We start from the raw sequence: 55,292 nt of genomic DNA on the forward strand, positions 1-55,292 counted from the left end.
CCTTCGAGTGCTTTTCCTAACGCGAAGGATGGAACATAGGATTTCCCCTCGTTCATGCGACCGCGCATATATGGATCTACCGAAATGTAGAGATTGCGAACGAGCACTTGTCCATCTTGAAGTGGCTCTAGTTTGGTCTCGGCGATCGCAAAGTTATCTGCGGTAGGAATCCCCTTGGGGCGAGAGACTAGCCGAATCTCGCGGCTCACGATCTCTGTCATAATTTTCTCCTTATTGGGTAGATTTTCAGAACTCAATTGACTTAAGTTGTAGCGGTTGTTTTTATTTACTGAAGGCATGGATGCCAAACATCACTCGCGCCAAATCCTAACGATTGACCGTACTCATATCGGGGTAGCGATCGCCCATGGCAATTCCTAATGGCAGCGATGAAGGCGATTTGCTCTAGTTCTGCTTGAGTCAGCCCCGCAGCAGCAGCCGCAATGTTTTCTTCTAAATAGGTGCGACGTTTAGTGCCGCTTCATTGGCACAATGTCTTCGCCTTGGGCTAATACCCATGCCAGCGCCAACTGTCCGGCTGTGATACCCAATTCGGCTGCCATCTGCTCGATTTGCTCGACTAGCACTGAAACTACTAATCCTTGATTGCCGAGTTTTCGCTGTTTCATGATTTTTTCCTATTAGTCTAAAGTTCTTGACCTGTCGGACGGAGGATGATTTCATTCACATCAACATTACCGGGCTACTCAATCGCAAAGGCGATCGCACGGTCAATGGCATCTGCATCAATGGCAATCGCATAAAGTTCATTCATGCTAGAACGTTTGAGGTATCTCGGTTCTTAGCGACTGCTGACTCCATCAGTTGTGCGTCCGCTCATTTCACTCACGTCGATGCGGTAGATTGCGATCGCTTCTGAACGTCCCTGAGCATCAATCCAGGTTCGATTGATAGCTGGTGACAGCGTGGGATTGCGTTCTTTGATCGAGTGCATTGCCCGATCAATGTCTTCCTGAACTGTGAGGCGGGAGGCTCGACCATTCACAATCACGCTGCGCCAATGAAGCGGCTCGCGTATTTCTTCAACCTGCAAACAAATTTCTGGATTTGCATCAAGATCGTGAGTCTTCATGCCTTCGGTTGTAAACAGGTAAATGTCCGAATCTTCGAGATAATAATTCATTGGCATCACGTAGGGTTTGCCTTCGTGTATGCAGCCTAGATGACCGTATCCTACTTGGTGTAGCAGCTCCTGTATTTCTTGTGAACTCATTTCATCAATATCTAACATTACTATTCTCTTAAAAAATCAGTTGATTGGTATTATTGAACAGAAATAAACCCGGCTTTACATCTGTCGTTAGATGGAGTCGATATGTGAAAGTCAATGATCCGAGTCAATAGCCTGTTGAGAAAACGAGCGCCTCACAAATCTTCTGCCCGCTTAATTGATGCTTTTTTACCAGCTACGCTAGCAACAACCAAACAGACCGTGACTAGGGCGATCTACTCGGTGAGTTTCACCCAGCAAAATTGCCGAAGCCAGAATCGTCAAAAATGGTTGCCACAACTGAATTTGACCTACCTGTGTAACTTCACCCATTGCCCTACCATGATACCAGGCAAAAAATGCGATAAATTGACTAAAAATACTCACATCAGCCCAACCCCACCAGGCGCTCGGTGAAGCTATCAATCCTTGTTTTTAAACAACAAAAATTGTGGGGAAAACCTAGAAATAATCGAGAATCACCAATGCCCAACCAATAACTTGCCACCCACCTAAAACTTTAGCTAATCGCCCACTTTCAGCATAGCCAAAATCAGTAGCAATTATCGAACCCAATAGCGCTAAATCTCCGAGCTGAAGCTGTCGGGCAGCGCTAATAATTCAAAAAAAGACAACCGTTATACTACCGACAATGCTAGCAATCCAAAAAGTGAAGTCACGGCGATCGCCACCACCAACACCTCCATTTGCGAGAAACTAAACCCAGACCAAAACCCCAACACCTCCGCCATGCCCAAAATCCCTGAGTGCGATCGTTGCCTTTTGTACGCCCGCAACCCCCACCTCGTCTGTGCCGTCCATCCCACGGGGCCCAACACCAATACTTGCCCCGACTTTCGAGAAGACCCCAATGCCGCATCAGAGGAACTGTGGGAACCCGAAGGTGCGAGTTATTACAACGGCGAATTGATTCTGCAACCGAGACAACGGTGGACATCAGAGCAACAGTTAGAACTTTTGGACACGCACCCACTGTTTACCGGCCGATGTCCCCGGTGTGAACGCCCGTTCCCCCAGTATGAAACGCCCCCGGTGCATTGGGATTGCCCGGCTTGCGGGTGGATGGACGATTCGGTGTGAGGCGATGGTCGCAGCAGTTCTGTTTTGATAATGGCGATCGTTACGCTTTCTAGAGCATCTGTGCACCTAACTTTCTGGTTAAGATTGAATAAGTTAAATAAACAATTATGGTTTTTCAAGTAAGCGAGCTAGTATTTAGGTAGCTTGATTACTAAATGGGCTTTTTAGTTAAGTTGTTTAGTATAAAAGGGAATGTAGTTTGTATGAACAATCTATACCACAAAGTCGCCGTTGCCTCTGTTTGCACGGCTCTAGGTTGTGTTCTGGGAACAAGCGAAGAAGCTAAAGCAGCTACATTTAGCTTGGCACCTACTATCACTTTTGCAGTCACAGATTATTTACCCCCCGCCTCTGACGGACTGGGAGACGAATTTCATATAGGTGGGGCTGGTCTTGTACTAAGCGGAATATATAGTCCAACGGGAAAAGGTGCTGAGATAGCAACCTTGACCGAAATTAATATCGGCAACTTTTCTTTTGCCCCTAATAGTATTACCAGTGCTATTATTCAAACTCGGCTTAACTTTGGGGTATATGGTTTTGGGATTAACGAGCCTATAAGTAACCCTGGTAATCTTGGTATCTTTGGCTATGTAGGAAACGGAACAGCGGAGGTTTCAGATTTTGAAGCAGGAGTGTTTTTAAGTTCTATAGATATCTCCTCATTATCTGCTGGTGCTATTCTCAACTTCAACGTGACTTCCTTTGTTAATCAACGAGTTAATAACGGTGATGCTTTTGTTGGGTTTGGCATTCGCGCTTTGAACTTTGGTGCCGTTAGCTTAACGGGTACGGGTTCAGGTTCAGGCGGCCCGGTAAAGCTGATAATTGGACCTCCCGATGCCCCCGAGCCTGTGCCTGAACCGACCACAATCTTTGGTTCAGCTATAGCCCTGGGCTTGGGAGGATGGCTGAAACGAAAGAAATCAAATCCCCAGAATAAAACAACGCCACAAGGTTAATCTACGGTTTGATAACCTAATTTAAATTTCAAGTTATCAGTTGCGGGCAACAGCTTGCTCGAAAGCCCACTTGGAAGTGCAGCCGACTAATCCCCCAGCAAACACCACAAACGCACATTGAGGAAATACAGTTAACACCGCTTGCCTCATGCGGCCACCACTGCCACGCACCAAACAGTATGGCAGTGTAAAGACCGAGTTCGGTTATTTTGCCTGTGGTTGCTTCACAGATCGTCCAACCCTGCCTGATTCCCCGACCACAACCGACTATCAATCGAACGAACAGCACCAAATTAAAGAAGATAGCGATGCTGCTGAGGATGTTGCTGTTGATGTTCTGCAAAAAAGTGATGAAATTCATAGAGTTGATTTTTAGAACAACTTCAGGATAGCAAGCTTAACAGGAGTTGTGCGGTCGCTGCTTTTCAAGTTTGCTCACCATCATCAGCCCAGGAGTCACAAACTAAAAAACCCAGGGGTCGCGGGGCTGTGTGCGATCGCCAAGCGAGTTTCTGCTGCTGTGTATTTTGTGTACTCCGGGTGGCGATCGCTCTCCAACTGAGTCAAGCGTGAAATGATGGTGAGGTAGGCACTAAGAAATATGGAATGCAGAGAAATGACTGACCCGCCGCTCGAACAAATCGATTTGCTGGACACCGACTATGCCGACATCCTCGCCAACAGCAGCCATCCCGCGTTTGAAATGCAACTGGTTCGGTTTGGGATTGATGCAGCAAAAGCCCGCACCGCCACCAACTTCATCGCCCTCATGCGCCAAAAACCCGACACTCCCGAACAATGGGCAGCTTTAACCGAGGCTTGGGAAGAGGCTTGCGGCTTCGAGCCCGAACTCGAACACCTGCAACTGCTCGTACAATTGCTGTGGAACCATCAAAGAAACGGTGCAAGCGATAGATAACCCGCAGCGTTTAGTTCAGTTCACCGCAATAAGTTAGCAAAAGCATCACTCGGTAATCCCTCTTTGAGCAGCGAGAATTCCTCGATGTAATTGCCCTCAAATATGCTGAGGTTATCCATCATGCGAGTGCGCGTTGCTAGAACAGATTGCACCCATGTTGTAGAAAGCGGAACTCCAAAATAGCAACCCGGAGTATCCCAAGTTGGGTCGATGGCATATCCGTCGGGTGTAATCAACCAAGCATGGCTAATGGGAAATCCAACATCGGCATGAAGGGCGTATCCTTCGGCGTAGGTGAGGTTGCTGTTGGCAAGTGCTAATTGCTGGCAGTTCCAGTAACCCAACTTCGGTACGCCAGCTTCAACGGTTGGAGGCAACGGTTTCGGTTCCATCGGGAAGCCGCAGCGCAGCACCAATTCTTCGTACCTTTGGTACATCCAGTTAGCTCTCTTCTGCGGTGTTTCGACAGCAGCAACTACGTTTTCTAAATATTCCTTTATCTGCTGTGCTGAGATAGTTTGAGTTCGAGTATTCACCGTTGCAATTCCTGTTATGTTGGGTTTACTTGTTCGAGGTTTCCAAACGGTTCCACAGTGGTAATAGTTCGACATCCTGGGGATTGTACAGGAGTTGTTTGAATAACGGAAACTCTTTGAGGTACATCTTATAGAGCTTGAGATTGCTTTGAAAGCTGGCTTCGGTGTTAGCTATTCTATCAGCCAATTTAACAATCAAAGCTTTTTTGTTGGATTGGATCTTTAGTGCGGTTTTGCGAAAGCGCTCGACTCGGTTTTCCCCCGGCTCACTGGTTACTGCCCACACAATATCCGCCGTTTCTTTCCCGAATTCAGACACCAACATCTCATAAGTTGTTGGCGTATCTTCTAGCGTATCGTGGAGCAATCCTGCTGCTGCAATCGCTTCATCACCTCCATAACCGAATTCACTCAGCACTTGAGATACTTGAGCCAAATGGTACGAATAAGGATGCTCGCCGTATTTCTGATTGCCGTGTTTGGCAATTGCAAATTCTTTAGCGGTGTCTGTAATGTTCATGACATTCAATTAATTCGAGATTAGACAAGAGCGTCTGCCGGGAATCCTTGTTTGAAAATTGAAAACTCTTCGAGATAATTCCCTTGCAAAATGCTCAATTCATCGGTGCGTCCCTTCTGCTTTCGGGAATTCCAAATTGATTTTACCCATGCCGTCTGGAACGCAATTCCCAAATAACAACAGCCGAAAGGTTCCCAAGTCGGGTCAATTGCGTATCCGTCGGTATCTAGCAGCCAAGCGTGTTGCAGCGGTAGAGACACGCCTTCCGCCATTGCGTAGCCTTCGACGTAAGTTAAGTTGCGGTTTTTTAACACTAAGCGCTGGCAGTTAGCATAACAGAAGCTCGGCTGACCTTGTTTGATGTTTTTGGGTAGCGGTTTGGGTTCCATCACCGTTCCGCATTCTAACGCCAATTCCTCAAAACCCCGGTACTTCCAATCAATTCTGCCTGGTACGTTTTTCATCACCGCGGCTAAATTTTGCAAGTATCCTGTGAATTGCTCTAGGTCGGTCGTTTCAGTTGAATTGTTCATCACTTGATTTGTTCGGTTACTTCGGTTACTTCGTTGGACATCGCCATCAGCAGTTGATATTTACCAATCAAGTTATTGATTTTGGACGCATCCACATTAGTATGGGAACCTATTGCATTGCCTTCTTTTATTCTACGTGAAATAATCTGCAATGATCCCTCTAATTGTTCGATTTCTGAGAGCAATGTTGCCTTAATTGTTTCAAAGTCCACAATCTCCTCCTGATTATTCTTCCAACTTCATCAACTTTCCCAGCTTCCGGTTGAGCAAATCGGCATCGCTTTCACCCTCGCATCGCTCCTTCTCCAACCATTCTAAAATCTCTGGTTTGGGGCGAAACGAGAACACGGGGCGCTTGCTGTCGTACTTAGCTTTGGCTTTGCGGATAACTTCGGGATTGTTGGTGTGATATTGCTGCTGCGCTGAGATTTCCACAACTTCGATGGCCGTCCACCTCGCTTGGATTCTTTCACCCTGCCGTCCCACTAAAACATGAGATTCGAGATACTTTCGAGCGCCCCGTTCCGTTTTCCACTTCTTTGCTCCTTCCAAAGTAGCCGAATCAATGGCGTTGTATTCGGGATTTCCCTGCGTTTCGGTGGCATAGCGCACTCGATTATCCTTTTTGAACCTGATGGCGTACAAGCTCAACTTGTGACCTCCTGCAACCGCTGCTGCTGGTAACGCTCCCAAGCTTGCACCGCCAATTGTTCAAAATGAGTGTCAGGATAGTCGAAAGATAAAGCCTCAGAACTATGATTCCGGTAAGCCTCTTCTGCTGCTTTTTCTACTTGGATGCGAGCTATCAGAAACTGGGATTTGTGTAGGAGTGAACCTATTTCCGCTTCTGCGATTACTATGTAACTGTTGGGGTATTGAGCCACGGCTTTGTCAGCACCCCTGCGCGTTTTCCAGCGCCTAGCACTCGACAAAGTATGGGCGTAGTAAAACTGTTCGGGTTGTCTGATGGATTGAGCTACAAACATCTGTGTTCTTCTCTACTATGTGGGAACCAAGCTTTAGATACGGCGTATTTAAACCTTGATTGTGTTGCAACTTAACCGACTAGCGGACTCGATACTCGGTTTCTAGGTACTGGATTATGAGCTTCCATTTGGCTTTACAGAATTCTAAAAACTTGGGAAACTTTTCTTCAGGGATTCTGAAACCTGCTTGCCGTGCAAAATAGTAACAAGAGCCATCAAAAAGAGCTCTTCCTCCTCGCTCTCGGTATACTCGGTACACATCTTGCATTGTTATTCCTGCTACGAGTTCTAATTCATCATCGGTAGGAATGGGCAAGTGTTGGGCATCTTCCCAAGTGACTGGTACTTTCATTGGTTGTTTTGACCTCATTTTGGTTGCAATGATTCTCCTGCAAGGCATCTAAACCTTGACTAAATATCCAAATAAATGAACGTATTTAGTCATGAAATACACTCATGGAATATCACTTTTAAACCAAGTTCACGGCAGATAACCCTTAAACCGAATTCACGATAGATAACCTCCAAGCAATTCTCTGCTAGCCTTTTGTGAGGCTGTCCCCGCTGCGTGAAGGAATCAATATCGATAATATCTACCTTGTCTAAAGTTCGCATGAGAGCGATCGCTTCACGGCTGTACGCTCTGGGATATACCACAAACCGAGAACCCACCTCATCCCAAACGCACTTGACTTTAGTTGCGCCGAGAACATCTTGGAGGTCGCCAACTATCGCAGACGGGCCCGACCAATAGAAGCGACCATCATAATGCTTGACTGGTAACTGAGCTGCTGCCATATCCAAGCAAAATTGGCGGTGTTCCGGTTCCGAGTATCTGTTCGTTATTCCCAGGATTGCGCTTCCTTGCCGTGGCCCAGGGCTATTGCCACCGAGTACGGCATCGTATTGATTGGGTTGATTCATGTTTATTGTTCCTCCTGATTCATTGCTTGCGGTATATCATACTTGGCATTAACTTCTAAGTCCCCGAATTCAATTTCTTGTTCTTCGAGATAATTGTCGATTTCACCCAAGCAGGCTGCCGCCATTTTTAAGTAAATTTTCATTCTCGGATTGCTGCCGTGAATATCTTCAATTTCCCATCCTTCTGTTTTGGCTAGTATAATTGCCAATCTTTCGAGTAATTCGTGATACATTGTTATGACTCCTGATTTGATAGGGTTGGTATCTGACACTTTTCGGACACTTTTAAGTCCTCAAACTCTAGCTTTCTTTGTGAGAGGAAACTATCGATTACACTCAAACACGTTTTGACCGTTCCTAAATACACTTGGATAATGACATCGCCCAAGTATATCTTTTCAATCTTTAGTCCGTTAACCTTAGCTAGATTAACGATCAGTCTGTCGGTCAATTCATCCAACAGCAGAATGTTGGCACTGGGAGAGGAAGATGTTCGCCCGATCGTGTAAACTTCCAGCTCTTTGAACGTGATACCTTCTTCTTTCAGCAACCCATCAATGGTTTCAAGAGAAACTTTTGCCATTGCTGGGTAGACCTGAAACTTGGGATTATTGGTATTGGTGTTTCTAAGGGAGTCTCCCTGTCGTCTGGCTAGCTCTACTGCCAATCTTTCGACTAATTCGTGATACATGATGCTAGGCTCCGGGTTATTGGTTTAGGTGATGAATAGATTGCCGTTGCACAAAGGTTCGTCATGCGTAAAATCATTTTTCGTGTTATGTAGGTAAACGCATCCGACATCCTGCGGGTTAATTTGTTCTCGCCTACCAATTACTTGGTGTTCGACCGCAACTAATGCGCCTTCTCCTTCAAAGTCTACAGAAAACTCAACTTCGGCGTCGGGATGGCACATTGTTAATGCTTCTATGAGTTCTTTAACTGTCATGTTTCCTCCCTTCCGATGCTCGGTAAAGATAATTGGTGAATGCGGATAATCTCAGCTTGCACCCAATCGATTGTTGATTGAGCTTCAAAGGGTAAAGAATTGTTGGAGATAAGTGTGTATTCATACCTCCCATTTTTTATCCCAAATCCTGCATAGTTCCACTCCTCGCTATCCTGGATTACCCATTCTTCTGAATAGCCCTTCGTAACGGGAGAGTCTCGTTTGTTGATTTGTAACCCTTTCAAGGACAAGGATTTCTGTAGTTCAGAAATAATAAACTCCGTTGTCTTCATGCTTTCTCCTTTTTCAACGCCGTTTTGTCTGCCCTCATACCATCTATCACCCAACTCTCGAACTAAACTCCTAATAAGGTGCTTAAGATAGCGATTGCGGATACTTTTCGTTCAATTGTTGGAGCAACTTCGGAGCCCTCCAAGATGCAAGATTGATGAGAGCTTCTAAGCGCTCGTACCAATACTTGCGGAGCGCATCAATTTCGGAATTGGCTAAGTTTTGCTCTTGTTCGGTTAAGTCCATCGTCGCCCCTTCAATGGCTTGCTTGGCTTTTTGAATCTGAGCTATACACAGTGCGTACTCCGATTCAATTTCAGCCTCGAATTCTGCAACCAAAACTTGCTGTGATTGAGTCATGTATTCTTTGCCTTTGAGCATACTCGCCCTCCTGTAAAACCTAATATCTTGCTTCTGAGGAAACTGTCGATTTCAACTTGCGCGGGATGCAGTTATTTTTAAATGCACCTTGATTCTGGGATTGTCTGAACGACTGTCATCTTCCCTCCTTTTTGAACATAGCTCTGTCTGCTGCTACCCCATCTATCACCAAACTCTCAAATGCAGCTTCAATCCAGATAGTTGCTCCCGAACACCGAGCTTGGCTGGCATCCTGAACCAACACGCAGCCGCTGGTGAACTCTACCCGTTTGGCATACACCGACCCCAAGTAAGTGTTGATGCTGATAGCCCGCTCGTCCACCAACACTCCCCTGAGCTTGCTAGCTTTTTTATTGGCGGCAGTGATGTGCCGATTCACGTAAATCTGTGCTTTCATTAACCTTGTATCCGAACTTGCTTTGGGTGCTGGCGATCGCTCTCGACTTTGACCGGACTCGGGCGATCGCCTTTTTGATAACCTGCTAGCTAGTGTAGTTAGTTTACGAACTATTGTCAAGGCGCGTATGTCACATTTCTGGGGAGATGCACCATCAATAGAGGATTATTGGCGGGGCATCATCCTTTTTGGCAAGAACGTCGCTTCGTACAAGTTTGCGCTAGCTCAGTCGCTCTTGGAGTTAGCGCCCGGTGGTAAAAGCATCATCACCTTGGATGAGCTGGCAGAGCCATTTGCGCGGCATACTCTGGAACACCTGCGTTTGTGTGATAGCCAATCTCAACAAACCAATGTTCCCTACCCCTTCTTGGAAGCTTGCCGCCACTACGACCGGGGTGAGATTAGCTACGAGGAGTTGATTTCGATTACGGCAAAGGAAGGGTTCAAGGTAGTGCTCGACAAGTTCCACAACGTCAATCAAGGGGAGACACCGCTGCGTTTCTTTGCTTGCGAACGCCGGGGTGCTAAAGCCATTACCCTGACCGATGAGTTGTTTGGGATGCTCTCGGGAAACCAAGGGCAGAACTTACCCCAAGAGGTTGATGCGCGGTGGCGGTTGGTAGAGACGGCATGGGAGTTGAAAGTATCCCGCCACCTGATTAATGTGGATTACGATGCCGACCTCGAACTGCTGTTCGTTCAGCGACCCATGAGCCGTACCAACATCACTTCATGTCGCAGCGCTTTGAACGGCTACCAAAAGGGCAAGTGTTTCTACTGCTTTGGCGAGATTTCAATTATCAGCAGTGCGGCAGATTTAACGGATGTAGACCATTTTTTTCCGCGCGTTCTCATCAACTACCGCATCGCCCATCCCATTGACGGCATCTGGAATCTCGTGCTAGCTTGCGTTAGCTGCAATCGCGGGGTGGGTGGTAAGTTTGACCAGCTCCCCCAGCTTCGGTTTCTAGAAAGGCTCAACACCAGGAACGAGTTTTTGATTGGCAGCCACCACCCGCTCGCTCAAACACTAATACGGCAAACGGGTGATTCAGCACCCAAGCGCTGCTCTTTTTTGAGAGGCAACTACACTGCAGCAAAAACGGGTAGGCTAATTAATAGTAACTGGCAACCTGCTTTTGAGTATCCCCCAGCTTTTTGATTGATGGTTCAACCGATGGCTGAGAAATTTCAGCGAATCAAGCTTTACTTCAACGTAGAAAAGATTTGTTTGGGCGGTGTAGATGACGATTGGTGGCTCAAAGATTTTGACGGCGATTATTGGGCTTCTGATTACTTTTGGCTACCAATTGGCTATAACCCAATTGGACAACATGGAGATGAACTTTTACAATTTCTTACACCTCGTGCTTAGCTAATCAGATGAAAGACGACCGATGCACCCGCAACGCCTCCTACACCCCTGCGGCAGTTGCTACTTAGTTTTCAAGTTGCCCAAGCTCATCGACTACAAATTCTCCTAATTCAACACACACAAATTGTTTATGAACACTCAAAGCCACTCCATCCTCAAATCGCATCCCATCCCCGGTGATGGCGGTCAAGCCCCAGGTTACATTACTCTCAGAGAATGGCGCAAGGATGAAGAATGGGTAACGCACTTTTTCAACCTGCAAGATCAGGGATTTTATTACGGCCGCTACTTCACCGATTTAGCTGAAGCTGAGGCTAACTTCGAGCTGCGGGTAAAGGAATATCTCGGTTTGTTGGGGAAGCTGCCTAGTTCGCTAGAGTCAGAGGAACCTATCCAAATCCCTGAGTGCATCCTCCAAGGTATTGATGCAGTTCGAGAGGCAAACACGACCAATATGTTCCATGCCAACACGGTGCGCCTTCAAGCCGTAGCTTTGGGATATCTAGAAACTGCTCAATGGATTGAAGCTAACTTGGAAATTTATTGCAGCGGTGTTTTTAGGGGTTTCGCAGCTCTGTAAACTGGAGGGAGTCGGTAGTAACAGGAAAAGCGATCGCCAATTGTGAGAGATGAACTATGGCAAAACCAAAAAGGTATCCCGACAATTGGTCTGACATTGCGCTCTCGGTCAAGGAAAGTGCTCTTTGGCGTTGTGCAAAGTGCCATCAACAATGCCTCCGACCGGGTAAGAAAAGCGGCTTAACCAAATCTGAACGGTGTGCTTTAACTCTAACGGTGCACCATCGCAATCGGATACCGGAGGACAACCGCCCAGAAAACTTAATAGCCCTTTGTACCGCGTGTCACCTTTCGTATCACAATCGCGGTCAGTCCAACGTATCGCCGGGGCAATTGTCGCTGTTTCCCGATGATGGCATTGATTGGGATATCCTGAATTTTCATCAGGAATCGGCACCGGAGAGTTTATCGGCTGTTAAATTGAATAATTTGTAGCTATTGCTTCAAGCAGAAACAGACCGACTTTCTTGTGCAGTCCTTGGTTTTGTTGGGGACAGCCAATCTGAATTAAGCATTTAGGGCACCCGTCCGAACACTCGCAATTTAAGGCTAGAGACATTGCTTTAGCAGCGAATAACGGTAACTGCTTCCCTATTTCTTCAGATGCTCCATTTCCCCCATCTGTGGTATCAAAAAAGGTTAATCTGTCTACATCAGCGGTGAAAAAATTTAAAACCCGAGGTTGTACCAATGGCTAACATGAATTTAACGCAATAGCAGCAGAGCGATCGAGTTCCACGAAGCTTATGTAATGGCTTTTAACGATTGTTTTTACTTTGTGGGAATTGCTTTGCTGTTAAGTGGGATTGCAGTTTTGGGTTTTAAAAAGGTGAAACCTGGTGCTGGTGCTGGAGGGGTTCATTAGATATTTTAGGAGTTAGGCACGGGTGGTCAGCGTTAGGCATCTATACAGGAATCTTTGTCTGAGGCATTCTCAAGATTTTCACTCAGTTCATCACGCAGTAACTGGCTAAACTCTATAAACATATCTAGTTGTTCAATTTTTGAACTTAATTCATGACGTTTGCGTTCGCGAACTTTTTCTTCGAGTTCGCCTTCTTGAGGTTCTCCAAGCAGATCGACAATTAGGGAGATATCGTCATATTTATTATCAGAAATATTTGTGGATTTTTCAATCCAAACAGCAGTTTTTTCTTCTACTGCATTGCAAGCAGCTTGCCTGAGTGCAAAATCGACCAAGACACGTGCAGCAACATCAATTGAGAGTGCCATATTTATCCATATTTGAACCTCATTAGTTTGCTCTTCAGAGGATTCACTTTCTGTTTTATGAAAATGAGAGTTATCAAAGTAGTGCGATCGAGAGTTATCGGGAGCGAGTCTATTCAGAGTATTAAAAATCGGTTCAAAACTCTTAAAAGGATATCTATCATTTGGTAATGATGAGCGGCGCTCCCAAAGTTTAAGAATTGTATTAAAGCAGCGCTGTTCGGCTTCAACTTTTGCATTGTCTGTCGCATTCTCTGCGATCGCAATTTGCTCAGCAATATAATGTGCCATCCACCGTGAAAGTGTATCGACGCCAGGTTCAAGTTCAAGCTCCCGAACAAGAGCCTTACCTAAGCTGATAGCACGTTCCTGTATCTCTGAGCTTACCATCTGCTGAGAGGATATAAATTTTGCTATTTGGGGTTGAATATTCTCCGTCATCATTGCTCCTAGTGTAATATGAAGACCTACAAAAACGACGCTGAATCTGTACTTCAACGATGAGATCGCGATCGAGAGTAGAACAGAGTATCTTGAGGAACTCTAGTGATGCACTCATTCGTATTCCATGTCTACGCGATTCTTCACTATGTTCTCTTTCAGATGAACTCCAAAGTTCACAGACAAGTGATTCTTTAGCTGTACCTGGCATAAACCATTTTCGTCGCTCTAAGTCTACAGAAAGTCTGAGTCGTTCAATGATTGAATTGCCGATTCTATAAGGTGGATAATCAATCTCACCTGCATATGGATCGGTGGCATCAAGCCTATTATCTTGTGAACCTCTCCAAATCCATCCCTGTAATTCAAAGGGGAATTCGTTAAACTCCATCTCGTCTTCTTGATAAGCAGGCAGCTTAAAATCGTAAGGATTGACGCAAGTGCTTAACGCATTCAACAAAGACTCAGAGGTTTCACTCGAAACAAGCGCACTTGTGACATGAAAGCTTTCTTGTGGTTCACCGTTACGGTCACTCCAAGAGCCTCTGACATTTAACCAAGTTTTTCCATTATGCTCGATCAGTAGACCGTCAAGGAAATCATCAGACCTGATTTCTTGTCTCCAATTCTCTGTTATTTTCTCTTGTAACCAAGCACGTCGCTTTAGTGGAGGTGGATCGCGTCGGTCTGCTAACCATAGACGATCGGAACGAGTCAAAGTATGCCGTTGGAACCAATCAGTCCATTGGTCATCGCACCAATTATATTCATCAATGACAGGCATCTCTAACAATAACTTCGCAGCGACACTAAGCATCGCATGGTAAGAAATATAGAAACTATAGTCATCAGTACGAGGGTAACTTCCGTGACTATGCGATGTTTCTCGTTCATAACGGTGAGAATGCCACAGGTTCTTACGTGGATCGTGAATGGACTCATCCTTGATTTCAATATCCCATTCTTTAAGAACAACTTCACGTGCCAGTTCCTCGACTTGATTTTCTGGAATGCCGAACACTCTTCCCAGAGGCTCGAACCAGTAATGCTCCAAGTCCCAACTAAAGTGAAGTTTCAAATTGAGATCGACCTCACCTCTAGTATGCCAAGGGGTTTCTTCAAAGTTTTCTCTATATCCGTCTATTTCTTTGACTGGTATTTGGCTAATGCCTACTTGGCGAAGCTTTTCAGTCACACCACTGTCATAAGTTTCTGGAAAAGCAGCTTCAATAGATAGAGCGATCTCGGCTGCAAATTTCTGGATGAGTATATGGGGTAAACCATCAAGCGCAAGATCTGCAAAGATTGAGTGATATCGTCTTAACTTTTCGGGGCTGTCTATTGCTATCCGCGCTAAAGCTATCAACAAATATAATCTTGCGTGGAGATTATAAAAAGGAAATACATGACTGCCAAAAGCATTGACACAATCTCTCTTCATCCATTCGATTAAGCCGTCAATTTCGCGATCGCAACCCGCTTCTGCAAGCCTTCGGACGCAATGTGCAGCTTGCCATCGCACGGCAGAGCGGGGTGAACCTAGCGCAGCCCAAATAAAACCAGTGAATGCACCTGAAATGTTGTCAGGTGGGAGCAGCCACTTATCCCAATGACCATCAGCATACTCTCGGTCAATCTGTATTTCAAAGCGGGAAAGTGCAAACTCAAGCAGAGCGCCTGCGTCTTGAGGTGAGATAAATGATGATACAATTTCGGAGAAACCAAAAAGCGTGCTTGCATCAACTATATTGCAAGATTCTGATAGTCCTTGAAGAACTCCTTTATAAATTGAAGAAAGTGCGCTATCATCAGGTTTAATTTTTTCAAAAAAATACTGTTTTAGATAATAATTTGTAAATTTATATGCAAAACGCTGAGCAATCAATGAAAGAACATTGTTCCACGATTTTTTGACGCTTATTTTCTGACGATATGTATCTGGAAAATTAGATAAAGCATATTCCATATCATATAAATCAGCCTTTTCAACATTAGGTAATGCTAAAAGCATTTCACTCGCTTGGCTTTCAGGTATTCTCTTAAAGAATTCCTGCCAAAAAACTTCATGAGAACGTGGGTGAGGCAAGGCATTAAAGCGATCTATCGCAGCACTTATTTCCATGCTTTTAGTCAATTTTAGATCGGCAAAAACCTCTTTCCAATCAATACTTATTGATTCTTTTCGCTCGTCAATCTGAGAGATTTGACTAGCTTTCTCTCGATCGCTTCTCTGTGGATGTTCGGCATAAAAATCTAAAACTTGTTGAATGTCTTTATTCTTTAGTGAAAATCTATCGCTAACTCTTTTAAGGTTATGCCAGATGCTCTCGGAAGCCTCATTCAACCTAAGATCTCGGACAGCAGTATCCAAGATGTACTGGCGACGAGTCTTATCAGATTCAGTCTCTATGCAGAGCGCTACAAACTCATCATATCCATCATAGTCCCAGGAAAATGCAGATAGCGACCAACCAACTAATGGTTCAATAATCTTAGAACGCACAGCTTCACGAGCCAAAGCAAGAAGTTGACCCTCGAACCATCCTACATCTCGATCACGCCAACGACTCAGAGTGGCGAAAGCTGACGAAGGGCATAATTTTGCACAAACTTGAATGGCTTCATTGCGACTCCAATGTTTTTCACGAGCTACGGACTCACCTACTAACTCAGCACAACGTATGAAGCTATAGGCGATTTCCGGGGAAGAATGCCCACCTTCGGCAGAACGCTTCGCCATAGCGACAACTGCTTTCCATCTATCAACCAGTTCATCTCCGAACATTGAGACTGCCTCAATCGCACAATCGAAATAAGCTTTTGCGTCCAGAGGACTTACGGGAAGAACAGCACGAGCAAGCGCTATGTAATATTCAGCTTTTGCTTCAGGTCCCTCATCCGATATGGACTTCACGACTTCATAGCAAGATTGCTCGAGCTGGTTTTTAAGTGCCGAAAGGTGTTCCAAACGGTAAGCTGCTCGAACCGCACTTAAATGATCCTTGAGCGAAAGTTTGTATTCGTTATCGAAGAGTTTTACGATCGTGTGCCCTTCTTCAGAGCGATCGCAAGGCTTTTGTAAAGCTAAGCATTCAAAGCGTACACGAGCGATTTTAGACGGTAAGTCGTCATTTTGTCTGTACCTCCGCGATCGCGCTTCCTTTGAACGCCGATCCGCGTCTTGAAAGGCGATCTCAAGATTTTCCCCGCTACCAAGTAGAATGCGAGAGCGAATAAAATACCACGGTAACAGTGCGCCAACAACCTGTTTGAGATCTTCTATATTTTGTCGATACTTTTTTTCATCTTCAAGTAACTTCTGTGGTATTAGGGCATTAAGATCGGGATCGAAATCGCCTGAAATTGCAAGTCTTAAAGCGGTTCCTCGAAGAAAAATATGTCGTTCGCCATCATGATATTCAGAACTAACTAAGCCCGAGGCTCTTTGAGGAAGATAGTGGTTCAAAACCCGCAGAATTTGAGTTTGAGATAGTCCGATCGCCGAGCTTGCTTCTGCAAATGAAACAATAGCTGAGGTAAATCTTTGTTCGTTCCAATACTCAGCAGGTTTAGGGATACGTACTCGCTTGTGAGTTAACAAGCTCAAACACTGTTGCATTGCGTCTCTGGAAGGAAACTTACCCACTGCCATTAGTTCGTCTGCTATGGCTAACATCAAATATTGATTGCGGCAACCAAGCTGTGAAATTTCATCTACTGCCGTGAAGTTTCCTGCGTCAATAAGGCGCTTAATGAACAACCGGGTAATTTGGAACACGACTTCTGGTGGCTGCCAACCCCAAATAAAATCTACTAATTTCCTCGCTCCATAAAGATGAAAATGGGCAACTGCCATTTCCACAATGTCATCCTCTTTGAGCTGCTTTTCACTGTGTATCTTGTCTTCGTTCTTGCTACGCTCCTCGAAATACAATCTCAGCCAATTGCTAGCCGATCTTAAAAAGGCTATGGCTTCCCCTTGAAATTCCTCAATTGAAGATAAAAGTGAAGCAGAATATACATTCGCTGAACCATCCCAATTGCCCCGTAACATCCGCCGAAATGCCAATTCTTGAACTCTCTGTGGAGACTGTAGCGGTGCAATCAGATCGACATTTTGAGTAAGAAGATCGAACTGTCGCTTATCACCTGCAACCTCTTCTCCTGCACGTAAAGCCAGTTTTGCTGCGTCAGCATATCGCTTTTGCTTTAAGGCTGCTTTGAAGGCGAATTGCAAGCGATACACCCGTATATTACGTTCATCAATCGGGTTATCTTCAGGTAGATAATCGTCAGAGAGTGCTAAGCTGATAAGCTCATCATAGTTTTCCGATTGTAGTAACAGAGAAGGTAGCACTTGCGCGACGTAAGAAAACTCTGAAGCCAAAGGTTTAAGGCTCATGATATATGATTCAATCTGCTGATTTGAAGCAGAGAATCTCTCTCGAAACCAAGTTTCTGTTGGCTCATCTCGAAATTGAACTGAGTTTTCCGATATCCAGAGAGGTCGCCCCAAATCAGCGACAAAGCTGACAACTGTTGAAACCTCAACCTCGGCAGCGGTAGCAAGTAAATTAATCGGGATAAATGGAGTTAAATTTGCAAGACCTAGACATATCGCATTAATATGTCTTTGAAAATCAGTAGGCAGCTTGTCTTTAATCGTAGAAATTGCGGATTCAAGCTGTGCTGCAATCTGTTCTTCAACCGTAGCACCTGAAGGCCCAAGACCAGCCAAAACATCTGAAACCGTATTTTGGTGTATACTCAGTGCATTCGCTTGTACTCGCGGATTGCCACCAGTCAAGCGATGAAACTCCAACCCATCGATATCGGTTGCACTTGGAAAATAGTCTCGAAGATGAACCACTGTCTCTGCTTGACTGAAGGGTTTCAATTCAATCTGTCGAACTGTACTTAAAGGCTTGAGCAAGTCGATACGCTCGGTTCTACATAGTGTGACAATCCGACATCCTTCTGGAACTTCCTCACGCAATAGCTGATGAGCAAAACAAGACTCGCTGAACTCTTTCGCCGCCATCTCTGCATTATCAGCCGCATCAATTAAAATAGCTAAAACAGCATCTTTATCGACTTTTTTTATGGCTGTAGCAGCCGTATTTAATCGCGACAAAAAGGCTCTTAGAATTGCATCATCTAAATCAGTAGAGCGCGGTATCAGAATTTCGCATAAACCATGCAATGCAATTTCATTCGCAATTTGAACGAGAGCATCACGATGGCGATGCCTAGACTCACTTCGATTTCGATATTTTCCAGAGCCGAAGCAATCGTAAACAATTCCTAACGAGCCGGTGGGTAAAGACTCTGCTAGTTGACGAGAGAAGACTGATTTACCTACACCGCCACCCGCATGAATAATTACAGGTGTAGAAGCTTCAAGGACACTATTAAGTAAGATTTCATGTTGCTCCCGCTTGATGAAGTTTTTAAATTTCTCAAGCTCCAGTGGCGCAGGAAATAGATCTCTTTCAGACGTAACGCCAAGACGTTTTAGAATCTCTTCACGAATTATCTCACCGTTGTTGTTAGGTAGAGCCTTGTCTTGTACAAGAGCAATCAAACTGTCAATTTGAGCATTGTCAACTGCTCCAGCTAAAAGCGCTGAAATTTCAGTATGTAATTCATGTCGTTGTGCAATATAGTTCCCTTCTCCATCAATTAGATCGATAGAGTTACAAAACTCCTGTAACCTTGCATCTTTTAATTGTGTATATTTTTCAAGAGTTTCCTTAAATTGCGTTCCTGCTTGACTTCCATTCTTGATTGAAGAAATTTCTTCCTTAAATAAATCGGCAACTTTACGATTAGTTATTACCGAGAACCTTACAAGTCCAAATTCATCTGTATTGTCATCTCTGGATAAGAGAGCAGAAAATCGTTTTGCAAATCCCTCAATGGTATCTTTTAACCCACTTAATGTAAAAGGCTCATCCACTCTTTGGGTTGTATGTTTTAGCTGAAAGTACGTAATTTTTTTGTCATAGCCTTGAGCATCTTCGGTATATTCGGCAACATCGATTACATATTCCCCTGCAACTTTATTTTCCTTTGAGCCTTCAATTACTATGCATTTGACGCAAGATTTTGGATGTAACATCCTGAGACAGCGACGTGCTGCCCATCGGTAGTGAAATACATCACCTGCTCTTGAGTATCTGACTAGATCATTTTCCATTAATCAATCGTAGGCAGTCGAGAACAAAACAATAGAAAAATTCATGTATGCCTAACTTATAATTGTATCGCTGTTGCCGTATAATACCTAATATAATATAAAAATACCGCAGATTACGACGGATGTATGTCAAACTCTTCTTACTTTCATCAGAATCTCCTTTTCTAGATCGAGTTCGGCGTACCATCCGGCTCAAACACATGAGTCGTCGCGATGTTTCACCCTAGAGCAAACTCTGTATACTGCCGCACGTAAGGCGCATGATATGCCAGCACAATGTCTTGCTTCGGCACTCCCTTTGCTACTAACCAATCGGCAATTGCGTCTTCGGTTCCATCATAGCGCGTTTTTCCCGATGCTGTGGGAGTCACAATACTTAAATCGCCACCCTGACGCAAGCAATCTAAGGCTTCAATTTGATGCGAATACAGTTCGTGAATTCCCAATCCCCGAAGAGCATTTTGTAAGGGAGAGGGTAAGTCTCTTGGAATGGCGTACAACGAGCCAGATGCGGGAGGGGTAATGTGAACAGCGCTAAGATGTGAAGCTAACTCTTGCGCGATCGCTCTAAATTTGGGTTGAGGAATAGCGGCAATTTCTGCTGCACTTACCTGACAAAAGCTAGCAGATTCTACTTCACCTGCACCCTTTTCTTCAGATTGGGATGAGGATGCTGGTGCGCTAACAGGAGCGATTTCACCCGTTTCGACAGATTGCTGCCAATTTTTGAATTGAACGGGAATCGAGTATCCGGGAAACTTTGCTATGAGTATGTTACCCATCCAAGACATAACCTCGCCTTGTCCGCGCTTGGGCGAAAAGAGCGGCTGTCCTGGGTCTAGCCACTCAGGATGCTTTCGTTCGCTGTTGGGAGTTACAGCGCGGATAAGAGCAGCATAGTCAGGGGGCTCAGGGTTTGTCATAGTTTTGGGGATAACTCCAATTGCTTCATCATAAGCTTCTTCTTCCAGACTGCTGACATTCTCTCAATTTAACGGGGCATCATTGACTTTGGGATTTGCGCTTGCTCTGGGGAATCGGCACGGGGCAATTAATTTGATCCGAATCCGCTGCCATTCGTTTAATAAGCTCAAAAGCGGCCGTGCAATCTCCTAACGCTCGGTGGTTCCCGCTCGGTAAAGGGAAATACTTATAATCTTCGTAATAGTAGCTCCAATATCCCCTCCACTGTGCCGCCCATTCCATCAAGCAGTCGGAGCGCTTTGTCAACTTCAAAATCGGCAAACTATGCAACTGACAGCAGTAATTTAAAATCTTGATATCAAAAGCAGAATTGTAGATTAATACTCGTTTATCTTTCAGGGCTGCATCAATGCGAGGATAGACTTCGGGGAAACTCGGAGCATCGGCTACCATTGCATCGCTAATGCCGTGAAGATCTGTTACTTCTGCGGGTATTGGAATTGTGGGTTTGACGAGCGTATTCAGCAGCGCGTCTCCCAACGGATTAATAACGGCAATTTCCACCATTTCCGCATCATCTAGCCCCGTAGTTTCAGTATCCAGAATCACCCAATCGTTCTGGCTTAATTGTTCTCTTGCCCAAAGAACAGCACTCACTCTATCTCGTTCTATGAAACCTACTTCGCGATACCACTCACGATAATCCCGCTTGATTTTGGCTTTGAGGCGATTAGCTGCTAAAGTTTCCAACTGTTTGGGAGAGGGCTTTCTTTTGGGTCGGAAACATTCGGGATTGTGGATATCGTAGAGAAACACATCGTATTTTCGGGTTGGAATAACACCTGAAGGTTTCAGAGGCGATAAACCAAGTTCACCCAGTTGCTTTTTAGTTTTCATGTGCGGTGGCGGTTCGTTGGATTCGCCCCACCAACTGTACTTTGCAAGCTCCATATTTGCTGCTCCATTGATTCTTTTGTGGCGCAAGCTTTGCCTGTAAGATTAGCTTTTAGAATCAGCTACAATCAATAATATCAGGAAACTAGAAAACCCCCAGTTGCCTGGGAGATGAGCCATCCGCTGCAAAACTAAATGACATCTAATTATGTCATACCATGAGTATTATTGTCTGCGAATTGCCAGCACTAATCCGGCTGCACTAGCACCCACTACGATTGCTGCTAAGTTAGGCTTAACGATGCTTCCAAAAGCACATCCAATGATTAACGCCACAACAATAGCCAGGGGAGCTTGCCTTTGCCTGCCTTCCAATTGGACTATGCGTTCGTCAAGGGACTGAAAGAGTATCGATACTTCTTCTTCATTGTGCCAATTAGTTCTGCTCTGTTTCCTGAGAACTGCTTCTCGGGCAGCACCATACAAAGGTTTGCCATTCTTGCCTGTAATTTTCATCATCAATCCTCCTTTTGTAACTTTTTAGCTGGACTGTATTCAGTTTGTTGTAAAGCTTGAAGTGCCAAATCTGCACCATCTCCACCGCCTTTCCACCTTCTCGGTTTCAAGTGTCCGTAACAGCTAACATCGCTCCAATTAGCCGGGTCTGCATAGGCTGATAAGGCTTGGCGATAGGTTTCGATAAGCTGGTCTTTGCGGTCTGGTTTTTGCCAAGGGAATTTCATAACTACTCCACAATTTTTCCAAATGTTGATTCGAGTAAACCGTACCAATCTTTCGCTTTCTGGAATGCTTTACCTCCCGTACCGCAGCCGAACACATCTCGACTGCTTGCGGTGACTCCTAACTGGAGAATTTTTAAACTTAACCAAAGCGCTTTGTCTGGCTGAGCGGGAATCAGGCCTATCGCTTCACTAATTCGCTCTGCTTCACTGCTTCCCCGCTTGCTTAAAAGCGCCATCACCCTCGCTAACGCCTTCGAGCGCTCTGGTTCGGGAAGTAGGGAAGTAGTGCTGCAATCCTTATCCTGCAACGCTTCACTCGCTTCATTCGCCACTTTGTTCGCTTCACTCTCTGATGAAGCAGCAGTATCGTCCCGTGCAGTAATTTCATCCGCCTGCCAGGATTCTAGGAGCCGCTTCTTGGCTAATTCCCACAGTTCTTGAGTGTCCTCAATTTCCTGGTTTGCAGGCAACTCAGTTGTTTGAATTGTTTCACAATTTACGGAAGTTTCTGTAGTTGATGAGCGCTTAGGAAGTTCTCGTTTCCATTGACTCAAATCGGGTACAACAGCGGGGAATTCTCCTAACTCGCAGCTAATCCACGCAGCCCGATTTCCCAGCGATTCCAAGTAATCCCGCACTTGTTGGTACTTGGCGTATTGCTCGGAATTCTTGGGGAATTTGTTGCGATAACTTTCGCATTCTTCTACAGCGAATTTGCCCAAGAAAATAGAGCAGAAACATTCTAGCAAATCGCTCTCGCCTTGCAATCCCCAGGTCATTATTTGTCTGCCCTGAGCTAGCGCAAATATCCGCATTTTTAGTTCCCGACCCAGGGTAAGATTTTCTCCCTGCAAATCCCTAGCTGAAGGTGAGATTATCTGTTTAGTTTTGCGGTCGATAATGGCTTTAATATTTCGAGTTTGAGCCTTCCACTCATCAAATGCTATACTCCAGCGCGGAAAGTCGATGCCCTTCGCCATCAGTTCGGTACGCCGGATTCTTTCAGCCCGAACGGATAGCATCGAATGCCGAATAGCTTCGTAATCTTCTGGGACTCCGATTACCTCGATAAACTGCCACTGGTGGGGTTTTCTTTTGATGGTGCAAACCCACTTTCTATCTGAGGGAATGACATCCATCAACCAATCAACCAGTGTCGTTTTTCCGCTATTTGTGGCACCTACAGCACGGATGTGAGAAAAGTTGTCGGGAGTCTCCCTAAACTGCTTCCAATCAAAGAACTTCACTCCTAATTTGGGAGTTGCTGGCAGTTCTACGCCCAATAATTGATTGCTGTTTGCTGCGGATGCTGTGTTTGATGGAGGTTCCGCATTTTCAAGTTCATCGGACTTTGATTCCATTGGAGCGGGCAAAGATGCGGGAATGGCAGTAGTTAAAGCCTCCAACAGTTCGGGATTCTTCTCCAAGTAAAGCGTGTTGTAGCCGTCGTAGAGTTCGCGCTTGAAATCCTTCACTCTCAAGTCAGCAGCAATCGCTGTTTTCTGGATTTCTTCCTCATCCAAAATGTCGCTTGTAGTTGCTTCTAACTGCTTTTGCCGTGCCTCAAATATCGCAGCCTCTTCCTCGCTCTTTCTCTGCTTCACCGATGCTGCACCCGATGCAAAATAACCCGCACCAAAGCTGATTGCAGCAATTACGCCGGATGTTGTACGCAGCAGCCCCCAGCCTTGATGCAGCTTCACAAACTTGGCATTCTTGGGATACTGGGAACCCGTTACCACAACAGGCGTACAGGGGTTTGTAGCTTTATTGCAGTAGCTGACGTGTTTGTCAAAGTAGCCGAATAAACTGAACCCGCTACATCCGATGCCCACAATCACACAGGCGATCGCACTTTTCACCGCATCCACCTCCGCAGCAGTGCGACCAACAAAAGCAAGGCCACCGATACACCAACAATCAGGACAAGCTGCCACACTGGGATGAACCCGAAGCCAAAGCCTACGCTTAAAGGCATATTTGCCAGTAGCCACGCCACATCCCAAAATGCAGCAATAGTTCCGACAATCACCACCAATCCGCTAATCCGCCTCATGGATAGTAAATAAGAGGTTGGGTTTTTCGGTTTTACTACAAACAGGAACCCGGCTACTAAAATCACTGCGACGAGCATTACAGGAGCACTGACAATCCTCGAAACGTGAGCAATGGATAGGCCAACCGCAAACCAAAATCCTTGACCGCAGAAGCTATTTAAGTTCTTGAGAAACCTCAATTGGTCTGATTCTTCTAATTCTGGGAGTTGTAGTTGTTGTGAAGGTGGAGCAACAGGAGGATTTTGAGGTTTGGGAATAAGAAATGGTGGTAACTGCATGGCTACTTCCCTGAGAAATAATCAAAGGCTTTACCGCCCCATTTTTTTAGCCAACCGCTTGCCTTGCTAGCGTTATTGCTAGCGTTATTGGTAGCGTTATTGGTAGCGTTATTAGTAGCGTTATTGGTAGCGCTGCTGGCAGGACTCAATTGCGGGCTACTCGATGATGGCAAACCGTATTTCCCGCGAGTACCGTAAGCGATTAAATCTTGAATCCTTTGTTTCTCTGCCTTTTGGGCTTCTTGAGCTTCTTGTCGCCACGAGAAAAGTGCTTCTTCTTGTTCTGGCTTTTGGGAGAGTACCGCTTTTCTGCGGGCTAATCTATTAGCCACTATCTGAAGAGAAATCTCAAGGTCGTATTCTGCTAAATCGCCGTAATCGGTAACTTCTTGGTCGAGAAGTCTGACACCAACATCCGAATCTTTGGCTAGCTTTTTGGTATTAGCCTGCCAACCTTTCCATGCCAAGAACACGTCGAGCGTGGCCCGATCGATCTTCTCCATGCCCTTAGCACCGGCTTTGACGCATCGGGCTACAAACTCGTTGTATTTGACAACGCCGTCAATATAGTCGTTGACGTGTTTTTCTAACTTATCGAGGTTGTCAATGAGAAACTTGATTGCTTCAACCGAATCTACGAATGCTCCCAATTCTTCCTCGGACATCCCCGCAAACGCTGATGGGTCGAAACCGTAGTATCCCTGAAAAGAAGTCAACATTTCAGGTGCGCTATCAAATGCTTTGACTTTTCCGACTAGGGCTGGGGCTATGGCTCCACCGCCTGTGTATTTAACAATTGCACTCATGGTTGGTCTCCTTTAATCCATTCTGCGGGTGGGTATGCAATCAAAACATTTGATGCTTCGGGTTTCTCCTGGTTGTAGTCGGGGCAATTGTGCTGCTACTTTATCGAGCGCATCGAATCCACTGTCAGCAGCAACGCGAGTGTAGGTTTGATTGCCTTGCGAGTCAGTAATTCGCAGGCGGTAAGTTTTTTGTCGAGTGGGAAGTCCTAGCCAATTAAACAAATTAAACATGATTTTCTAAGCGATCACCTCATCGCTCAAGAAATCATCAATCCACTTTTTTGCCGATGCGATTGCTGCTTCCTCCGTCGGTTCGGTTCCGCAGTCTATCAAATCAATTCCGCGTCCGTCGTACACGAACCAATTCCAAGATGGGGACGAAGGAACTATCTTGAGTTGCAGCCCGCAATAATAGTAAGAATCGGGTTGCAAATCTAGCTCTTGGGGCTTTTCAATGACAATCCAAGTTTCTATTCTTTGCCGTTCGGTAAGATTCGCAAAACTGCTATTCCCTATGAACCGAACAATGGAAGGCGGCAGCAAGTTGAGGAGTTTTGTAAAAAACATTCCTTACCTCCTATGATTCTCGTTCGCAGTCGAAAGATTGATGGATTCTGGTTTCTGAAAACCACCGTCGAAGTCATCCCTAACAACAATCACTCCTACAATTAGGCATCCTTTAGCTAAAAGTTTGAGATTGTGTACTTTCGGATACCTTTCGTATCCAAGTAGCATGAACTCAAGAAAAGCATTCATTTTACTTACCTCCTATTGATGGCGAAAATTGATAGTTGTGATTCGTGCTGTTGTCGATATTCTGGTCGCCTTGAACTACCGTGGGTGGTAAATCTTTTACGGCTTGCCGATAACCGTCGTGGTAGATAGAGTGACCTGCGTAAAGTAGCATAGCGGGGATAGCTGCAAACAGGAGCGACGCATAAATTGACAAGAGTTTATCTGACATAGTTGTTACCTCGAAGTTTCCTTGGGACTGAATGAAATGTAAACCTGTCCTTGACTGCTACATTTAAGCTGTACTCCTTCGCTCTATATGTGCGCCTTGCTCAATCCGGTAACAAAATCTCGTTGTCTGTCTTGCTAAAGATGACATTTTTGCCATATTCCACACAGTAAGGCTTTAGTAACTGGTACTTTTCATCTCTGTCAGTAAACAGGATGTGTACCAGTTTTTGTTCTTGCCCTCCTGAATTGCAGTGTTTAACTGTTGCCAAAACTTCTCTGATTTTCAAGCGCATCCTCCCACTAATACTGCTACTTCGCTCACTTGGCTAATTGCAGCCAGTTTAGACTTAACGACCCGCCACAATCTCAATCCAGGACACACTAAATACAACTCAATAAAACCGTAACTGTCCAGCATCAGACAAACCTCATTAGCGCGATTGTTTCTTCAGCATAATTGCGATTGGGGGGCAATATAATGCCAGGTTGTTTAGGTTCTCTCCCCCGTTGTAGGCTCAGGAAAAAGATGAGATTTAAAAGCATCTTTTCCCTTTGAGCTTGCCTTAAAGCTAGGGCTTCCCCCAACTCTTGATGAGCGCCTACCAGAGTCCTGGTGAAATCCTGCGTGGCGGTACTGACTTGGTTGGTAAAACAGGCTTTGGGATTGGCAAATTGGCATCCCGTAAATCCAAGGGAGCTGCTTTTACGGCCTCGGTGAGAACGCTAAAATTACTTCGGATATTCGACGCCATATCGGTCAAACCGTGGGTCAGATTTGCACTCAGAGAAATCTTAAAGGCATCTAGCATTTGGTCGCTAACGGCTCCAGCAACATCGGCCATCCCCAAGGATGCTTCGCGAGTCATTCCTTCAATTGCTTGTATCGCTCCGCTTTTCTCTTCTTCAGCATCGCGTTTCTGGTCGCTGGCGATCGCTTCTGAGTCGATGTCGTTGCAGTATTCACCGCGTCCGTTCCGAGTTCCAACTACTTGTTTGAGTGCCAAACCGGGTGCAATTCGCTGATTCAGTACCAGCTCGAAATAAAGGTCGAGTTCTACAGCATCGTCGGAGTTGAACTTAGAGTTTTGCCAATCGGGGTGTCCTAAAGCTTTGCGAGCGTTGGTTACGTCAGAAACTTTGTTGAGTCCCCATTTGGCTTTGATGTCGCGGCGGTCAATTGTCGGTTCGGTATTCATGGGTGGGTAATCCTTCTTGTGCTAATCGTTCTCGAACAGCGGCAATGCAGCGGTTGGCTTCCATAATCCAAGTTTCTAGGGTTAGCAAGCAGTTCAAATGAAATTGAGAAAATGTCCGGCGGTAAGGTTGTCTCTGAAACTCAGGGCATTCTGCTTCTAAAAGGGCAAGTCTGGTTTTGAAAGTAGCTTCAGGCATCGGTTTTCCCCCTTTACCTAGAATTACCCTTACTTCTGCTCTGAAGTAATTGCGATGGTTCCATTGACCGCATCGACTGTTAAAAACAGCTACGTCTACAGGCTTTTTAGGTGTTGGCATTTTCTGGCATTTGATTGGCTACTTGGCGGGCTACATCACCCGAAACTCTGATTCTTCGTTAGCTGTTTTCGGAGTCGCCCGAAGTAGCTAACGAAGAATCAAAAAAAATTATTTCCTTTCCGGCGTGCTAAATGATTTGGCATCCCAGATACCCCAGACTTCGCGGGCAGAAGATACCGCCCCTTGGAGTGCTTCTACTTGCGATCGCCCGAAAACTATAATCTGGCGGGGTGGATTGTACTTGCGGGTGACGGTAACGCTCCACTTGAATTGATGGCTTTTGAGTGCTTTCACCGATCGTCCCTCCCATCACCAGGTGTAGGTGCTGTCGGTGCGTTGGATTCGCTTGATATTCGCCAACACAGTGCGCTTGCTAGTTGGTTTTGTTCAACGCGGCAAAGAACTCTCACTGTCGGGAACCAAGCCTGCAAGTGGGATAAGTCGTTGTTGACGCTACCCGAATACGCTTGAAACGGGTCGCTTTCCAAACAAACGAAGGTTCGTAAAGTGTAGAGCTCATCTAAGTTGAGTCCGTCCAATCGGTTGATTAAGGATTCGAGGGAATATTTTCTGGGTGCTGTGTACGGAGTCAGCGCTTGTTCTACAAGTTCCCACCAACTCATCACGTTGGTTCGTTCGGTGGCACACAAAATCTCATGTTTCCGAACGCACAGGTAAATCGGTTGTCCGTCTTCCTTTATCGGATTATCTCGGTCATCGAGTAAGCGACCCATGACGGTTTCAGAACGAACGTCGGTCACTTCCATGCGCCCCATTGTGGTGGTGACGCGGGGATTGGGTATTTCTACAAAGCTTGGTTGGGCTGGTTGCGATGGCTGCCCGTAATCTGCGAACATAAGGCTGCTCCTTGGTAGCTGGTGTTATCAGCGAATGGGAGAAGTCCCGGCATCTGTGTTTGCCGCACTGCGCCGGGGCGTCACTCCCACCCTAAAACCTGCGTTCGGGGCTGTCAAGAAGTTTACCGTCTCTTAGAAGGTATTATTTTCGGGTTATTGGTTAGCGCGATTGTTTGAGGCGTTCGGCAATGATGTTGGAGAGTTCGGGATTGCTGCCCGCCGCGTCGAGGATAGAACGGAGAGAATTGGCATAAGCGAGGGTGCGTTCGTACTGTTCGGGCATTTTCTCAAAATCAATGCCGCTTCCCCATTTACTCGAAATAGTCTCTGTTTGCACGGCTAGGATACGACTCAACAAGCGAACACATTCCGCTCTATAGCCCCTAGTAGCTTCCATCTGGGCATCGGCATTGAACCACAGCCTACAAAACTCGCGTGCTTTCACAGGTTTTACAAATTTATCGATAGAACGTCTTTTTAGTGCAAACATAAACTACCTCGTTTACCATATAAGTTATGGTATCTTATAGAGATAGAATCGTTTGGATTTACACGATAATATCATGTAACGAATGGTTAAAACTCCACAGCGGTTTGCGAACAAAGCTCAGACTTAGCAAAACCGCAGCGTTGGCACACAGGAAACCGGCGACAACAATCAGCAAGCGGAACATTAAAGGCATAACAGGGGAGAAAGTATGAGCGAATCAGTTAGAGCCGTTCGAGCCTCGGTACAAATAGGTTCCCTAACAGTCGATGGGTTCATGTTGCCCGATGGCAGTTATCGGATGAGCCAGACACAAGCGGCTGAATGTGTGGGGAAACCAGCTAGAAGCACTTTCGATTTTTTACGTTCAAAAGCTCTGAAACGCTTGCTCTCTGAGGCTGGAGGCACTTTCGATTTTTTGACTGAAGATACCGTTGCAGCCATTTCAACAGATGCCTACGCAGTGGAACAGTTTTCGGTAGACCTTGGGGTTGAAGGAAACCAGGGACAGACTCGGATTAGGGGAGTGCCTCTCGAAATCGTTATCCTCTACTGGCACTGGGAATCTTTTCGAGGGAACAAGCAAGCGTTCTTCCTGGTTACAGGATTAGCAACAGAAACTCTCGAACGTCGCTTTGACAAGGCTTTCGGCGTTACCCGAAGCGAAGAGGAACGAGACGAATTGCTCAGTCAGCGAGTTCAAGAGCTTGAGCGCGATATCAGAGAGGCATTTTGGATCGAAGACGAAGCTAGATTAGAGCGCGACCACTACGAACGGCTGCTTCGAGAAAACGGCATCGACCCTTGGAGAATTCCGGGGATAGGTGATGAGTCCGGCTAATAGCGATCGCATTCGAGGCGTTGCAAATTAACAAACGGGCGATGGCGACGCCCCGGATGGAGCCACCTACGCATTGCAAGCTGCATTTACACTCTTATGCTTAGACGGGCGGTTCCAGGATGCTTTCCGAACCCAGCAACAAAGCACCAATCAGCGCCGACAATTCTTTGGCTTGACTATCTTGAGAATTCTTGGAAGCGATAGCCCAGAACCCAGAAGAATTGGAAGCGCTACGGTTGCCTGGTAATGACTTGTACTATCGAGATGGTGAGGAGGTTAATTTATGACTGAAGAATTTGAAAATAATTTAATTAGGGCCGTGACTTGCGATATCCCTCTGGGCAAATCTGTTTTAGACGCATATATGCTCCCGAATGGTGAAAAGCGCCTTGGAGTGGAGAATGTGGGTATTGCCCTGGGCTACTCAAAACGTTTCTTTTTCCAGCGAACAAATCGAGAGTCAAATACGCTGAAAACTTTACAGAGCATGGGTTTTTCCGGCGAACAGATTTGGGTAAATATTATTCGACAGGGAGATGATAGGCGAGGCTCTTCTTTAGCAAAAACTGTAAGCCTTCGAGATTTTGTAAAGCTTGTTACTTTTGAGGCAGTTGTTAAGCGAAAACTCGAAGCAATTATTTTATTGGCAGCTATTGCTGAAACAGGGATAGAGCGAATTTTAGATGATGCTTTTGCAGGAAAGTCGGTAGATTTTCTTCTCGAAAAGATTGTTCATTACAGCAAGTGGACACAGACAGAGTTGGAAGAAGTGTTAGCCTACAACCGTGAAGAGGTTCGAGCGCTGTATCCCTGGGGCGCACCGCCTTAATTTGAATCGGAAGGAAGTTTGCCTTGCCACGCCTGCAAAAACGACCAGCGTCCAAGTAACAAAACCCGCAACACAGGAGAAATAATGACATTACTCGAACAAATCACACCAACTGAAGAAATCGAGCTGTACGACCCCACTGGCTTTCCCAATCTACCCTGAGCCTCTACCCAGTCAGCAAGGTTTCTGTGGATTCATGCGGTGGCGATAGGGAAGCTTATCAGAAATTCCTTGCCAGCGAGCAATCTAAGCCATACGTTCGAGTTTAAAATTGGAAAAGGCTGTTGCCAACCAGCGACCGCCCGCATCGATTACACCAGACCAGACCAAAAAAAAAGAGTCCGCAGTCTTTAGAAGAGACGGCAGACAAACAAAAAAATAAAAGTTTAGATTCATCATAGTTCATTTCTGCCATTACCGCAGATTTTGCACCTTTGCACGTCAGCGGTAGTTACAGCGCCGGGCCGTCTCTTCTACATTTAGCGGGTTTTTGTAAAAAAAACCAGTTAGCACCGCTATGAGTAGCGAGAGAGGCATCTATGAACGTTGTACAGCAATTTGAATCTACCGCGTATCTTTGCCCCAAACACAAAAGCCACATTGAGAGCCGGGGGCTGTTGAATGATTGGAGTTACGCCAACTGCCGAACTGTATCTGCGGATGAGGCATCAGTTTACTTGGGCTACGCGGCAAAGTCTGGCGGTATCCTGTTTGTGGGAAAAACCACACAATTTCAATTCAGACCGGACAAGCCTTGGAAATCAGAAAGCTGCAAGAAAGCACCCAAATATCGCACACCAGTGGGAGAATACGACGCATTCTTGCCCCAGCATCCCACCGACAAAAACTACTGGGAACCAGAAAATCTCAAGCAGCACTGCTACCGCATCAACGACCATCCGTGCATTATCCTCACCGAAGGCCCGTTCAAAGGAATCGCCGGGTGCGCTAACGACATCCCAACTATTGCACTGCTGGGCGTTTCAATGGGTCTTACTTCTAAAAAAGGAGACATTCAAGGCAAGCGCTACCTAGTCGAAACTTTAGAAAAGTACGCGCGAGCTGGCTTCGGGTTTATCATTGGTTTTGATGCGGATGCGGCAACTAACCCCAGCGTTATTTGGGAACAGCGGAAACTCGGCCGCCAACTTCTAAAATTCAGCATCCCGGTCTACAGCATTACGGGACACTGGGATGTAGGCACTGAGGGAGAAACCAAAGGGATGGATGATTTTATCCAGAAAAAAGGAATAGAAGAGTTCAGGCGGATGCTGGCCAAGTCGGTCAGCTTTGAGGACTGGGAAAGCGGGCCCGGCGACAGCGACAGCAAGCCCGATAAAGCGGACAAACAGCCGCCACCGCAATCCCTGGGAGCCGAATTCGCCGAGGATTTGCGCGACCGACTTTGCTACTCCGACGAGCACAAATCCTGGATGAAGTACGAACTCCGGCACCGGGGAGTTTGGGCGGCGGTGAACGACGACTACGTGCTGAGCGCGATCGATACGATGTGTCAGGTGCGCGGATTGCAGCCCAACAACGCCTACTGCGCGAACGTTTTGGGTTCGCTCAAAAGAAAATTATTCGAGCTCGATTGGTTGGAGCGACCCTCAAACGAACTGCTTCCCTTTGAGGATGGGGTGCTAGAAATCGAAAACGATCGGTGGCACGAACACGCCCCCGGATTCCGGCTCACCTGGTCGCTGCCGAGAGCTTACAAAGGAAGTGCCGTTAACGCTCGATGGGCAAAAATCAACGACTGGATCGATCGGGCAACCGACAGCAACCAGCACAAAAAAGAAATCCTGTTAGCCTTCATTGCGGCCAGCTTGCGGGGTATGGCTTCCTTGCAAAAATTCCTAATGCTGACGGGCCCCGGCGGAACCGGCAAAGGCCTTTACACGCGACTGACCACCATGATTGTCGGCGAGCGCAATACATGGATCGGGAACTTAGAGGACTTGACCAAAGCAGACAAAGTTGCGGAACTGCAAACGAAGCGGCTGGCAGTGTTTGACGACCAGGAGAAGTACACCGGCAACTTGTCAAACTTCAGGTCGCTGACGGGTTCTGGGCTCCTTAGCGGTCGCAAGCTCTACCAAAATGCTGTCAGTTTCCGCTTTCCGGGCTTGGCCCTAGTCACCGCGAACCAACCGTGCTTCCCCGCCAGCGGTCTGTCGTGGTTGAAGCGGCGGATCGTGCAGGAGGAATTTCAGTACACCCCAGTCAAGCGAAATACCAACCTCGAAAAGGAATTAGAGCCGGAACTGAGCGCGTTCACCCAGTACCTGCTTTCAATCCCGGTCGCTGAAATCGAGCGCATCTTGAGTCAAGAGGGCTGCGGTATCAACGGCACTTTCTGGGCGGACAGGGTACGGGCCGACCCGATGGCATCGTGGGTCAACGATTGCGTCGTACACGACCCAGCAGCCCAAACCGCAATCGGGGCGGACAAGGATGAATGGAAGGACGGCGATTACGCAGCAGCCAAATCCACCCTCTTTGGTTCCTATCACCACTACTGCCGGCGGGCGGGGTACAGCGCCAAAGGTAAAAACAACTTCTCAGCGGACTTAGTGGAACTTTGCCGCTCCGTCCTCGAATGGAAAGATGTCGAAAAATGTCGGACTGCTGCCGGCACAGCGGTCAAAGGGCTGCGACTGCGGACGGATGCCGACACCAACATTGCCACAGTGGAAGAGTTGTTATCTCAAAATGCAGACATAGACCTGCACGGTGCAGACCTGAATGCAGACCTGAAACTCTTATCAGCTAAGGATTGTGTAGACAGTGTAGACCTAAATCCCAAACTTTGGGAAAAAATAGAAACTGAAATTTTACCGCCGATATCGGGTTTGAACTCGCCAACTGCCGATTCAAACCGCAGCGAAGTCGATTTAAAAAAGGTTGACCCCCCTGATGTCTGCACGGTCAGCACAAACCTTACAGAGCAAAGCATCGAGCCTCTGGATGGTCTGCACGGGGGTCTGCATGAGGGCCTGCATGAGGATGGCGCTGAAGTTGCGGGAGAAAGTGACGCGCCCCTAGAGAATCCTGATGTAGAAACGATCGGACAGATCGGACGCGGGCAACTAAACGAGAGCGAAGCCGAACTCGTTGAATTTGCCCGCGAAGCAATTGCAACAGGCAATGTCGAACTGGCGAAACAAATCCAGAGCGTTCTTTCGGAAGCCTGCAACAGCGGTGCTGCCGACCGGAGTAAGGTGTGGCAGAGTCTGACCCCATCGGAACAAGCCGCGTTCAAAGCTTTGCTCGCGACCGATAGCCCAACAGATTCGGCGGCAAAAACCGACAGACCGATCGCAGCGCCAGAATCCGAACAACCCGCACCATCAGAGTCGCATCCCGAAACAATCAGCCACCAGGACGCAGAAAAGATGCGGGACATAGCCCGGATTTGGTGGGAGGAATACTACCCCGAACAGTTGCAAACTTTGCTGACCCAGATGTTCGGTTGGGACGGGCCGGGAACCAAGTACAGCAAGGCAACCGTCGATCGTTGGTTGGAGGCAGAGGACGCAGTAGTGCGCTTGCGGATTGCAGAGCTGATGGATCGCCACTCTTAACCCACATTCCGCACCCACTACCTATAGCGGTGTCACCTAGTCTTTATGGGCTACCTATAGCGTAAGTCTAAAGAATCAATTGCTATAGATAGCGGACAAATACTTTGGCTTCCCCTATAGATAGCGTATGTGACACTTTAGGGTGCGGAATCCGGCTTGACGCTGAAAGCCACCGGTAAGCTTTCACACTCCCCGTTGTTGCGCTCGCGCTTCGATGCCTACCTTGGTTCGTTGGAAAATGAAGCGAAACTTAAGCAGGATTACTTTTAGACTGACAACCGTCTGGTAATCCCTCGGACAAAATTATTTGCCAATTACTTTATATTGTCTGTGGTGCTTCATTACAACGAAAAAAACCCCGTCCTTGTTCGCGGTAACTCGATCCGGATTTCCCAGTAGCTCTTCCGTTATTGGAAGCAAGAAAGGGAGCCAGAAAGATAACCTTTCTCTTGGCGCAAAATCAGCGTTAGCTTCTCAGGGCATAATTTTTGCTTTTGCGCCAAGTTACCTTTTGCAAGTCTACCCCAAGAGACAATTTGCACTTTTTCTTAACTTGTCACAAATGATGATTGCAGGTCACTACAGATAAGGTTTTTTGTACGGTGATGCTAAAAGCTTGGCGCTTATCTAGTCCAAACTGTCGGGGAGATAATTTTAGCTGATAGATCGTCTAAATAGAAATCGTAAACAGGTTCTCCTGATAATTCACAGCAAAGAGGTTCAATAATTTTAGTGAACGGATTCCAAACTATTGTTACAGTCCGTTTCGTTTTCTTTCTTTGCAACTCACATTGAATATGTACTGTAGGTAGATGGATAATCATTGCACTGTGCAACCAAGCTTCTACACTCATTGCATAACGCTCTTGGATATCTAACAATTTTCGATCTAGCTCTCTATTAGTAGCTTCAATTCGAGCTAATTCTTTGTCTAATTCATCACCAATCAAATTTTTTAACTCAATCTTGTGGCGAATCCCAGAGCTAATCGTGTTGTAATAATCCTTTAGTCTTTCTTCATCCCTAGCTCTTGCTCTTGTTAATTTAGCCTGCCAATTATCTAAAGATTTTCCAATCAATATTCCACTTTGATGTTCGATTAACTTCAACAACTCATCAAAAGGAATAGAAAATGGTGTTTCTTGATTATCCACATCCATTCTGTCAGACTCCCAAAATAAAGCATCCCCAATTTGTACTGGTGTTACTCCTGTTATTTCATTGATAATAAACGAAACTAGACCAATCCTTTTTTCTTCGGCATTCGCTGTGTAAGCCACATTACATAAAATGTAGCGAGTGGTTGATGGTTTAGCATCTACAAAACGAATTAACCCATTTTGAGGTTTGAATCTCTCTGGTATGCTTTTGTCAAATCCCGTAGCTTTTAGATAGCCATCAAATTTTACACCCAAGGCACTAATCTGCCCTTTGACAGCTAATAGTTCAGATAATTTATTTAATACTTCTGAATGATAAGTAACAAAAACACTTTGAGGTACATCAGTGATAGTTGTAAAAGTTACTTCTTCTGGTAGAGAAAGTAACGAGGCTATGTTTTCATTTAACAGCGCATTTAAAACGTGTTCCCCAGCCGGTTCAGCTATTCCGTCATGGAGAGCTACAATTTTTTCTAAAGTAGTAATTATTGGGTCTGATAACATATTTAATCAAATCAATTTTTCAAGCTTCAAAATCTTCGCCAAAAATCTGTTCATCCAGTTCTTGAATTTGCTCATATTGTTTTTGGGCTTTCAACAAATTATCTGCCAATTGCTCAAAGGCTTGATCTAATTCGGGTTTAACTTGATGCTTAAGCCAGATATCCATGACAACTTCACTAAAGTCAAATTCATCATCCACATTGCCTAAAATTGTTTCAATTTCTCCGACTACCAGTTCAAACATATTAATTTTGTCGTGCAGTATCCGCAGAATATACTCTTCGATACTGCCTTTGAGACAGAAGTTAAAAATAAAAACATCCTGGGTTTGTCCGATGCGGTGGATACGACCAATGCGCTGTTCAATTTTCATTGGGTTCCAGGGCAGGTCATAATTAACGATCGCATTAGCAAACTGGATGTTACGTCCTTCTCCCCCTGTTTCCGATGCTAAGAGTACAGAAACATTATCCCGAAATGCGGCTATAGCCTCATCTTTCTGTTTAAGGGACATTCCGCCAGTAAATTCTGCAAAGGGGATATTTGCCGCTTGCAGCGTTTTAGCTAAATAGGTGCTAGTTGCTTTATGGGTTGTGAAAACTAAGGTTTTCTGGCGAGATTTGGAGAGCATCTCTACTAAGGTTTTTGCTTTCTCGACCTGCTTGACTTGGGATGCTCGTGCAGCTAAAGACTTCAGTTCTTCATCGGGTAGGCGGATAGTCAGTTGCTTGAGGGAGTCAGCTAAAGCATTAGGGGATGAACCCGCTCGCATTAGCAAATTAGTACGGGAGAGTCTGTCTAGTTTGTCCTCTGAAGAACGTAGATACTTGCTTAAGTCTTGGTAAAGTTTCTCCTCTCCGGCTGCCGGGGTAACGGTAATTGTGGTGGCGAAGCGTTTGGGCAGTTTGACATCTACTAGGGCGCGGGTATTTCGTACCATAACTTCCCGCATCAGAGTGCGTAACTTTTCGGGATTTTTAGGGACTCGTCCATTCTTGGAATTGACGTATTCTTTTTTAAAAGCGGCTTCTGTTTGTAGCAGTCCCGGTTTGAGGAGGGTTAGCAGATTAAACAGTTCCACAAGGGAGTTCTGCACTGGCGTAGCAGTAAGCATGAGGATAAACCGCTTATTGAGGGCGTTGACCAGTTTCCAGTTGAGGGTACTGCGATTTTTTAGATGGTGTGCCTCATCGACAACAACCAAATCCCAAGTACGACTGGTGACGTGAAGATAATGTTTAGCAGACTTAGCCGTGTTTAATGAAGCGATAATTCGCGGATTATTTGTCCAAAATTCGTCTATCGGTTGTTGTGGGTCACGGTTATCTGTGGTGATAGTAGCGATATTAAATTTGTCACTTAACTCTGATTGCCACTGGGAAACTAGGGATGCCGGAGTTAACACTAGGATGGACTTTACCATCCCCCTAGCTAAGTATTCGGCGATGATTAGTCCCGCTTCAATGGTTTTACCCAATCCGACTTCATCCGCTAGTAATGCCCGTCCACCCATTTGTCTGAGGACTTTTCGGGCTGTTTCAATCTGATACCAGTATTTGTCGATAGCAGTTAATGTGGGTAGGCAAATGAGTTGGTCATAGTCTGCCATTACCGAGAGGTTAAACAGGTCTAAACGCGCTTCGTAGAAGTTAAGCGGGTCGTATTTACCAGCTTTCAGGGCTTCTAAGGCAGTGGAAGGATTGAATTGAAATGTATAGTTTTTTTCCATATTTATAGTTTTTCCTTACTCGGTCTGCTAAACAGACCTGTCCGCTAGCCTAAAAGCTTTGCTAGGTAATAAGTGTAGTCATTATCCTTAGCGTTTGAGGCTGAGAATACGGGCGACCCGCGGCTAGAACCCTTTATTGTACAGCAAGCGTTATGATGCTTGGTAGTGATACGGAAGTAGTGGTGAAACATAATCCTTGTCCCACAAGCAATACTTCGGACAGTTTTATATCTAGTCGAGTCTCCGAAACCCTTACTGGCTATATGCTAGACTATTTTTTCAAGGTTTAAGTAAGCGCGCACTCGTTTCAGAAAATGCGTAAAAAATGGCAGGGCTTCCTCGCCCTCGGCGGTGCTGGGCCGTTAAAAAACTGTCCGAAGTATTGTTAAATATGAATGGATCGAAATAAATGCCTATTCTAGCTGGTCAGCTCTTGTTTCATGTGTGGAAAAAATACTTAAACAATTTGGAGAAAATTATGTAATTAATTTTGCTTAACTACTTAACAACTCAAAAACTTGTAACAATTCGATCGCTCCTCAACTCCAATTCAAAAGAGGCGAGCGAGTGAAAGTTTCGGCTCAGTATCCCAGTACCAAGGAGTACAAAGGTGAGCGAGCCACCGTAGTTGAGGTGTGGAGGGATGGGCGGCAATGCCTGTTGGTTGAGCTCGACCGCGAAGTGACAATTCTCGGTCAATCAAAAAAACAACTCTACCTTGACCGCCGTTATTTAGTTTTAGAGTCCGCTGCTGACTCAAATCTCAACGAAAACGAACTAGAATTAGTTGAACGTGCACTCAAAGCAATTGCGGACAACAACCCCGCAGCAGCCCATGATGTCTATTGCCAAGTGTATGAATTGGGAGTTAAGGAAGCGGTCAAAGCATTGCTAACAAACGATGAAAATGAGGATTTCAGACAATTGGTCAAACTTTGGAAGCAAAGAAAAAGTCAACCTTAACCTAATGTCGGCATCGCTCCCGAACGTCTGAGGTAAAATATAACGACACCTTCGTTTGTTGTATGAGCGCGCAGGCTAACCCAAGGGAACCTGGAGGTCTTTTCCTTTCCCTACCCCCGGCACCCTAATTTTTTGTCAAATGAAACCAGAATTCAGTTTTTTTGAGCATTGGTATCCTGTGATACCACTCGAAGACTTAGATCCCAAGCAACCAACTTCAGTAACACTTTTGGGACTGCGTTTAGTGATCTGGAAACCCAAATCATCTGAAACTTTCCAAGTGTTTTTAGATCGATGTCCCCACCGCCTTGCGCCTCTAAGTGAGGGGCGCATTGATGACGAAACAGGGAATTTAATGTGCAGCTATCACGGTTGGCAATTTGATGAGCAGGGAAGTTGTACTCATATTCCCCAAGCGGAAAATCCAGAACTTGTAAGCAAGAATAAAGGAAATCTGTGTGCTATAGCACTACCAGTTCGCCAGCAACAGGATTTACTCTGGATTTGGCCAGATGCAAAATCAAGCGAACAAGCTGCAAATACACCCTTACCTTTATCACCGCAGATAGATGCAACTCAAGGCTTTGTTTGGTCTTCTTTTGTACGAGATTTAGAATATGACTGGGAAACCCTTGTGGAAAATGTGGCAGATCCGAGTCATGTTCCTTTTGCTCATCACGGCGTGCAGGGAAATCGCAAACAAGCAAGACCGATGGCGTTCAAAATCGTGCAATCAACACCCAATTTGATTGAAGGGGCAATAGTTGGGCCTTTTCAAACAACAATCACTTTTGAACCGCCTTGTCGCTTGGAGTATGCGTTCAGTTTTGGCGATGGCAGCAAAAAGTTTGGATTGCTCACCTACTGCATACCTGTGTCTCCTGGGAAGTCTAGAATTGTCGCTCTATTTCCCCGTAACTTTGGTCAAACACTCCATCGTCTCAAACCTCGTTGGTGGGATCACATCACCAATCGCAATCTTGTTATTGAGGGAGATATGATTCTTCTACAGCAGCAAGAGTATTTCCTCCAACAAGCAAAATCTACCCAAAGCTGGAAAACTGCTTATCAGTTACCTACAAGTGCAGATCGTTTCGTAATTGAGTTTAGGAAGTGGTTTGACGGCTATTGTCACGGACAACTCCCCTGGAGCGAAGTTGGAATCAATCTTCCACCGACACGGAATATCAATAACGATCGCCAACAAACGCTCGATCGCTACAAACAACACACCCAACATTGCAGTAGCTGTCGAAAAGCACTTTTGGTCGCGGAACGCTTACAAGCATTGCTTTTAGGCTACTTTGTGATTACTGTTTGCGCTGTTGCTCTCTTTCCTGATGAATTGCGACTTTATGTGGGCTTACCCTTAATTGTGATAGCACTACTAGGTCTAGGAGCTTACACTTGGCTGAGATTTTGGCTTCGTCCTAGATTTTACTTTGTGGACTACATCCATGCACGCAGATAAAGGCAATTCTCAGGCACTGTTGCAGCAGTTTCCTGCTCAAGTTCAATAAATGAGCCAACAGATGCTCACCAGATAAATATACTAATTATCCTAGGTAAATTCATATTTTTAATAATCATTTTCTGGCGTTGCTCAGCTCAATACTTCGGACAGTTTTTTAACTGCCCTGTAAGCCTTACAGAGACAGCCCTGCCATTTTTTACGCATTTTAGGAAACTTAGGGCTGGACTTAAACCTTGAAATAATCGTCCACCATATAGCCAGTCTGGATTTCGGACACTCGATTAGATATAAAACTGTCCTAAGTATTGTGCTAACAGACATTGAAAATAAGAATTTCCGACAATTAATCAAACTTTGGAAGCAAAGCAAAGCAAAAGTCAGCCTTAACTTAACCCCAAGATGGCTGTCTGAGTTTGGTGTATACTCGAAGTCTTGGTTTTCCTCGCATAGCCGTAGCAGTTTTAGACCCTGGGTCAGGATATGGTTCTAACCTGATGTAGCGGCACTGCTTTCAAGTCCTAGATGGGGAAATACCCAATTCCTGCCTAGAACAAGGTTTTGGAGGGAATGGAAAAATAGGAGTATCCCAGCCTAGCTCTTGACACCCGTTTATGGAAATGGCTAGAGAGACATAAGCCATTTAGGGAAACGTTAATGAGCAACAAAGTAAACTTACGCAAGCTGTAGTAGTTCTAAGCTTAGGCTCAGAATATGAGCTTATCTTAATTGACGTGTAACGGTTGTAGGGGTCTAGATAAGTATCTACAAAATTTGTCAAGTTTTACCTTCTATAAAATTTGCTATAACAAAAGGGTAGGCTTGAAAAATTTATTAAGGTCATTCGCATGGATAGTTTGGATGAGCGATACTACAGGGGTTCTGACTTTAAGTGTGTTTTTGAACGTAAGCCACAGGGTAATTGTGTAAAAGTTTACCATAAAGCCCACTTCTTAGCAGATGTAAATAAGTTTCCTACTCCAAGAAGTGAAGATAAGTATGTTCCTATTGAGGAATATGAAGCTCCACCCTACGAAAACGAACAGGAAGCTTATGCTCATGCATGCGGATGGATAGATTATATCTTTTTTTACCAAACTGATTCAGATAAAAATAAAGCTCTTTGGGAAAAGGCTTATAGCATTTGTAAAGAAATCTATGAGGATAAATATAAAGTTGCATTGTCTTTTGATGCAGAGCGAGCCTACAAAGCAGGCTGGGAAAAGGGGTTGAAAGTTAAAAATATTGATAGAGATGTAGACGGTTAAATGAAGACTTAATGAAGCTTTTGGAGTTCTAAGACCAGGGCTGCGATATACGTGTTTTCTCGCCTAGAACAAGATTTTGGAGTGAGGAGGAAAATAGGCTTATCCTGATGTAGCGGCAATGGTTCCACGTTCTAGGCTGAGAAATATCGCTTCGCCGTCTAAATCCCCAGCAGGATTTTTTCGACGGGCTATTAATTTTTTTCAAAACAAATTATAGTTGGAAAAATAGTCGCCTGTCCGTCCGCTTAAGGACACTTAAAGCCCTGTGTCACGCGCTTAATACTATTTAATAGCTTTAGCGGTTTCAGGCTATGGCTCAGAAAATATGCCTATTTTGATGAAATTGAGTGTTTGCAAACAGTTGTTGCAATTTTACTAACGCCTGTCCCTTTGTTGCAGTCAAGTTTTTACATTCTGCAAAATATTAAATTATGGTTTACATTGGTAGTTATTACTCTAACTCTTGAAATATGGATCTTTTTACACCTGTTGTACCTCAAGAACGCCTACATTCTAACTTTCTTGAAGTTACTCAGCCAGAACGTTTTGAGTTTACACGTGAAGTTTTAAATAATTGGGCGAATGGTTTTAAAGATAGAGATAATAAATTTGTTCAAGAGTTTCAGAAAACATTTGATTCATCATTTTGGGAATTGTATCTTTTTGCTTGCTTTAAAGAGCTTGGCTGTTCCTCTAATTTATCTTATCCATCCCCAGATTTTGTATTAACTTCTCCCTATGGTGAATTTATTGCTGAAGCTACTATTACCCAGGCACCTTACGATTATCGTCCTGAATCAGATAAGGCTATGGTTAAAGAACCTGGAATGGCTGATATTATAAGGCTATCTACAATACGACTATTAAATTCAATTACGAAGAAAGTTGATAGTTTTAAGACCTTGTATTCGACATATCCTTATGTTCAAAATAAACCATTTGTAATATGTGTTAGCTGCTTTGACCAGCCATTCTTTTTTAAACAAAATTATTTAGCAATTCGCCAGGTCCTTTATGCTTATGATCAACTTTTGACAATTCCAGGCACTCAAGAAGGAGAAGTGCTTATTGTAGGAGAATCCAGAAAATATGAAGTACAAAAAAAACCTAATGTGGAACTTAAATTAGGTTTATTTCTGGATGAAACTCTGTCTGATGTAAGTGCTGTTATTTTTAGCAATGCTGCTACTACTTCCAAGATTCAGGCTCTTGCTACGGGAGGAAAAGATTTATCAATTTTTGTTGGTTCCAGAGGGATTAAGTCTAAAGCTGGAGTAGTAAAACTTATGCCTTTTGCTACTCGGGGTCTAGATTATCAAGAAACATTGCTTGATGGTTTAAATGTCTTTTTTAACCCATTTGCAAAATATCCTTTAGACCCAAAAATTTTTGAGGGTCGAGAAATAGCACTTCATAATTATCAACCAAAAACCGATAACTATCAAGTAAGTATTCCAAATAACTTTCTCTATGCTCGAAGATGTGTGTCGCCTAAATTTTTTGATACTGAAGAAGCTCTCAATAGTTATCAGACTTCTATTGCTAGTACAAAAACTTATAAAGAATTGCCTCTTGAAATTTGGAAAAAGAATGAATTAATGTATATGGTTGGAAAGAATATATCATTTTGCGAAAATTACATGGGGCATTATCGTGGTTGGAGCATTCTAGTTTCTTTAAATACTACGACTCAACGTTGGCGTGCTTTAGCAGTAAATACTCTTTGTTATACTTATCCCCAATTCCTGCAAGTTACTGGTGATAAACACATGGCTTTAACAATCTTAGAAGAATGGTTATCAACAAAAGAAGAAGTGTATACTTCTATCAAATCTAAAATTGACGAAATTTCTGAGCAGGCTTAAGACCGTAAGACACTATTACCATACATCGTAAGACACATTACATTTCCTGACGTAACTCCAATGAATTCAAGCTCTAGGCGGGGAAACAACATTTTCCCCGCCTAGAACAAGGTTTTGGAGTGAGTGGGAAATAGGGGTATCCCCGCCTAGAACAAGATTTTGGAGTGAGCGGGAAATTACCCTATCCCCGCCTAAAGCTCCCAGCGGGATTTTTACGACTGGCCGCCATTGTCTTCTTCATAGTCACAATTAAAAAATCGGTCATCGGAAAAATAGCCGCCTGCCCGTCCGGCTGAGGACACCAAAAAGCCGTGTGTCACGCGCTTGACACTACTTGGCGTTACTGCTAGACAAAATGAAACGCCTGACACAAGGGATTCAACTGTTATGCCCAATCCTAAAGGACACGAAGACTCAATCAAAGATTCCCGCTATTTGGGTCTGTACGAAGGCAGAGTATAACTAATACTTTGCCTCCTCAAACTGGGTTGAATAATCAGCTAATTTAGGATGCTTTTGTGCTTTCAAGCTTCCTCGAAAGCTACGTAGGGAGTTATTTGTTACGTTTCTTAATCTCACGTCCTATTTTGCAGGTATCTCGGTTGTACCCCTCCTTACCCTGCCTTGGTATACTCCGCGAAGGCTCTGCCTCCAGCAAGCCGTAAAGCTGCATCAAAGCGGTAGATTGCGACATTAGGTTAATGCTGGATAAGACCGATGTAGGGGGTGGTATCCACCATATTTGACCTTGCATACATAGTTAGCCCGCATACCTGTATATAAGTTATCTTATGTAATGTACTGGCTGCTTTTTGGTAACTAAGCTTTATGAGCAAAGGTTTTGGCAATCAAGATAGGAAAAAACTTCAAAATAACCCAGGTCATACCCCCCTCAAGCAACATCAGAAAAAGGGTACAGCTCTTAAATCACAACTAGCTAATTTACCTATCTCTGAAACTAATTGGGAACGAGATTGGTTGCCAGAATATCTTTGGATAGCCTCTCTACGTGATGTTGTTCCGACTGATAAGCTGTATGAGCCTTACTATGCATTCATGGAGGCTATTGGTGAGTTTTTAGAAGGCGAGCAACTGATAATTGGCTTAGTGTCAGACTTTGCAGCTTTAGCCCCGCATCGTGACCGATTACTAGCTAAGCATGGTGAGCTTATTGAGCAACTTTTTCTTCGCCCATTTGGACGCATACTTGCGTGCTATCCAAATTCACCGGCATCTTGGCTAGTTAATCAAGAATTCATTGAGCGGGGTGGACATCTTGATCGTGAAGTAGAAATTCCTCGCATTCGTTCACTGGTAACTGATTTAGTTGATGGGCGTGGTGAGCTGGCAACAGCAGCTAGAATGGCATCATTTGGTCAAGTAGTAAAAAGTGGAAAAGTTCGCTTTCCACGAGGTTTGCCAATTGTAGATCTTTTACCGAAATATCCAAACCAGTGTTCTCACGATGAATGTAAGCAAGTAGAAGGTTTTGTTCGTGCAAGCTTAGGTAGCATTTTAAGCACCGAGTCAAAATACGAGTCAAAAGAGTGGTCAAAGTATTTTTGGCGTCACAACTATGATTTAGCTACTTGTCAACCAGTTCTGCTGGGTATTAGGGGTGCAAAGCCTGCATCTGAAAACGACATCAATCAAGCAGTTTCAGTTATTGAAACAAATGTAAAAGCTGCAAGAGCCTATTTAGAAAATCTAGCTATGCAACTTCAGTATGATCTCTATGCTCCAGAACGTCAGGAAGTTCTGAGTGGCTTGTTTGCTCGTTGCATACGCCTATTTCTGCTTATTATGGAAAATCCAGCCTTATGGGCTCGTGATACTGCGGGAATCATGCTGCGATGCTTGGTGGAAACCACTATTACATTTTGCTATCTCGCCGAGCATGGCACAGAAGATGAATTTGAAAGTTTTCGACAATATGGAGAAGCACAGAAAAAGCTTCTAATGCTTCAGCTTCAGGATAATCATCCAGATTCTATGACACTCGAAGGCCGTGATGCATCAGATATCTCTAAAGAACTTGGTGGTTTCTCTGCTGAAATTTTACAGATTGAACTTGGACACTGGGCTAAAAAGGATGCACGTCAACTTGCATATACTGCTGGACTAGAACGTTACTATAGGCTGGTTTTTACACCTACTAGTGCTGATATTCACGGAACTTGGACAAGTTTGAAAGATTCAAATCTTGGAGTTTGTGCAGAACCACTTCATCGCTTTCATCAAATTCCAACATATGCAGAACCGCCTCTCTATTTATACACACTTCAAGCAGCACATGATTTACTTGAGAAAGCGTATGAAGCCGGTGTACGTGCGCTTGGATTTCCCCCAACTCTAGAATTGCTATCTCTTTTGCCTAATGATACAGATGACGTTGGAGTAACAGAACAGATATAGATGAGCTGTTGAGGAGAAATATATACTTCATCATGCAATCACATTAATAAATTGCTGATATTCCCGCCTAGAACAAGGTTTTGGAGTGATTGGGAAATTACCTTTTCTCCGTCTAAACCCCTAGCGGGATTTTTTCGACGGGCTGTTAAGTCTTTGTCGAAGTGAAAAAAATTAGAAGACCGTCGGAAAAATAGCCGCCTGCCCGTCCGGCTGAGGACACCCAAGGTCGTGTGTCACGCGCTTGACAGTATTTAATGACCTTAGCAGTTCCAGGCTCTGGCTCAGGATCTACCATTATCTTGACCTCGCTTTCGTGGTTTGAAGCCCCCAACCAGAAAATATTAAGTTAATGGTGATCAACAATGATTTGGGATATGAGTTCGTGATACCCGATTGTTAACAATACGGAAAACCCTAACCAGCTTCTTAAGAGCGAACGCTAGGATTAATAAATCCTTTTGCAAAAAGTAATTATGAGCAACATCCCTCAAAATCAAGACTCGCTCGGAGAAAAACTTAAAGCGACTGATACCAATAATTCTGACATAATTTATAATGGTCTCAAAGCAGCCGCTAGCTCTATACCAGCACTCGGGCCGTTAACTGAATTCTTTATCGATACCTATATTGGTCCTCCGGCAACGAAAAGAATACGTAATTTTTTAGAAGCTGTAGTTGAAAAATTAACTGAGCTACAATCTAAAGTTGAATCAGTTAATTGTGAAAATCCGGTTTTTTTGACAACTTTTCTCCATGCGTCTCAGATAGCTCGCCACACTCATAAGGAGCAAAAACTTGAAGCCTTGAGGAATGTAGTTCTCAATTCATCTATTCCCAGCTCCGTAGAGGATGATGTTTTAGCGATATTTCTCAACTGGATTGATGGTTTTACCGCCCTTCATATATCTACTCTCAAGTGCCTTCACTACCTGAGTGGCTATACCCCAGAGCAATTACGCACACATTTTCCTATGTTGGAAAAAAACAGGGCTATATACAATCAGGTATTGAAAGACTTAGAAGATAGGGGATTAATAAGTTTAAAAGAAGATTATATCACAAGAGAAAAATACGATAATCATATACCCCAAAGGTTCGGATATCCTAGAGCCGAAATTGCTCCCGATGGTACTCGTGTGTACGATATATCTGAAAAAGAAATAAAAATGGAAACTTCTAAACAGCGAGAAGATATTGATGATATTCTTGCAGCCAATTCTTTATATGGTCAAGAAAGCAAAACCACAGAATTAGGAGAGCAGTTTATTGAGTTTATAGAATACCCCTCTATCGCCTAGCATTAGATACCTGTTTGTAGAAATGGTTGGATAAGGTGTCAACCATTTCTAGAAACCATGTACCTCCATCTTCTCCGTTTATGGAAACGGTACAAGCTGGAAGGCAGTGGTCACAGATAACCTTAATCTTCTCCGTTGCTGCAATGGCTGTAGGGTTCTAGATGGAATAGGCTTTTCCCCGCCTAAACCCCTAGCGGGATTTTGCGACGGCTTACCATTTATATTTCGTAGTTACAATTTAAGATTTAAGTCGTTGGAAAAATCTCCGCACTGCCGTCCGCAAGGACATTTAAAACCCTGTGTCACGCGGTTGAATCTATTTAATGACCTTAGTGGTTCCAGCCTCTGGCTCAGGATATGGATTTATCCTGATATAGGAAAGGTTAGAGAGTACAGATTAGTCCCAAGCACTTGTTCGTACCTGCAATTCCTAGAAATGCCACATAGCGCTCTAACGTTCGTGGTTACCGGTTACTAGATATCGCAGTCACTCTACCAGTGAATGGCGACAGTCCACTCCACCACCGTTGTTAGAATACTTTTTTTGTCAGGGCATAGAATCAAGTGGCGACTGCACTTGCATGAGTCTCTACCATTACATCATGAACAAATTTGCGTTTTAAGACGTAGCGAATACACTCAAGACCAGATTCGTCGTAGATTTCAAGTTTTACCAAATAGTCATAACCAAAATCTATATACACTGGGCATTGAGCATCCAGCCATGTTTTACGAGGACGCACCCAATCGTATTGGTGATGACCCTCATAGGATTGATCGACTTGCTCCCGGATCTCACGAATACTATGTATCCAACCAAATCGAACTTCAGCCTTGGTTATAGTTGGGTTATCTTGCTGCGCCTCCGATAGCCGATAGAAGTACCCACGATTAGCATCATCCGCGAATGGAGGATAATTACGGCGCTTGGAGGAGTGTTCTACCTTGTCCCAAATCAAATCTTTGGCAATTTCGGAATTGGGCGCTGGCAATTTGTGGTAAATGCCAAAGTTCTGGTGGAAGCCAGAGCCGTCAACTACCCATATAAGGTTGCCATAAAATTTTTCACGCGAAGTCCTTTCAGCCTCCGTCATTGATGAATGCTGTACCTCAATCACGATTCCAGTTGGTGTTTTGATATCCGCCCTGTGTATTTCGCCATCATGGGCAATGTGAGAAACTTCGCGACATTCTATTGGAAAAATATTTTTCCAGTCTCGGTGCCAGGGAGTTTCATTTTCCCACCACGGATCGCAATCCTTTTGTCGGTAATGTGCCCAATGATGTAGGATTCTTGGACCACATTTCGCGATCATTTCAGAACCGCAAGTTGGGCATAACCCTCGACCGCCGGGAAAAGCCTCAACACGGTTGTTGTTAACGAGAGCCAATTGCATAAGCTGATGCTGTAAAGTTCTATATCCTAACCTAGCCACAGCACTTCCACGTCCTAGGCTGGGAAATGTGGCTATCTGAGTTTAGGGCTTGTGACTGCATCATGTAAAAATCTCTATATTGTTAGAGCAATAGTTACATAGTTTTTTAGAATGACTTTAAATGCTATAATAAACATGAACCGTAAATAATAGGTCAAAACAATGTCAACATCAAAATTTGACGAATTAGTAGCAATTCTTTCTGAAGACTATCGAAAAACCGAGGAATATTTAGAGAGAAACTCTAATTTTATAGAACAACTTACTTTAAAATTAGATGATTATATTGGGTGTGGTCTTAGTAACTTGTTTTGTTTCATAGAAGAAGGAGAAAAAAATAAAGCTCCTGTTGAAAACAACATTGAAAGCTTAATGGCTGAAAACCTCATCGTAGTAACTGATGACTTTTGTTTTGTGTTTCCACTAATGATTCAGATAAAATCAAATTCATTTGACAACCATCACTGGAATCCGAGTTTTAAGAAAAGCTATTTAGCTCCTCCATCAAAAGTAGTTCTTTTTCTGACTATTGAGCAGCAAGAAGAGAATTTATTTAGTGTAACTGCTCCTATTATTAACGAAGAAGAACAGGTTGAAGAAAAAATATTTCCTATAACTCCCAATAGTGAGGATTCATGGAATGAATTAGTTGAGTCTTGTTTTAAAGTTATAAAAAAAACAATTGAAGGTGGACTGGAAAAAAGACTTAGGGAATCACTCATTAAAACAGATGATACCCCTAAAAGAGTTTTTCGACTGCCATAAGGTAAAAAAATCGTTAATTTTTTACCACTTGAAACTACTATAAATTCACAGCATACACACATCCTGCTCTAACCTTAGTATGACTACAGGTTCATCAGAATATAGAAATATCTTGATGTAGCAGCAAAGCTTACAAGCCCTAGGTCGGAAAATTTGACATTTCCGTCTTCTAGCCGTAGCACTTTTAGGCTCTGGGTCAGCAAAGGATTTGTCTTGATGAAGCTGTAGGGAACTACTAGCCAGAAACCTAAGTTTTTTTCAATATTCTAGAATGGAAGAGAAATATATTCGACTCTCAGGAACATTAGATGTCTAATAAAGTACAGTATGACGAAGATTTTGGGTTAGACCTTAATCAGGTAGTAGCTTGGAAGCGTATACCTACCTATTTAGGGCCAGCGTTGCGCGATAGGAAAGATTGGGATTTAGAGCTATACCTCTCTGGTAATACTATTCTTGTAGAAAAAAGTAGTTTAGATGAGGAAGCTTTTAATAACCTTCTTCAAGATTTATCCAACGAGTTTCCGCCTAATTCTTCTAAAGATGGACTTGTTGGAAAAGCATTTGAGTAACTGTATCAGCCATTAAATGAAAATGACTGAACCATCCATATGTTGACCTAGCCACGGCACTTCCAACTCCTAGGCTGGGAAATAAGCTGTTGTGCATTTAAATTGAATGTCAAAAAACAATCTAAGTCTTGTGGGGTGGGCGTCCCGCCCGCCCTCAATATGCAATTTAAATGCGTGACAGCTTATGGATATCCCCGCCTAGAACAAGGTTTTGGAGTGAGTGAGAATTACCCTTTCCCCGCCTAAAGCTCCCAGCGGGATTTTTACGACTGGCCGCCATTGTCTTCTTCATAGTCACAATTAAAAAATCGGTCATCGGAAAAATAGCCGCCTGCCCGTCCGGCTGAGGACACCAAAAAGCCGTGTGTCACGCGCTTGACACTGCTTAGTGTTACTGCTAGACTAAGTGAAACGCTTGACACTACTGGGCATTACTGCTAGACTAAGTGAAACGCTTGACACAAGGGATTCACTTGTTATGCCTAACTCTAAAGGACACGAAGACTCAATCAGAGATTCCCGCTTTAAAGCTGCTTGGCATGGCGGCCCGACTCGCACCATTCGAGTTCCGATAGTCCTGGCTGACGCTACTCTCGAATATGTCTGTATCCTTGCTTAGCCGTACCAATTTTAAACCCTGGGTCAAGGTATGGGATTATCCTAATAAAGCTTTAGCAGTTTCAAGCCTAGAGTTATAAACGCTTCTGACTTACTTGTAAGGAAGTTGATAGTGAGGGCAAACAGCATCTACTTGTATTTTAGAATAAATCATTACTTCTCCCTCCCAAGTCATATACTGAGAACCAGGAAACTCCAAAATTAAATCTGCATTTTTATTATGACGGTGAAACTTAATATCTGGTGTTTTCTTAGAAAACTCATTTTCAAAGAATAGAGGTGGCAGCTTACTGACACGTTCTGCAATTGACTCTATATTATATTGGGATGCGGTGTTATTAATGTAAACATCGTGAGGCAACTCTATTCCGTGAAGTTTACGAACCGTTCTGAGAATTGCAGTGTTCAAATGATGACCAACTCGGTAGAGATTTGTAAAGTGATAACGTAAGTCATAATTTAAAGAAATAGCGCTTGTACCATTGGGAGGATGAATTTCACAATCAGGACCTATACGCCCATTAGGTTGCATCCCCTCTACAAAATACCCAGTAATACGAGCATTTTTGGGAAAAGTTTGAATACGTTTCTCTATAGTATGTGCAACTATACTATGTCCCATTGAGTACATCATTATGGGGCGCAATTGAGCTCCATTGTGCTTGATCTTATTAACAGCAAGAGCAAATGAGTCTCTATAGTGTTTAATTTCTGCATGAAAATTTTTATAGCCAGGGTGTTTGACCTTATCTAACCAACTCTCTACAGATTTTTCCTTGCCATTACTATTAAATGGATGAATAACTTTAAGAATACGATAGCAATCCTCAATGTGAAATTGCAATGCGTATAGCAATTCTTTTTGTAAACCAGGTAGCTTATCTAAAGGATAATCTAAATGTCCATCAGCATTAAACAAAGCCGTAGAAATCTGATCTATTTCATCCAGAACAGCATGGAAAGACTGCATTACGTTCTGTATTGAGAGACTGTAGATTGAGAACGGATGCCGTTCGGTGTGATCGTTATGATAGGTAAAGCTTTCAGGGAGAAGTTTTAGACAATTAAATGCTTTAGGGTGTAAGTTGCCATCTCTATATGTTTTACGTTCGAGCTTCATCATAAAATCATAAATGAGTCAAGTTTGTATTATAAGTGTAACACAGTGAGTGTGAACTCAGGACTGTTAAAACTCGGCGCTACTGTCAATTTAGGATTACTGTTGTATTGAGTGAAACGCTTGACACAATGGATTTATTTGTTATGCCAAACCCTAAAGGACACGAAGATTCAATCAAAGATTCCCGCTTTAAAGCTGCTTGGCAGAGTGGCCCGACTCGCACCATTCGAGTTCCGATAGTCCTGGCTGACGCTACTCTGGACTATGCCCGACAACTCGACCAATGTATTGAACCGCATGACACAAAAGACGTGTCTGATATCGGGACTAACACAGTTGCCGTCGAACCGCGTGACACGGGGATAAAGACTGATAGCCAAACTAATAGCCCGGTCGATGGTGGAGCCGTTGAAACGCATGACACAGTTAGCATACAGGCTGAGCTAGAAGATGCTAGAGCTGAAAACAAAAGATGGGAAAAAGCTTTTAAGGGATTCGAGGAAGAAAAATACGAGCTTGAATGGGAAGTGGGAGTAGTGCGCTCACTACTTGGCTCAGCGACTTGTTCACCGACGCCACCAGTGGCTGAATTTAAGTTACTAGAACCCGCAGAGGTACTTAACTTACTGAAAGGTAAGCGCAAGAAAACACAAGCTGATTTACGCGATATTGAAGTTGTCTGGCAGATACTTGAGGAGTTAACCCCTGACAAGGGAAATTGAGTGGGTGGATTTGTCGCAACTGCTTGCCGTCGCACTTGCATCGGCGGGACTCATCCTACTTCTGTTTGCGATAATCACTGGCTTTGACGCTGGCGCCCAGCAACTGCCATACTCCCCGCTTAATTTTAGGCTCCGGCTCGTAGCTTTTAGCATTTCTTCAAGGAGCATCGAAGCCAGCGATTTTTCTATTTCTAAAGCTCAACCGATTTTGTTTTTCTAATGCGTGTAAGGATAGGGCGGAGACGTTAAAATATATCCAGTGTAATGGTAAACCAATTAAATTAAAGAACCCTTAACAAATGCAAGAAAATAAGATTTCTCAATTCATTCAAGCGCTTGCCTTCTTTGAGCTAGAGCTAGAAGAAATGACCGGGAAGCCGGGTTATGAAGGTAGAAGAGGCAAAGTGATTGCCATAAGAAAAAAAGGCGATAAGTCACGGATACTGTGCGCTTATTCCACCTATGACGAACTCTTGGACTGGGCTAAGCAACAGTTCCATAACCCCATTTAACGCTTTAGTTTAGGATAATTTCACACTCATTTATCACCCTTGGAAAGCCGCCACACTTCCTGCTGTTGCGATCGCTCCCGACAACCTTGGTGTATACCAAACATGGGCGTACATCAGCTTTTATTTTGTTTGCGGTAATCCCAAGGTCTTTCACCGCCGTTGGGAAGCCGCCACACTCCCCGCCGTGTTGAGCGCCCCATCTCCTCTGCGGTATCGAACACATCAGTATTGTGGCAGTTAGCACTGAATTGCTTGTAGTGGTACGCCATACCCGCTTTGAGCATTTCCTCTTGCACCGATTGTTCGCCTGACGGTGACTCTAGCAATACTTCAGCCACACTGCGGCCGTACTTGTCCCGATCCATCTCGATAACTATGACCTGACCTTTTGCTTGGGCAACTAGGGAACGAAGGTAATTCCGAGACTCAATACCCAGGGGTTGCTTGGCTTCTGGCGCATCTATGCCACACAATCGAATCTTTTGTTCCTGATTATCGCACCGCACTCGAAAGGTATCGCCGTCGTAAATCGAACCTTCAACCACCTGACACCGACGCGATTCTGTTTGACTGGGAGGCTTGGCTAGTTTGGGTTTATCGTTGGGTTGGTGGAAGTGAAACCAAACCAAAACTGCAATGGCTAACAAGGGTAGGGCGTTGAGGAACTTCTGCATTTATTTATTGCCAATTTAATCAATACTTTATTGAACATCAATCACCACCTCTAAGTTAATCTGCCTGTCCTTTTGACCCAAGTTTTTGATGCGACGTACTTTGCCAGCTACAGGAGATTTAATCTGAGTAATGTCGCGTAGTTTAGCTTCAATCTCTTGTTTTTGCCCGACCAAGGAAGCTATTTGATATTGTTGGCGCTGCATCTCTGATTGTTGCCTCACCAGGTTTAGTGAATGCTCGTACTGTTGGTGTTGGTAATTGCTCTTAGCTTTGTTGAGTGCAGCAATGGCGCTATTTAGTTGTCCCACTAATCTTGCTTTAGATTCAGCAAGTTTGGTGCGGTTGTTCGCTTCAGCGGTGATGGCTTCTGCCCTTTCTTCTAGTTGCTTGGCTTCCAATAACTTCCTGAGCGCTTCATCCTTAAATCTGAACGAGGTTTCTGGTGCTGGTGCTACCGAGTGGGCTTCCATTAGTTGCAGTTCATCCTTGATTTGTTGGATGGCTGCTTCTTCTATGGCAAAGTTGGGTTCGGGAAGTTCGGCTAGTTTGCTCGTAGGAATCGATAATTGTTGGATGCTGTTCTCGATTTGCTTGCGTTCTGCTTCCAAGGATTGGCGTTCTTCGGTGCGATCGCTGATGATTTGTCCGGCTGCTACCTCCGATCCTTCCGCAATCTTTAAATCGTTGAGGGAAATCACTTGCACTTGAATGCGATGTCTTTTAGTTGGTTTGGCTGATTGCTGGAGCTGAATAACGGGCTGCTTTTGTAAACGAGGTATGGGTGCTGGTGAGGGTGTTAGTGTAGTAGGCTGCGGGTTGAGGTTGAGGAAAGGCAAGAATCCCACAACTCCCGCTCCTAATGCAGTTGCTATATATTCTTTCATAGGCTACCTCATAAGTCTGGTTTAGGGCTAAATATTTTGGCTTCTAGGGAACCTGTGATGTATTGTCCGCTCAGTAATTTGATGGCTGTTTCTAAGGGACAGTAGTTAAAAGTTATTTTATCACCGATTAGTTTGGCAATCTCCAATTGTTTGGGATTAGCAATAATTTTAATTGAATCGGGTTCATCTACGGTTAACGTACCCGTCACAAAGATGAGAGTATTGGGAATGGGTGTTATGGCAAACTCTTCCTCGTCAAACTGCAACAATTGAACTGATGCAGATGCGGGTTTACCAACTTCGGCGGTTAATCGGCTAGTGATGACATTCGTTCCGGTTTTGAAGATTCCTAGTTTATTTACCACCACAAACTCGTTCCCCTCTCCCGCTGCTATAAAATACTTACCGTCTGCTGAACTAGAATCGCTGGCGAAAGTTCCGTTTATTTGAGCGTAAACGTGGTAAGAAGCTGCATTGGTTTGATAAATATCCGTTGCATTTGAGCGCAATCCGAGGGAACTCCCCACCAATGCTGTCGGGCCACCCGTTCCGCTTAGTTTAATCGCTCCAATCAAAGTCACTATCGCAATAGCCAAGACCCAATATTCACCAGTGCCTCCAGTTTGTAAGCGTCGATTGGGATTGCTCACCGATATACACCAAGTGGGATAGGGCCAGAAGAACTGCACTCCCTGTTTGGTGAATATATCAGAGAAGCAACTTAGCAAGTGTCCCAAAGGCAGAGACAACCAAGTTTTCCAATCTGCGTAAAAGTAGACAGGTACAGATACTAGAGCCAAAGCGCAAGTTGCCAGGAAGCAATGAGTAATCGAGCGATGGGGAAAGCGATCCTCAATCCAATTGCTAATCGGAAATAGGATTTGTCCGATGGTACTTGTGGATGTATCAATATCAGGCAACTGACTACCAGCAATCGCTAATGCCAAATGCAGGGAATTACCAGTACCCAGGAGTAATGAAACTCC

At 44.5% G+C, this 55,292-nt stretch carries 65 protein-coding genes and 1 pseudogene (1 of these 66 running past the window's edge); 21 read left to right on the forward strand and 45 right to left on the reverse strand.

Features of this window, described 5'->3' with window-relative positions:
* The 4 genes and pseudogenes from QUB77_RS21880 to QUB77_RS21895 all read right to left on the reverse strand — a co-directional run.
* Positions 1-221, reverse strand: a pseudogene (locus QUB77_RS21880) (NADP-dependent oxidoreductase); the annotation flags it as partial.
* Positions 222-470: 249 nt separating this feature from the next.
* Entirely contained in the window at positions 471-629 is a 159-nt protein-coding gene (locus QUB77_RS21885; RefSeq protein ID WP_333323354.1) for a hypothetical protein, read from the reverse strand.
* A 173-nt stretch (positions 630-802) separates the two neighbouring features.
* Positions 803-1,252 carry a pyridoxamine 5'-phosphate oxidase family protein gene (locus QUB77_RS21890; RefSeq protein WP_333323356.1) on the reverse strand — a complete coding sequence of 150 codons (450 nt, stop codon included), beginning with the start codon at positions 1,250-1,252 and terminating at the stop codon, positions 803-805.
* Between the two features lie 180 nt (positions 1,253-1,432).
* Positions 1,433-1,657 carry an EamA family transporter gene (locus tag QUB77_RS21895; RefSeq protein WP_333323359.1) on the reverse strand — a complete coding sequence of 75 codons (225 nt, stop codon included), beginning with the start codon at positions 1,655-1,657 and terminating at the stop codon, positions 1,433-1,435.
* Between the two features lie 324 nt (positions 1,658-1,981).
* Between QUB77_RS21895 and QUB77_RS21900 the strand changes: the two genes are divergently transcribed.
* Positions 1,982-2,332 (forward strand): hypothetical protein, encoded by a 351-nt coding sequence (locus QUB77_RS21900; RefSeq protein WP_333323361.1) that lies wholly within the window; start codon positions 1,982-1,984, stop codon positions 2,330-2,332.
* A gap of 155 nt (positions 2,333-2,487) precedes the next feature.
* On the forward strand, positions 2,488-3,294 hold the full coding sequence (locus QUB77_RS21905) for a PEP-CTERM sorting domain-containing protein (RefSeq protein ID WP_333323363.1): 807 nt from the start codon (positions 2,488-2,490) through the stop codon (positions 3,292-3,294).
* 28 nt (positions 3,295-3,322) lie between these two features.
* Here the strand turns inward: QUB77_RS21905 and QUB77_RS21910 are convergent, their stop codons facing one another.
* Positions 3,323-3,655 carry a hypothetical protein gene (locus QUB77_RS21910; protein WP_333323365.1) on the reverse strand — a complete coding sequence of 111 codons (333 nt, stop codon included), beginning with the start codon at positions 3,653-3,655 and terminating at the stop codon, positions 3,323-3,325.
* Between the two features lie 255 nt (positions 3,656-3,910).
* Between QUB77_RS21910 and QUB77_RS21915 the strand changes: the two genes are divergently transcribed.
* The gene (locus QUB77_RS21915; protein ID WP_333323367.1) at positions 3,911-4,213 is read left to right on the forward strand and encodes a hypothetical protein; all 303 of its coding nucleotides are present in this window, start codon (positions 3,911-3,913) and stop codon (positions 4,211-4,213) included.
* 20 nt (positions 4,214-4,233) lie between these two features.
* On the opposite strand, the gene QUB77_RS21920 is transcribed toward QUB77_RS21915, so the two are convergent.
* The 14 genes from QUB77_RS21920 to QUB77_RS21985 all read right to left on the reverse strand — a co-directional run bounded on the left by QUB77_RS21920 (position 4,234) and on the right by QUB77_RS21985 (position 9,847).
* Positions 4,234-4,749, reverse strand: a complete 516-nt coding sequence (locus QUB77_RS21920) for a hypothetical protein (RefSeq protein WP_333323368.1) — start codon at positions 4,747-4,749, stop codon at positions 4,234-4,236.
* Between the two features lie 25 nt (positions 4,750-4,774).
* Positions 4,775-5,269, reverse strand: a complete 495-nt coding sequence (locus tag QUB77_RS21925) for an HD domain-containing protein (protein WP_333323370.1) — start codon at positions 5,267-5,269, stop codon at positions 4,775-4,777.
* 20 nt (positions 5,270-5,289) lie between these two features.
* Positions 5,290-5,802, reverse strand: a complete 513-nt coding sequence (locus QUB77_RS21930) for a hypothetical protein (RefSeq protein ID WP_333323373.1) — start codon at positions 5,800-5,802, stop codon at positions 5,290-5,292.
* Positions 5,802-6,014, reverse strand: a complete 213-nt coding sequence (locus QUB77_RS21935) for a hypothetical protein (protein WP_333323375.1) — start codon at positions 6,012-6,014, stop codon at positions 5,802-5,804. Before QUB77_RS21935 ends, QUB77_RS21930 begins: the two co-directional genes overlap by 1 nt.
* Before the next feature lie 13 nt (positions 6,015-6,027).
* Positions 6,028-6,495: a hypothetical protein gene (locus tag QUB77_RS21940; RefSeq protein ID WP_333323377.1), complete on the reverse strand. Its 468-nt coding sequence runs from the start codon at positions 6,493-6,495 to the stop codon at positions 6,028-6,030.
* Entirely contained in the window at positions 6,450-6,788 is a 339-nt protein-coding gene (locus tag QUB77_RS21945; protein ID WP_333323379.1) for a hypothetical protein, read from the reverse strand. The genes QUB77_RS21940 and QUB77_RS21945 overlap by 46 nt, the downstream gene beginning before the upstream one ends.
* 79 nt (positions 6,789-6,867) lie before the next feature.
* Positions 6,868-7,140 (reverse strand): hypothetical protein, encoded by a 273-nt coding sequence (locus QUB77_RS21950; protein ID WP_333323381.1) that lies wholly within the window; start codon positions 7,138-7,140, stop codon positions 6,868-6,870.
* 89 nt (positions 7,141-7,229) lie between these two features.
* Positions 7,230-7,712, reverse strand: a complete 483-nt coding sequence (locus QUB77_RS21955) for a hypothetical protein (RefSeq protein ID WP_333323383.1) — start codon at positions 7,710-7,712, stop codon at positions 7,230-7,232.
* A gap of 2 nt (positions 7,713-7,714) precedes the next feature.
* Complete coding sequence (locus QUB77_RS21960; RefSeq protein ID WP_333323384.1) at positions 7,715-7,945, reverse strand: hypothetical protein; 231 nt, start codon at positions 7,943-7,945, stop codon at positions 7,715-7,717.
* 2 nt (positions 7,946-7,947) lie between these two features.
* Complete coding sequence (locus tag QUB77_RS21965) at positions 7,948-8,403, reverse strand: hypothetical protein (RefSeq protein WP_333323386.1); 456 nt, start codon at positions 8,401-8,403, stop codon at positions 7,948-7,950.
* 24 nt (positions 8,404-8,427) lie between these two features.
* The gene (locus tag QUB77_RS21970) at positions 8,428-8,658 is read right to left on the reverse strand and encodes a hypothetical protein (RefSeq protein ID WP_333323389.1); all 231 of its coding nucleotides are present in this window, start codon (positions 8,656-8,658) and stop codon (positions 8,428-8,430) included.
* Complete coding sequence (locus QUB77_RS21975; RefSeq protein WP_333323390.1) at positions 8,655-8,951, reverse strand: hypothetical protein; 297 nt, start codon at positions 8,949-8,951, stop codon at positions 8,655-8,657. The genes QUB77_RS21970 and QUB77_RS21975 overlap by 4 nt, the downstream gene beginning before the upstream one ends.
* An 82-nt stretch (positions 8,952-9,033) precedes the next feature.
* Positions 9,034-9,330: a hypothetical protein gene (locus QUB77_RS21980; protein ID WP_333323392.1), complete on the reverse strand. Its 297-nt coding sequence runs from the start codon at positions 9,328-9,330 to the stop codon at positions 9,034-9,036.
* A 115-nt stretch (positions 9,331-9,445) separates the two neighbouring features.
* A complete protein-coding gene (locus QUB77_RS21985) occupies positions 9,446-9,847 on the reverse strand; it encodes a hypothetical protein (protein WP_333323394.1) in 402 nt (133 codons plus the stop codon).
* Between the two features lie 7 nt (positions 9,848-9,854).
* Between QUB77_RS21985 and QUB77_RS21990 the strand changes: the two genes are divergently transcribed.
* The 4 genes from QUB77_RS21990 (at position 9,855) to QUB77_RS22005 (ending at position 12,116) form a co-directional block, all read left to right on the forward strand.
* A complete protein-coding gene (locus QUB77_RS21990) occupies positions 9,855-10,889 on the forward strand; it encodes a hypothetical protein (protein ID WP_333323396.1) in 1,035 nt (344 codons plus the stop codon).
* Between the two features lie 15 nt (positions 10,890-10,904).
* Complete coding sequence (locus QUB77_RS21995; protein WP_333323398.1) at positions 10,905-11,102, forward strand: hypothetical protein; 198 nt, start codon at positions 10,905-10,907, stop codon at positions 11,100-11,102.
* Between the two features lie 130 nt (positions 11,103-11,232).
* Positions 11,233-11,682: a hypothetical protein gene (locus QUB77_RS22000; protein ID WP_333323400.1), complete on the forward strand. Its 450-nt coding sequence runs from the start codon at positions 11,233-11,235 to the stop codon at positions 11,680-11,682.
* A 56-nt stretch (positions 11,683-11,738) separates the two neighbouring features.
* Positions 11,739-12,116 carry an HNH endonuclease gene (locus QUB77_RS22005; RefSeq protein WP_333210082.1) on the forward strand — a complete coding sequence of 126 codons (378 nt, stop codon included), beginning with the start codon at positions 11,739-11,741 and terminating at the stop codon, positions 12,114-12,116.
* Here the strand turns inward: QUB77_RS22005 and QUB77_RS22010 are convergent.
* The 19 genes from QUB77_RS22010 to QUB77_RS22100 form a co-directional block, all read right to left on the reverse strand.
* A complete protein-coding gene (locus QUB77_RS22010; protein WP_333210080.1) occupies positions 12,097-12,372 on the reverse strand; it encodes a DUF1998 domain-containing protein in 276 nt (91 codons plus the stop codon). The two genes, QUB77_RS22005 and QUB77_RS22010, sit on opposite strands and share 20 nt — an antisense overlap.
* 206 nt (positions 12,373-12,578) lie before the next feature.
* The gene (locus QUB77_RS22015; protein WP_333313501.1) at positions 12,579-13,301 is read right to left on the reverse strand and encodes a hypothetical protein; all 723 of its coding nucleotides are present in this window, start codon (positions 13,299-13,301) and stop codon (positions 12,579-12,581) included.
* The gene (locus tag QUB77_RS22020) at positions 13,258-19,551 is read right to left on the reverse strand and encodes a hypothetical protein (RefSeq protein WP_333323403.1); all 6,294 of its coding nucleotides are present in this window, start codon (positions 19,549-19,551) and stop codon (positions 13,258-13,260) included. The genes QUB77_RS22015 and QUB77_RS22020 overlap by 44 nt, the downstream gene beginning before the upstream one ends.
* Positions 19,552-19,769: 218 nt before the next feature.
* Positions 19,770-20,474 (reverse strand): element excision factor XisI family protein, encoded by a 705-nt coding sequence (locus QUB77_RS22025; protein ID WP_333323406.1) that lies wholly within the window; start codon positions 20,472-20,474, stop codon positions 19,770-19,772.
* 79 nt (positions 20,475-20,553) lie between these two features.
* Positions 20,554-21,426 carry a 3'-5' exonuclease gene (locus QUB77_RS22030; protein WP_333323408.1) on the reverse strand — a complete coding sequence of 291 codons (873 nt, stop codon included), beginning with the start codon at positions 21,424-21,426 and terminating at the stop codon, positions 20,554-20,556.
* 168 nt (positions 21,427-21,594) lie between these two features.
* Positions 21,595-21,888: a hypothetical protein gene (locus tag QUB77_RS22035; RefSeq protein WP_333323410.1), complete on the reverse strand. Its 294-nt coding sequence runs from the start codon at positions 21,886-21,888 to the stop codon at positions 21,595-21,597.
* Positions 21,888-22,112: a hypothetical protein gene (locus QUB77_RS22040; protein WP_333323412.1), complete on the reverse strand. Its 225-nt coding sequence runs from the start codon at positions 22,110-22,112 to the stop codon at positions 21,888-21,890. The genes QUB77_RS22035 and QUB77_RS22040 overlap by 1 nt, the downstream gene beginning before the upstream one ends.
* A 2-nt stretch (positions 22,113-22,114) precedes the next feature.
* Complete coding sequence (locus QUB77_RS22045; RefSeq protein ID WP_333323414.1) at positions 22,115-24,049, reverse strand: hypothetical protein; 1,935 nt, start codon at positions 24,047-24,049, stop codon at positions 22,115-22,117.
* Complete coding sequence (locus tag QUB77_RS22050) at positions 23,971-24,447, reverse strand: hypothetical protein (protein ID WP_333323416.1); 477 nt, start codon at positions 24,445-24,447, stop codon at positions 23,971-23,973. Before QUB77_RS22050 ends, QUB77_RS22045 begins: the two co-directional genes overlap by 79 nt.
* Before the next feature lie 2 nt (positions 24,448-24,449).
* On the reverse strand, positions 24,450-25,253 hold the full coding sequence (locus QUB77_RS22055; protein WP_333323418.1) for a hypothetical protein: 804 nt from the start codon (positions 25,251-25,253) through the stop codon (positions 24,450-24,452).
* A 12-nt stretch (positions 25,254-25,265) separates the two neighbouring features.
* The gene (locus QUB77_RS22060) at positions 25,266-25,484 is read right to left on the reverse strand and encodes a hypothetical protein (RefSeq protein ID WP_333323419.1); all 219 of its coding nucleotides are present in this window, start codon (positions 25,482-25,484) and stop codon (positions 25,266-25,268) included.
* Positions 25,485-25,490: 6 nt separating this feature from the next.
* Complete coding sequence (locus QUB77_RS22065; RefSeq protein ID WP_333323421.1) at positions 25,491-25,820, reverse strand: hypothetical protein; 330 nt, start codon at positions 25,818-25,820, stop codon at positions 25,491-25,493.
* Between the two features lie 190 nt (positions 25,821-26,010).
* Entirely contained in the window at positions 26,011-26,217 is a 207-nt protein-coding gene (locus QUB77_RS22070) for a hypothetical protein (RefSeq protein ID WP_333323423.1), read from the reverse strand.
* A gap of 100 nt (positions 26,218-26,317) precedes the next feature.
* Positions 26,318-26,503 carry a hypothetical protein gene (locus QUB77_RS22075; protein WP_333323425.1) on the reverse strand — a complete coding sequence of 62 codons (186 nt, stop codon included), beginning with the start codon at positions 26,501-26,503 and terminating at the stop codon, positions 26,318-26,320.
* Positions 26,504-26,815: 312 nt separating this feature from the next.
* On the reverse strand, positions 26,816-27,412 hold the full coding sequence (locus tag QUB77_RS22080) for a hypothetical protein (protein WP_333323427.1): 597 nt from the start codon (positions 27,410-27,412) through the stop codon (positions 26,816-26,818).
* Positions 27,390-27,728 (reverse strand): hypothetical protein, encoded by a 339-nt coding sequence (locus QUB77_RS22085; RefSeq protein ID WP_333323429.1) that lies wholly within the window; start codon positions 27,726-27,728, stop codon positions 27,390-27,392. Before QUB77_RS22085 ends, QUB77_RS22080 begins: the two co-directional genes overlap by 23 nt.
* A gap of 108 nt (positions 27,729-27,836) precedes the next feature.
* Positions 27,837-28,022, reverse strand: coding sequence for a hypothetical protein (locus tag QUB77_RS22090; RefSeq protein WP_333278981.1), 186 nt, complete (start codon positions 28,020-28,022; stop codon positions 27,837-27,839).
* Entirely contained in the window at positions 28,019-28,585 is a 567-nt protein-coding gene (locus QUB77_RS22095) for a hypothetical protein (protein ID WP_333323431.1), read from the reverse strand. Before QUB77_RS22095 ends, QUB77_RS22090 begins: the two co-directional genes overlap by 4 nt.
* Positions 28,586-28,745: 160 nt before the next feature.
* A complete protein-coding gene (locus QUB77_RS22100; protein ID WP_333323433.1) occupies positions 28,746-29,075 on the reverse strand; it encodes a hypothetical protein in 330 nt (109 codons plus the stop codon).
* Between the two features lie 208 nt (positions 29,076-29,283).
* On the opposite strand from QUB77_RS22100, the gene QUB77_RS22105 reads away from it, so the two are divergent.
* The 3 genes from QUB77_RS22105 to QUB77_RS22115 all read left to right on the forward strand — a co-directional run bounded on the left by QUB77_RS22105 (position 29,284) and on the right by QUB77_RS22115 (position 34,329).
* Complete coding sequence (locus QUB77_RS22105) at positions 29,284-29,913, forward strand: hypothetical protein (protein ID WP_333278985.1); 630 nt, start codon at positions 29,284-29,286, stop codon at positions 29,911-29,913.
* A 283-nt stretch (positions 29,914-30,196) separates the two neighbouring features.
* A complete protein-coding gene (locus QUB77_RS22110) occupies positions 30,197-30,742 on the forward strand; it encodes a hypothetical protein (RefSeq protein WP_333210047.1) in 546 nt (181 codons plus the stop codon).
* Between the two features lie 539 nt (positions 30,743-31,281).
* Entirely contained in the window at positions 31,282-34,329 is a 3,048-nt protein-coding gene (locus tag QUB77_RS22115) for a DUF3854 domain-containing protein (RefSeq protein WP_333323436.1), read from the forward strand.
* A gap of 623 nt (positions 34,330-34,952) precedes the next feature.
* Here the strand turns inward: QUB77_RS22115 and QUB77_RS22120 are convergent.
* Complete coding sequence (locus tag QUB77_RS22120) at positions 34,953-35,993, reverse strand: hypothetical protein (RefSeq protein ID WP_333134554.1); 1,041 nt, start codon at positions 35,991-35,993, stop codon at positions 34,953-34,955.
* A gap of 19 nt (positions 35,994-36,012) precedes the next feature.
* The gene (locus QUB77_RS22125; protein WP_333106742.1) at positions 36,013-37,722 is read right to left on the reverse strand and encodes an SNF2-related protein; all 1,710 of its coding nucleotides are present in this window, start codon (positions 37,720-37,722) and stop codon (positions 36,013-36,015) included.
* A 567-nt stretch (positions 37,723-38,289) separates the two neighbouring features.
* Here QUB77_RS22125 and QUB77_RS22130 point away from each other — a divergent pair.
* The 6 genes from QUB77_RS22130 (at position 38,290) to QUB77_RS22155 (ending at position 47,002) form a co-directional block, all read left to right on the forward strand.
* Entirely contained in the window at positions 38,290-38,685 is a 396-nt protein-coding gene (locus QUB77_RS22130) for a hypothetical protein (protein WP_333323438.1), read from the forward strand.
* A 139-nt stretch (positions 38,686-38,824) separates the two neighbouring features.
* A complete protein-coding gene (locus QUB77_RS22135; protein WP_333054220.1) occupies positions 38,825-40,156 on the forward strand; it encodes a Rieske 2Fe-2S domain-containing protein in 1,332 nt (443 codons plus the stop codon).
* A gap of 848 nt (positions 40,157-41,004) precedes the next feature.
* On the forward strand, positions 41,005-41,424 hold the full coding sequence (locus tag QUB77_RS22140) for a hypothetical protein (RefSeq protein ID WP_333256857.1): 420 nt from the start codon (positions 41,005-41,007) through the stop codon (positions 41,422-41,424).
* Between the two features lie 470 nt (positions 41,425-41,894).
* Entirely contained in the window at positions 41,895-43,289 is a 1,395-nt protein-coding gene (locus tag QUB77_RS22145; RefSeq protein ID WP_333256860.1) for a hypothetical protein, read from the forward strand.
* Between the two features lie 828 nt (positions 43,290-44,117).
* The gene (locus QUB77_RS22150) at positions 44,118-45,704 is read left to right on the forward strand and encodes a DUF5677 domain-containing protein (RefSeq protein ID WP_333256863.1); all 1,587 of its coding nucleotides are present in this window, start codon (positions 44,118-44,120) and stop codon (positions 45,702-45,704) included.
* A 473-nt stretch (positions 45,705-46,177) separates the two neighbouring features.
* Complete coding sequence (locus tag QUB77_RS22155; RefSeq protein ID WP_333256866.1) at positions 46,178-47,002, forward strand: hypothetical protein; 825 nt, start codon at positions 46,178-46,180, stop codon at positions 47,000-47,002.
* A 560-nt stretch (positions 47,003-47,562) separates the two neighbouring features.
* Here the strand turns inward: QUB77_RS22155 and QUB77_RS22160 are convergent.
* Positions 47,563-48,399, reverse strand: coding sequence for a competence protein CoiA family protein (locus QUB77_RS22160; protein WP_333256869.1), 837 nt, complete (start codon positions 48,397-48,399; stop codon positions 47,563-47,565).
* Between the two features lie 201 nt (positions 48,400-48,600).
* On the opposite strand from QUB77_RS22160, the gene QUB77_RS22165 reads away from it, so the two are divergent.
* The 3 genes from QUB77_RS22165 (at position 48,601) to QUB77_RS22175 (ending at position 50,394) form a co-directional block, all read left to right on the forward strand.
* A complete protein-coding gene (locus QUB77_RS22165) occupies positions 48,601-49,203 on the forward strand; it encodes a hypothetical protein (protein WP_333256872.1) in 603 nt (200 codons plus the stop codon).
* A gap of 308 nt (positions 49,204-49,511) precedes the next feature.
* Positions 49,512-49,775: a hypothetical protein gene (locus QUB77_RS22170; RefSeq protein ID WP_333256875.1), complete on the forward strand. Its 264-nt coding sequence runs from the start codon at positions 49,512-49,514 to the stop codon at positions 49,773-49,775.
* 478 nt (positions 49,776-50,253) lie between these two features.
* Positions 50,254-50,394: a hypothetical protein gene (locus tag QUB77_RS22175; protein ID WP_333256878.1), complete on the forward strand. Its 141-nt coding sequence runs from the start codon at positions 50,254-50,256 to the stop codon at positions 50,392-50,394.
* A gap of 90 nt (positions 50,395-50,484) precedes the next feature.
* Here the strand turns inward: QUB77_RS22175 and QUB77_RS22180 are convergent, their stop codons facing one another.
* Complete coding sequence (locus tag QUB77_RS22180; RefSeq protein ID WP_333256881.1) at positions 50,485-51,516, reverse strand: hypothetical protein; 1,032 nt, start codon at positions 51,514-51,516, stop codon at positions 50,485-50,487.
* Between the two features lie 140 nt (positions 51,517-51,656).
* On the opposite strand from QUB77_RS22180, the gene QUB77_RS22185 reads away from it, so the two are divergent.
* Positions 51,657-52,235 carry a hypothetical protein gene (locus QUB77_RS22185; RefSeq protein WP_333323440.1) on the forward strand — a complete coding sequence of 193 codons (579 nt, stop codon included), beginning with the start codon at positions 51,657-51,659 and terminating at the stop codon, positions 52,233-52,235.
* 299 nt (positions 52,236-52,534) lie between these two features.
* Positions 52,535-52,747 (forward strand): hypothetical protein, encoded by a 213-nt coding sequence (locus QUB77_RS22190; protein WP_333323442.1) that lies wholly within the window; start codon positions 52,535-52,537, stop codon positions 52,745-52,747.
* 113 nt (positions 52,748-52,860) lie between these two features.
* Here the strand turns inward: QUB77_RS22190 and QUB77_RS22195 are convergent, their stop codons facing one another.
* The 3 genes in view from QUB77_RS22195 to QUB77_RS22205 are tightly spaced (at most 27 nt apart) and all read right to left on the reverse strand, a layout consistent with a single transcriptional unit that may run on beyond the window.
* Positions 52,861-53,421, reverse strand: a complete 561-nt coding sequence (locus tag QUB77_RS22195) for a thermonuclease family protein (protein WP_333323444.1) — start codon at positions 53,419-53,421, stop codon at positions 52,861-52,863.
* Between the two features lie 27 nt (positions 53,422-53,448).
* Complete coding sequence (locus QUB77_RS22200; protein ID WP_333323446.1) at positions 53,449-54,306, reverse strand: hypothetical protein; 858 nt, start codon at positions 54,304-54,306, stop codon at positions 53,449-53,451.
* 8 nt (positions 54,307-54,314) lie between these two features.
* Positions 54,315-55,292, reverse strand: partial view of a metal-dependent hydrolase gene (locus QUB77_RS22205; protein WP_333323448.1) — the 3' portion only. Its footprint extends 36 nt past the window's final position; only the last 978 of its 1,014 coding nucleotides appear in the window; its start codon lies beyond the right edge, outside the window — the gene reads right to left on this strand; it ends in the stop codon at positions 54,315-54,317.

Origin of the sequence: Microcoleus sp. AT9b-C3, from assembly GCF_036705485.1 — a bacterium.
GTDB lineage: Bacteria > Cyanobacteriota > Cyanobacteriia > Cyanobacteriales > Microcoleaceae > Microcoleus.

Excerpts from the sequence above, each read along its gene's own strand:
- QUB77_RS21885 (WP_333323354.1), bottom strand. The coding sequence starts at position 629 with ATGAAACAGCGAAAACTCGGCAATCAAGGATTAGTAGTTTCAGTGCTA.
- QUB77_RS21890 (WP_333323356.1), bottom strand. The coding sequence starts at position 1,252 with ATGTTAGATATTGATGAAATGAGTTCACAAGAAATACAGGAGCTGCTA.
- QUB77_RS21900 (WP_333323361.1), top strand. The coding sequence starts at position 1,982 with ATGCCCAAAATCCCTGAGTGCGATCGTTGCCTTTTGTACGCCCGCAAC.
- QUB77_RS21905 (WP_333323363.1), top strand. The coding sequence starts at position 2,488 with ATGGGCTTTTTAGTTAAGTTGTTTAGTATAAAAGGGAATGTAGTTTGT.
- QUB77_RS21910 (WP_333323365.1), bottom strand. The coding sequence starts at position 3,655 with ATGAATTTCATCACTTTTTTGCAGAACATCAACAGCAACATCCTCAGC.
- QUB77_RS21915 (WP_333323367.1), top strand. The coding sequence starts at position 3,911 with ATGACTGACCCGCCGCTCGAACAAATCGATTTGCTGGACACCGACTAT.
- QUB77_RS21925 (WP_333323370.1), bottom strand. The coding sequence starts at position 5,269 with ATGAACATTACAGACACCGCTAAAGAATTTGCAATTGCCAAACACGGC.
- QUB77_RS21930 (WP_333323373.1), bottom strand. The coding sequence starts at position 5,802 with ATGAACAATTCAACTGAAACGACCGACCTAGAGCAATTCACAGGATAC.
- QUB77_RS21945 (WP_333323379.1), bottom strand. The coding sequence starts at position 6,788 with ATGTTTGTAGCTCAATCCATCAGACAACCCGAACAGTTTTACTACGCC.
- QUB77_RS21950 (WP_333323381.1), bottom strand. The coding sequence starts at position 7,140 with ATGAAAGTACCAGTCACTTGGGAAGATGCCCAACACTTGCCCATTCCT.
- QUB77_RS21955 (WP_333323383.1), bottom strand. The coding sequence starts at position 7,712 with ATGAATCAACCCAATCAATACGATGCCGTACTCGGTGGCAATAGCCCT.
- QUB77_RS21960 (WP_333323384.1), bottom strand. The coding sequence starts at position 7,945 with ATGTATCACGAATTACTCGAAAGATTGGCAATTATACTAGCCAAAACA.
- QUB77_RS21965 (WP_333323386.1), bottom strand. The coding sequence starts at position 8,403 with ATGTATCACGAATTAGTCGAAAGATTGGCAGTAGAGCTAGCCAGACGA.
- QUB77_RS21970 (WP_333323389.1), bottom strand. The coding sequence starts at position 8,658 with ATGACAGTTAAAGAACTCATAGAAGCATTAACAATGTGCCATCCCGAC.
- QUB77_RS21975 (WP_333323390.1), bottom strand. The coding sequence starts at position 8,951 with ATGAAGACAACGGAGTTTATTATTTCTGAACTACAGAAATCCTTGTCC.
- QUB77_RS21980 (WP_333323392.1), bottom strand. The coding sequence starts at position 9,330 with ATGCTCAAAGGCAAAGAATACATGACTCAATCACAGCAAGTTTTGGTT.
- QUB77_RS21990 (WP_333323396.1), top strand. The coding sequence starts at position 9,855 with ATGTCACATTTCTGGGGAGATGCACCATCAATAGAGGATTATTGGCGG.
- QUB77_RS21995 (WP_333323398.1), top strand. The coding sequence starts at position 10,905 with ATGGCTGAGAAATTTCAGCGAATCAAGCTTTACTTCAACGTAGAAAAG.
- QUB77_RS22000 (WP_333323400.1), top strand. The coding sequence starts at position 11,233 with ATGAACACTCAAAGCCACTCCATCCTCAAATCGCATCCCATCCCCGGT.
- QUB77_RS22005 (WP_333210082.1), top strand. The coding sequence starts at position 11,739 with ATGGCAAAACCAAAAAGGTATCCCGACAATTGGTCTGACATTGCGCTC.
- QUB77_RS22015 (WP_333313501.1), bottom strand. The coding sequence starts at position 13,301 with ATGGTAAGCTCAGAGATACAGGAACGTGCTATCAGCTTAGGTAAGGCT.
- QUB77_RS22020 (WP_333323403.1), bottom strand. The coding sequence starts at position 19,551 with ATGGAAAATGATCTAGTCAGATACTCAAGAGCAGGTGATGTATTTCAC.
- QUB77_RS22025 (WP_333323406.1), bottom strand. The coding sequence starts at position 20,474 with ATGACAAACCCTGAGCCCCCTGACTATGCTGCTCTTATCCGCGCTGTA.
- QUB77_RS22030 (WP_333323408.1), bottom strand. The coding sequence starts at position 21,426 with ATGGAGCTTGCAAAGTACAGTTGGTGGGGCGAATCCAACGAACCGCCA.
- QUB77_RS22035 (WP_333323410.1), bottom strand. The coding sequence starts at position 21,888 with ATGATGAAAATTACAGGCAAGAATGGCAAACCTTTGTATGGTGCTGCC.
- QUB77_RS22040 (WP_333323412.1), bottom strand. The coding sequence starts at position 22,112 with ATGAAATTCCCTTGGCAAAAACCAGACCGCAAAGACCAGCTTATCGAA.
- QUB77_RS22050 (WP_333323416.1), bottom strand. The coding sequence starts at position 24,447 with ATGCAGTTACCACCATTTCTTATTCCCAAACCTCAAAATCCTCCTGTT.
- QUB77_RS22055 (WP_333323418.1), bottom strand. The coding sequence starts at position 25,253 with ATGAGTGCAATTGTTAAATACACAGGCGGTGGAGCCATAGCCCCAGCC.
- QUB77_RS22060 (WP_333323419.1), bottom strand. The coding sequence starts at position 25,484 with ATGTTTAATTTGTTTAATTGGCTAGGACTTCCCACTCGACAAAAAACT.
- QUB77_RS22065 (WP_333323421.1), bottom strand. The coding sequence starts at position 25,820 with ATGTTTTTTACAAAACTCCTCAACTTGCTGCCGCCTTCCATTGTTCGG.
- QUB77_RS22070 (WP_333323423.1), bottom strand. The coding sequence starts at position 26,217 with ATGTCAGATAAACTCTTGTCAATTTATGCGTCGCTCCTGTTTGCAGCT.
- QUB77_RS22080 (WP_333323427.1), bottom strand. The coding sequence starts at position 27,412 with ATGAATACCGAACCGACAATTGACCGCCGCGACATCAAAGCCAAATGG.
- QUB77_RS22085 (WP_333323429.1), bottom strand. The coding sequence starts at position 27,728 with ATGCCAACACCTAAAAAGCCTGTAGACGTAGCTGTTTTTAACAGTCGA.
- QUB77_RS22095 (WP_333323431.1), bottom strand. The coding sequence starts at position 28,585 with ATGTTCGCAGATTACGGGCAGCCATCGCAACCAGCCCAACCAAGCTTT.
- QUB77_RS22100 (WP_333323433.1), bottom strand. The coding sequence starts at position 29,075 with ATGTTTGCACTAAAAAGACGTTCTATCGATAAATTTGTAAAACCTGTG.
- QUB77_RS22105 (WP_333278985.1), top strand. The coding sequence starts at position 29,284 with ATGAGCGAATCAGTTAGAGCCGTTCGAGCCTCGGTACAAATAGGTTCC.
- QUB77_RS22110 (WP_333210047.1), top strand. The coding sequence starts at position 30,197 with ATGACTGAAGAATTTGAAAATAATTTAATTAGGGCCGTGACTTGCGAT.
- QUB77_RS22115 (WP_333323436.1), top strand. The coding sequence starts at position 31,282 with ATGAACGTTGTACAGCAATTTGAATCTACCGCGTATCTTTGCCCCAAA.
- QUB77_RS22120 (WP_333134554.1), bottom strand. The coding sequence starts at position 35,993 with ATGTTATCAGACCCAATAATTACTACTTTAGAAAAAATTGTAGCTCTC.
- QUB77_RS22125 (WP_333106742.1), bottom strand. The coding sequence starts at position 37,722 with ATGGAAAAAAACTATACATTTCAATTCAATCCTTCCACTGCCTTAGAA.
- QUB77_RS22135 (WP_333054220.1), top strand. The coding sequence starts at position 38,825 with ATGAAACCAGAATTCAGTTTTTTTGAGCATTGGTATCCTGTGATACCA.
- QUB77_RS22140 (WP_333256857.1), top strand. The coding sequence starts at position 41,005 with ATGGATAGTTTGGATGAGCGATACTACAGGGGTTCTGACTTTAAGTGT.
- QUB77_RS22145 (WP_333256860.1), top strand. The coding sequence starts at position 41,895 with ATGGATCTTTTTACACCTGTTGTACCTCAAGAACGCCTACATTCTAAC.
- QUB77_RS22150 (WP_333256863.1), top strand. The coding sequence starts at position 44,118 with ATGAGCAAAGGTTTTGGCAATCAAGATAGGAAAAAACTTCAAAATAAC.
- QUB77_RS22155 (WP_333256866.1), top strand. The coding sequence starts at position 46,178 with ATGAGCAACATCCCTCAAAATCAAGACTCGCTCGGAGAAAAACTTAAA.
- QUB77_RS22160 (WP_333256869.1), bottom strand. The coding sequence starts at position 48,399 with ATGCAATTGGCTCTCGTTAACAACAACCGTGTTGAGGCTTTTCCCGGC.
- QUB77_RS22165 (WP_333256872.1), top strand. The coding sequence starts at position 48,601 with ATGTCAACATCAAAATTTGACGAATTAGTAGCAATTCTTTCTGAAGAC.
- QUB77_RS22170 (WP_333256875.1), top strand. The coding sequence starts at position 49,512 with ATGTCTAATAAAGTACAGTATGACGAAGATTTTGGGTTAGACCTTAAT.
- QUB77_RS22175 (WP_333256878.1), top strand. The coding sequence starts at position 50,254 with ATGCCTAACTCTAAAGGACACGAAGACTCAATCAGAGATTCCCGCTTT.
- QUB77_RS22180 (WP_333256881.1), bottom strand. The coding sequence starts at position 51,516 with ATGATGAAGCTCGAACGTAAAACATATAGAGATGGCAACTTACACCCT.
- QUB77_RS22185 (WP_333323440.1), top strand. The coding sequence starts at position 51,657 with ATGCCAAACCCTAAAGGACACGAAGATTCAATCAAAGATTCCCGCTTT.
- QUB77_RS22190 (WP_333323442.1), top strand. The coding sequence starts at position 52,535 with ATGCAAGAAAATAAGATTTCTCAATTCATTCAAGCGCTTGCCTTCTTT.
- QUB77_RS22195 (WP_333323444.1), bottom strand. The coding sequence starts at position 53,421 with ATGCAGAAGTTCCTCAACGCCCTACCCTTGTTAGCCATTGCAGTTTTG.
- QUB77_RS22200 (WP_333323446.1), bottom strand. The coding sequence starts at position 54,306 with ATGAAAGAATATATAGCAACTGCATTAGGAGCGGGAGTTGTGGGATTC.